General features: G+C 72.7%; 48 protein-coding genes and 2 pseudogenes (2 of these 50 only partly in view). 32 read left to right on the top strand and 18 right to left on the bottom strand.

All coding sequences use genetic code 11. The annotated features are described in order from the left end of the window. The 4 genes in view from ACFZDL_RS02680 to ACFZDL_RS02665 are tightly spaced (at most 43 nt apart) and all read left to right on the top strand, a layout consistent with a single transcriptional unit that may run on beyond the window. Positions 1-13, top strand: partial view of a sensor histidine kinase KdpD gene (locus ACFZDL_RS02680; protein ID WP_353590911.1) — the final stretch only. 2561 nt of this gene lie to the left of the window's left edge; 13 of the gene's 2574 nt are visible here — the last part of the coding sequence; its start codon lies off the left edge, out of view; its stop codon occupies positions 11-13. Between the two features lie 43 nt (positions 14-56). Further along, the gene (locus ACFZDL_RS02675) at positions 57-740 is read left to right on the top strand and encodes a response regulator (protein ID WP_353590912.1); all 684 of its coding nucleotides are present in this window, start codon (positions 57-59) and stop codon (positions 738-740) included. Positions 741-775: 35 nt separating this feature from the next. Beyond that, positions 776-1186 carry an OB-fold nucleic acid binding domain-containing protein gene (locus ACFZDL_RS02670; protein ID WP_353590913.1) on the top strand — a complete coding sequence of 137 codons (411 nt, stop codon included), beginning with the start codon at positions 776-778 and terminating at the stop codon, positions 1184-1186. Between the two features lie 3 nt (positions 1187-1189). Further along, a complete protein-coding gene (locus tag ACFZDL_RS02665) occupies positions 1190-2029 on the top strand; it encodes a DUF3159 domain-containing protein (protein ID WP_353590914.1) in 840 nt (279 codons plus the stop codon). Between the two features lie 66 nt (positions 2030-2095). Here ACFZDL_RS02665 and ACFZDL_RS02660 read toward each other — a convergent pair whose 3' ends face one another. After that, positions 2096-2770, bottom strand: coding sequence for a TrkA family potassium uptake protein (locus ACFZDL_RS02660; protein ID WP_311723742.1), 675 nt, complete (start codon positions 2768-2770; stop codon positions 2096-2098). After that, a complete protein-coding gene (locus ACFZDL_RS02655) occupies positions 2767-3435 on the bottom strand; it encodes a TrkA family potassium uptake protein (protein ID WP_353590915.1) in 669 nt (222 codons plus the stop codon). The genes ACFZDL_RS02660 and ACFZDL_RS02655 overlap by 4 nt, the downstream gene beginning before the upstream one ends. Before the next feature lie 623 nt (positions 3436-4058). On the opposite strand from ACFZDL_RS02655, the gene ACFZDL_RS02650 reads away from it, so the two are divergent. The 9 genes from ACFZDL_RS02650 (at position 4059) to ACFZDL_RS02610 (ending at position 18152) form a co-directional block, all read left to right on the top strand. Next, on the top strand, positions 4059-5609 hold the full coding sequence (locus tag ACFZDL_RS02650) for an ATP-binding protein (RefSeq protein ID WP_353590916.1): 1551 nt from the start codon (positions 4059-4061) through the stop codon (positions 5607-5609). After that, positions 5606-6037: a roadblock/LC7 domain-containing protein gene (locus tag ACFZDL_RS02645; protein WP_353590917.1), complete on the top strand. Its 432-nt coding sequence runs from the start codon at positions 5606-5608 to the stop codon at positions 6035-6037. Before ACFZDL_RS02650 ends, ACFZDL_RS02645 begins: the two co-directional genes overlap by 4 nt. Continuing rightward, positions 6034-6390 carry a DUF742 domain-containing protein gene (locus ACFZDL_RS02640; RefSeq protein ID WP_353590918.1) on the top strand — a complete coding sequence of 119 codons (357 nt, stop codon included), beginning with the start codon at positions 6034-6036 and terminating at the stop codon, positions 6388-6390. The genes ACFZDL_RS02645 and ACFZDL_RS02640 overlap by 4 nt, the downstream gene beginning before the upstream one ends. Continuing rightward, on the top strand, positions 6368-6979 hold the full coding sequence (locus tag ACFZDL_RS02635) for an ATP/GTP-binding protein (protein ID WP_353590919.1): 612 nt from the start codon (positions 6368-6370) through the stop codon (positions 6977-6979). The genes ACFZDL_RS02640 and ACFZDL_RS02635 overlap by 23 nt, the downstream gene beginning before the upstream one ends. Beyond that, positions 6976-8439: a cytochrome P450 gene (locus ACFZDL_RS02630; RefSeq protein WP_353590920.1), complete on the top strand. Its 1464-nt coding sequence runs from the start codon at positions 6976-6978 to the stop codon at positions 8437-8439. Before ACFZDL_RS02635 ends, ACFZDL_RS02630 begins: the two co-directional genes overlap by 4 nt. Before the next feature lie 76 nt (positions 8440-8515). Then, the gene (locus ACFZDL_RS02625; RefSeq protein WP_353590921.1) at positions 8516-10642 is read left to right on the top strand and encodes an APC family permease; all 2127 of its coding nucleotides are present in this window, start codon (positions 8516-8518) and stop codon (positions 10640-10642) included. Between the two features lie 108 nt (positions 10643-10750). Further along, entirely contained in the window at positions 10751-12094 is a 1344-nt protein-coding gene (locus ACFZDL_RS02620) for a class I SAM-dependent RNA methyltransferase (protein WP_353590922.1), read from the top strand. 108 nt (positions 12095-12202) lie between these two features. Then, positions 12203-13693: an ATP-binding protein gene (locus ACFZDL_RS02615; protein ID WP_391190205.1), complete on the top strand. Its 1491-nt coding sequence runs from the start codon at positions 12203-12205 to the stop codon at positions 13691-13693. Positions 13694-14063: 370 nt separating this feature from the next. Continuing rightward, the gene (locus ACFZDL_RS02610; RefSeq protein ID WP_391190202.1) at positions 14064-18152 is read left to right on the top strand and encodes a molybdopterin-dependent oxidoreductase; all 4089 of its coding nucleotides are present in this window, start codon (positions 14064-14066) and stop codon (positions 18150-18152) included. A gap of 53 nt (positions 18153-18205) precedes the next feature. On the opposite strand, the gene ACFZDL_RS02605 is transcribed toward ACFZDL_RS02610, so the two are convergent. From ACFZDL_RS02605 to modA, 4 genes are all read right to left on the bottom strand, one after another. Next, positions 18206-18625, bottom strand: a complete 420-nt coding sequence (locus ACFZDL_RS02605; protein ID WP_353590925.1) for a TOBE domain-containing protein — start codon at positions 18623-18625, stop codon at positions 18206-18208. 168 nt (positions 18626-18793) lie between these two features. After that, positions 18794-19879, bottom strand: a complete 1086-nt coding sequence (locus tag ACFZDL_RS02600) for an ABC transporter ATP-binding protein (protein ID WP_353590926.1) — start codon at positions 19877-19879, stop codon at positions 18794-18796. Beyond that, positions 19876-20721, bottom strand: a complete 846-nt coding sequence (gene modB / locus ACFZDL_RS02595) for a molybdate ABC transporter permease subunit (RefSeq protein WP_353590927.1) — start codon at positions 20719-20721, stop codon at positions 19876-19878. Before modB ends, ACFZDL_RS02600 begins: the two co-directional genes overlap by 4 nt. Continuing rightward, entirely contained in the window at positions 20718-21536 is an 819-nt protein-coding gene (gene modA / locus ACFZDL_RS02590) for a molybdate ABC transporter substrate-binding protein (RefSeq protein ID WP_353590928.1), read from the bottom strand. The genes modB and modA overlap by 4 nt, the downstream gene beginning before the upstream one ends. Positions 21537-21713: 177 nt before the next feature. On the opposite strand from modA, the pseudogene ACFZDL_RS02585 reads away from it, so the two are divergent. Continuing rightward, positions 21714-22051: pseudogene (locus tag ACFZDL_RS02585) on the top strand (hypothetical protein). Between the two features lie 22 nt (positions 22052-22073). On the opposite strand, the gene ACFZDL_RS02580 reads toward ACFZDL_RS02585, so the two are convergent. The 6 genes from ACFZDL_RS02580 to ACFZDL_RS02555 form a co-directional block, all read right to left on the bottom strand. Next, positions 22074-22469 (bottom strand): helix-turn-helix transcriptional regulator, encoded by a 396-nt coding sequence (locus tag ACFZDL_RS02580; RefSeq protein WP_353590929.1) that lies wholly within the window; start codon positions 22467-22469, stop codon positions 22074-22076. A gap of 43 nt (positions 22470-22512) precedes the next feature. Next, positions 22513-22686 (bottom strand): hypothetical protein, encoded by a 174-nt coding sequence (locus tag ACFZDL_RS02575; protein ID WP_353590930.1) that lies wholly within the window; start codon positions 22684-22686, stop codon positions 22513-22515. Then, on the bottom strand, positions 22671-24665 hold the full coding sequence (locus tag ACFZDL_RS02570) for an acetoacetate--CoA ligase (RefSeq protein ID WP_353590931.1): 1995 nt from the start codon (positions 24663-24665) through the stop codon (positions 22671-22673). The genes ACFZDL_RS02575 and ACFZDL_RS02570 overlap by 16 nt, the downstream gene beginning before the upstream one ends. Next, positions 24662-26248 (bottom strand): bifunctional 3-(3-hydroxy-phenyl)propionate/3-hydroxycinnamic acid hydroxylase, encoded by a 1587-nt coding sequence (locus tag ACFZDL_RS02565; RefSeq protein ID WP_353590932.1) that lies wholly within the window; start codon positions 26246-26248, stop codon positions 24662-24664. The genes ACFZDL_RS02570 and ACFZDL_RS02565 overlap by 4 nt, the downstream gene beginning before the upstream one ends. Continuing rightward, positions 26245-27183, bottom strand: coding sequence for a fumarylacetoacetate hydrolase family protein (locus ACFZDL_RS02560; protein WP_353590933.1), 939 nt, complete (start codon positions 27181-27183; stop codon positions 26245-26247). The genes ACFZDL_RS02565 and ACFZDL_RS02560 overlap by 4 nt, the downstream gene beginning before the upstream one ends. A 70-nt stretch (positions 27184-27253) precedes the next feature. Beyond that, a complete protein-coding gene (locus tag ACFZDL_RS02555) occupies positions 27254-28408 on the bottom strand; it encodes a VOC family protein (protein WP_353590934.1) in 1155 nt (384 codons plus the stop codon). A 133-nt stretch (positions 28409-28541) separates the two neighbouring features. Here ACFZDL_RS02555 and ACFZDL_RS02550 point away from each other — a divergent pair, with 133 nt between their 5' ends. Then, positions 28542-29177 (top strand): TetR family transcriptional regulator, encoded by a 636-nt coding sequence (locus ACFZDL_RS02550; protein WP_353590935.1) that lies wholly within the window; start codon positions 28542-28544, stop codon positions 29175-29177. Positions 29178-29192: 15 nt separating this feature from the next. Continuing rightward, positions 29193-29837 carry a TetR/AcrR family transcriptional regulator gene (locus ACFZDL_RS02545; RefSeq protein ID WP_353590936.1) on the top strand — a complete coding sequence of 215 codons (645 nt, stop codon included), beginning with the start codon at positions 29193-29195 and terminating at the stop codon, positions 29835-29837. A 22-nt stretch (positions 29838-29859) separates the two neighbouring features. Here ACFZDL_RS02545 and ACFZDL_RS02540 read toward each other — a convergent pair whose 3' ends face one another. Continuing rightward, on the bottom strand, positions 29860-30495 hold the full coding sequence (locus ACFZDL_RS02540; protein ID WP_353590937.1) for a TetR/AcrR family transcriptional regulator: 636 nt from the start codon (positions 30493-30495) through the stop codon (positions 29860-29862). Between the two features lie 178 nt (positions 30496-30673). Between ACFZDL_RS02540 and ACFZDL_RS02535 the strand changes: the two genes are divergently transcribed. Continuing rightward, on the top strand, positions 30674-32299 hold the full coding sequence (locus ACFZDL_RS02535) for an MFS transporter (protein WP_353590938.1): 1626 nt from the start codon (positions 30674-30676) through the stop codon (positions 32297-32299). Between the two features lie 85 nt (positions 32300-32384). On the opposite strand, the gene ACFZDL_RS02530 is transcribed toward ACFZDL_RS02535, so the two are convergent. Further along, positions 32385-34103: a PucR family transcriptional regulator ligand-binding domain-containing protein gene (locus ACFZDL_RS02530; protein ID WP_353590939.1), complete on the bottom strand. Its 1719-nt coding sequence runs from the start codon at positions 34101-34103 to the stop codon at positions 32385-32387. 415 nt (positions 34104-34518) lie between these two features. On the opposite strand from ACFZDL_RS02530, the gene ACFZDL_RS02525 reads away from it, so the two are divergent. The 4 genes and pseudogenes from ACFZDL_RS02525 to ACFZDL_RS02510 all read left to right on the top strand — a co-directional run. Beyond that, on the top strand, positions 34519-35784 hold the full coding sequence (locus ACFZDL_RS02525; RefSeq protein ID WP_353590940.1) for an aminotransferase class III-fold pyridoxal phosphate-dependent enzyme: 1266 nt from the start codon (positions 34519-34521) through the stop codon (positions 35782-35784). Further along, complete coding sequence (locus ACFZDL_RS02520; protein WP_353590941.1) at positions 35781-38684, top strand: FAD-binding and (Fe-S)-binding domain-containing protein; 2904 nt, start codon at positions 35781-35783, stop codon at positions 38682-38684. Before ACFZDL_RS02525 ends, ACFZDL_RS02520 begins: the two co-directional genes overlap by 4 nt. Continuing rightward, positions 38681-40120, top strand: coding sequence for an NAD-dependent succinate-semialdehyde dehydrogenase (locus ACFZDL_RS02515; RefSeq protein ID WP_353590942.1), 1440 nt, complete (start codon positions 38681-38683; stop codon positions 40118-40120). Before ACFZDL_RS02520 ends, ACFZDL_RS02515 begins: the two co-directional genes overlap by 4 nt. Before the next feature lie 521 nt (positions 40121-40641). Continuing rightward, a pseudogene (locus ACFZDL_RS02510) lies at positions 40642-40854 on the top strand (ATP-binding cassette domain-containing protein); the annotation flags it as partial. A gap of 26 nt (positions 40855-40880) precedes the next feature. On the opposite strand, the gene ACFZDL_RS02505 reads toward ACFZDL_RS02510, so the two are convergent. Then, entirely contained in the window at positions 40881-41066 is a 186-nt protein-coding gene (locus ACFZDL_RS02505) for a DUF397 domain-containing protein (RefSeq protein ID WP_353590943.1), read from the bottom strand. Next, positions 41063-41938: a helix-turn-helix transcriptional regulator gene (locus tag ACFZDL_RS02500; RefSeq protein ID WP_353590944.1), complete on the bottom strand. Its 876-nt coding sequence runs from the start codon at positions 41936-41938 to the stop codon at positions 41063-41065. Before ACFZDL_RS02500 ends, ACFZDL_RS02505 begins: the two co-directional genes overlap by 4 nt. A 401-nt stretch (positions 41939-42339) precedes the next feature. Here ACFZDL_RS02500 and ACFZDL_RS02495 point away from each other — a divergent pair, with 401 nt between their 5' ends. Both ACFZDL_RS02495 and ACFZDL_RS02490 read left to right on the top strand, forming a co-directional pair. After that, complete coding sequence (locus tag ACFZDL_RS02495; protein ID WP_353590945.1) at positions 42340-42903, top strand: helix-turn-helix domain-containing protein; 564 nt, start codon at positions 42340-42342, stop codon at positions 42901-42903. 38 nt (positions 42904-42941) lie between these two features. Then, positions 42942-44363, top strand: coding sequence for a prolyl oligopeptidase family serine peptidase (locus ACFZDL_RS02490; RefSeq protein WP_353590946.1), 1422 nt, complete (start codon positions 42942-42944; stop codon positions 44361-44363). Positions 44364-44411: 48 nt separating this feature from the next. Here ACFZDL_RS02490 and ACFZDL_RS02485 read toward each other — a convergent pair whose 3' ends face one another. After that, positions 44412-44948, bottom strand: a complete 537-nt coding sequence (locus tag ACFZDL_RS02485) for a hypothetical protein (RefSeq protein ID WP_353590947.1) — start codon at positions 44946-44948, stop codon at positions 44412-44414. Positions 44949-45084: 136 nt separating this feature from the next. Between ACFZDL_RS02485 and ACFZDL_RS02480 the strand changes: the two genes are divergently transcribed. The 7 genes from ACFZDL_RS02480 to ACFZDL_RS02450 all read left to right on the top strand — a co-directional run bounded on the left by ACFZDL_RS02480 (position 45085) and on the right by ACFZDL_RS02450 (position 53513). After that, positions 45085-46254: an ATP-binding protein gene (locus tag ACFZDL_RS02480; RefSeq protein ID WP_353590948.1), complete on the top strand. Its 1170-nt coding sequence runs from the start codon at positions 45085-45087 to the stop codon at positions 46252-46254. Continuing rightward, entirely contained in the window at positions 46220-46591 is a 372-nt protein-coding gene (locus tag ACFZDL_RS02475; protein WP_391190048.1) for a MazG-like family protein, read from the top strand. The genes ACFZDL_RS02480 and ACFZDL_RS02475 overlap by 35 nt, the downstream gene beginning before the upstream one ends. Before the next feature lie 159 nt (positions 46592-46750). Further along, a complete protein-coding gene (locus tag ACFZDL_RS02470; RefSeq protein ID WP_353590950.1) occupies positions 46751-47224 on the top strand; it encodes a DUF6099 family protein in 474 nt (157 codons plus the stop codon). An 18-nt stretch (positions 47225-47242) separates the two neighbouring features. Continuing rightward, entirely contained in the window at positions 47243-48166 is a 924-nt protein-coding gene (locus tag ACFZDL_RS02465) for an LLM class F420-dependent oxidoreductase (protein ID WP_353590951.1), read from the top strand. A gap of 59 nt (positions 48167-48225) precedes the next feature. Next, a complete protein-coding gene (mmuM, locus tag ACFZDL_RS02460; RefSeq protein WP_353590952.1) occupies positions 48226-49161 on the top strand; it encodes a homocysteine S-methyltransferase in 936 nt (311 codons plus the stop codon). A gap of 105 nt (positions 49162-49266) precedes the next feature. Further along, positions 49267-50814 carry a 3' terminal RNA ribose 2'-O-methyltransferase Hen1 gene (locus tag ACFZDL_RS02455; RefSeq protein WP_353590953.1) on the top strand — a complete coding sequence of 516 codons (1548 nt, stop codon included), beginning with the start codon at positions 49267-49269 and terminating at the stop codon, positions 50812-50814. Next, positions 50811-53513: a polynucleotide kinase-phosphatase gene (locus tag ACFZDL_RS02450; protein ID WP_353590954.1), complete on the top strand. Its 2703-nt coding sequence runs from the start codon at positions 50811-50813 to the stop codon at positions 53511-53513. The genes ACFZDL_RS02455 and ACFZDL_RS02450 overlap by 4 nt, the downstream gene beginning before the upstream one ends. A gap of 32 nt (positions 53514-53545) precedes the next feature. On the opposite strand, the gene ACFZDL_RS02445 is transcribed toward ACFZDL_RS02450, so the two are convergent. Next, positions 53546-54523, bottom strand: a complete 978-nt coding sequence (locus ACFZDL_RS02445) for a helix-turn-helix domain-containing protein (protein ID WP_353590955.1) — start codon at positions 54521-54523, stop codon at positions 53546-53548. A gap of 72 nt (positions 54524-54595) precedes the next feature. On the opposite strand from ACFZDL_RS02445, the gene ACFZDL_RS02440 reads away from it, so the two are divergent. After that, on the top strand, positions 54596-56128 hold the full coding sequence (locus ACFZDL_RS02440) for an MFS transporter (protein ID WP_353590956.1): 1533 nt from the start codon (positions 54596-54598) through the stop codon (positions 56126-56128). A gap of 221 nt (positions 56129-56349) precedes the next feature. Next, positions 56350-57000 carry the 5' portion of a Crp/Fnr family transcriptional regulator gene (locus ACFZDL_RS02435; protein ID WP_353590957.1) on the top strand. It continues 42 nt past the right edge of the window, so the window shows 651 of its 693 coding nt (coding positions 1-651); the start codon lies at positions 56350-56352; its stop codon lies beyond the right edge, outside the window.

The following is a 57000-nucleotide window of genomic DNA, read 5'->3' as shown; positions in this document are numbered from 1 at the left end:
GGTCACTTCGTGATCAGCTACTTCGACCGGAACCGAGCGAGAAGGCAGGCCGCCAGATGAACCGGGTGCTCGTGGTGGACGACGAGCCGCAGATCGTACGCGCGCTCGTGATCAACCTGAAGGCGCGCAAATACGAGGTCGACGCCGCCTCCGACGGCGCCACCGCCCTCCGGCTCGCCGCCACCCGCCACCCGGATGTGATCGTGCTCGACCTGGGCCTGCCCGATATGGACGGGGTCGAGGTGATCAAGGGGCTGCGCGGCTGGACCCGGGTCCCGATCCTCGTCCTCTCGGCCCGCCAGACCTCGGACGAGAAGGTCGAGGCCCTTGACGCCGGGGCCGACGACTACGTCACCAAGCCCTTCGGCATGGACGAGCTGCTGGCCCGGCTGCGCGCCGCCGTCCGCCGCGCCGAGCCCGTCGGGGTGGCCGACGGCGGCGCGGTCGTGGAGACCGAGGGGTTCACGGTCGACCTGGCCGCCAAGAAGGTCAACCGCGGCGGCAAGGACGTCCGGCTGACGCCCACCGAATGGCACCTGCTGGAGGTCCTGGTCCGCAACACGGGCCGGCTGGTCAGCCAGAAGCAGCTGCTCCAGGAGGTCTGGGGGCCCTCCTACGGCACCGAGACCAACTACCTGCGGGTCTACATGGCCCAGCTGCGCCGCAAGCTGGAGGCCGACCCCTCGCATCCGCGCCACTTCGTCACCGAACCGGGCATGGGCTACCGCTTCGAGCGCTGAACGACCCCGTGAGGGCTCCCCGGTACGCTGGCCGTATGAGTGCCGTAGACGAGCCCCCTGGCAAATCCGACAAGCCGGCCGGCCGCTTCCGGAGGATGCTGGACCGGCTGTCGAGTTCTCCGGAGGAGCTTCACTCCGCGGAGCTGCAGCAGGACGCCGAGGCCGCCGGCTGTACCAAGATCGGCGAGTGCGGCGACCGGCAGATAGTCAAGGTGACCGGTACACTGCGCACCGTCACGCTGCGGCCCCGGGCCGGGGTGCCGGCCCTGGAGGCGGAGCTCTTCGACGGCACCGCCGCCCTGGACGTCGTGTGGCTGGGCCGCCGCTCCATCCTCGGGATCGAGCCCGGCCGCAAGCTGATCGCCACCGGCCGGATCTCCATGAGCCACGGCCGCCGGGTGCTGTTCAACCCCAAGTACGAACTCCGACCGCTCGGACAGGAGTAGCCGGTGACGAGAGACGACGAGCCGACGGCGACCGAAGAGGACCCCGCGGCCGCCGCGCGGAGCAGAGCTGCGGCGGACACCGCGCTCCTGGAGGCGTTCGGCGGGGTACGGGGCATGGTCGACACGACCGTTCCCGGCCTGGTCTTCGTCCTGCTCTACACGATCAAGCGCGACATCCACCTCGCGGCCCTGGCGTCGCTGGGGCTCACGGTGCTCCTCGCGCTGGCCCGGCTGCTCCGCAAGGAGACCCTCAAGCACGCCTTCAGCGGGGTCTTCGGGGTCGCCTTCGGCGCGATCTTCGCGATGATGTCCGGCGACGCGAAGAACTTCTATCTGCCGGGCATGCTCTACACGCTGGGCCTGGCCGTCGCCTATGTGCTCTCGGCGATCTTCCGCTACCCGCTGATCGGCGTACTGCTCGGGCCGATGCTCAAGGAGAACCTCTCCTGGCGCACCCGCAACCCCGGCCGGTTCCGCGCGTACACCAAGTCCACCTGGGCCTGGGGCCTGATCCTGCTCGCCAAGTCGGCGATCCTCTTCCCGCTGTACTGGTGGGGCGACGCCACCCAGCTCGGCTGGGTCAAGGTCGCGCTCGGCATTCCGCCGTTCCTGCTGGCCGTCTATCTGACGTGGATATTCCTGGCCAAGGCGCCGCCGCCGATCGATGTCATCGCGGAGATGGAGGCGGAGGAGCAGGCGGAGCGCGAGCGGGAGCGGGCGAAGACCGAGACCCAGGCGCAGGCCGAGAAGATCGCCGATCCGCTGCTCGCGGAGTGGGCCGACCAGATCGTCACCGAGGCCCACCAGGAGTCCTCGGACCGGCGCTATCCGCCGCGCCCCTGACAGACCACGGCAGAGCGCCGGGCGGGCCACCTCGGCCCGCCCGGCGCTCTGTGTCGCGCAGGGGCGCTACGAGGCGTCCGCGCGCTGCACGGACAGCAGTTCCTCCAGCTGCTCCTCGCGGGCCTGGGCCGCGACGAACAGCAGCTCGTCGCCCGCCTCCAGGACGTCGTCCTTGCTCGGGGTCAGCACGCGCGTGCCCCGGATGATGGTGACCAGCGAGGTGTCCTCCGGCCACTCCACGTCCCCGACCCGGGTGCCGGCCAGCGCCGCCTCCGGCGGCAGCGTGAGCTCCACCAGGTTGGCGTCGCCGTGGCTGAAGCGCAGCAGCCGCACCAGGTCGCCGACGCTCACCGCCTCCTCGACCAGCGCCGACATCAGCCGTGGCGTGGAGACCGCGACATCGACGCCCCAGGCCTCGTTGAACAGCCACTCGTTCTTGGGGTTGTTGACCCGGGCGACCACCCGCGGCACCCCGTACTCGGTCTTCGCGAGCAGCGAGACGACCAGGTTGACCTTGTCGTCACCGGTCGCCGCGATCACCACGTTGCAGCGCTGCAGCGCGGCCTCGTCCAGCGAGGTGATCTCGCAGGCGTCGGCGAGCAGCCACTCGGCCTGCGGCACGCGCTCCACGGAGATGGCCGTCGGCGCCTTGTCGATGAGCAGCACCTCGTGCCCGTTCTCCAGCAGCTCGCCCGCGATGGAACGCCCCACGGCGCCCGCTCCAGCGATGGCAACTCTCATCGGCCACTCTCCTCAGGCCCCTCGTCGAAGGACGCCTCGACCTTCTCCACCTCGTCGGTGCGCATCATCACGTGCACCAGGTCGCCCTCCTGCAGCACCGTCTCCGAGGTCGGCAGCATCGCCTCGCCGAGCCGGGTGAGGAACGCGACGCGCACGCCGGTCTCCTCCTGCAGCTTGCTGACCTTGTGGCCCACCCAGGCGGGGGAGGTGTGCACCTCGGCGAGCTGCACCCCGCCGCTCGGGTCCCGCCACAGCGGCTCCGCGCCGGACGGCAGCAGCCGCCGCAGCATCTGGTCCGCGGTCCAGCGCACGGTGGCCACGGTGGGGATGCCGAGCCGCTGGTAGACCTCGGCGCGGCGGGGGTCGTAGATGCGGGCCGCCACGTTCTCGATACCGAACATCTCGCGCGCCACCCGGGCCGCGATGATGTTGGAGTTGTCGCCGCTGCTGACCGCCGCGAAGGCACCGGCCTCCTCGATACCCGCCTCGCGCAGGGTGTCCTGGTCGAAGCCGACGCCGGTCACCCGGCGTCCGCCGAAGCCGGCGCCGAGCCGGCGGAAGGCGGTCGGGTCCTGGTCGACGACGGCGACGGTGTGTCCCTGTCGCTCCAGGGTCTGGGCGAGTGCCGCACCCACCCGGCCGCAGCCCATGATCACGATATGCATGCGACTACCCCGCACTCCTCATAACCGTGCTGAACCGCACAAACACCCTGCTCACATCTTCCTTCCAGGCCTACGGGGCGACATGCGGGGAAAGGGCCCCGATGCCGAGGCCGCGGGGCAGCGGAAGGCTGTCCGCCACGGCGTCTGTCACCACCGTATCCGCACTTGTGTGACTGGCCCGAGTCCCCTGCTCAGGTCCGGGGGCGGGGCGCGCGCTGTACGGCGTACAAGCGGGCGGCGGCGCTCCGGAGCCGCCCCGGAACGGCGACCGCCGCTTGCGAACGTTCCGGTGGTGCGCAAGCGGTCCCGCCGCGCCCCAGCCGCTCTCCCCGTCGGCGTGTCGCCGGGCGCCGGAACGCGCGGTCCGGCGGTATCGCGCCAAGATGGCGGCGTGGTGGTATTTGTCCCGGCTGAGGGGTGGCCATCTTCCGGCGGACTTACCGATCTTCATGGGATCTTCACTGGAATTGGCAAGCGGGCCATGATACTTCGAATGTTGTTACGGGCATCGGGCGCCAGGTCACGGCCGTGGCTAAGATGATCGCCGTATTCCGTTTCCGGACGGGACATCAGGGCACTGAATCGTTCCTTCCGCGCCCGCGTTCTCCTGCACGAGGTTTCTGATGACAGATCACATATGGGAGGCGGTGAGCTGGTGCCTGGGCGTTGTCGTACTCGTCGTCTTCGTCCTGCTGATGCGCCAGCGAACGATCACCGCCGGCGTGCGCAGGCGTAACGCCACGCTCGAGGAAAGCGTCACATCACGCGACGAAGAGCTGCGGCACCTCGTCGAGGTCCGCCTGCCGGTCATCGCGGACGCGCTCAGTCAGCCCTCCCAGCTGCCCGGACTGAGGGACGAAAGGCTGGCCGGTACGGCCTTCGCGCAGAGTCTCCACGGAGTGGTGGAACTGTTCACCCGCGCGGTGGACAAGGCGCAGGCGAGGGCCGACGCCTCGGCGAAGTCGGCGCTCAAGGCGTCGATGCGCGCCCTTCAGGGGCTGGCCAACGAACAGCAGCTGTCGATCTCGCAGATGCAGGACCGGCACGACAACCCCGACGTCCTCCGTGACCTCCTGGAGATCGACCACGCCAACTCCCAGTTCGGCCGCCGCGCCCAGGCCATCGCCGTGCTCTGCGGGTCCTGGCCCGGCCGCCAGCGGGTCTCCTCCCCGCTGACCGATGTGGTGCGCGGTGCCAAGTCCCGGATCCGTGACTACCGCCGGGTCCAGGTGCACGCCCTGGTCGAGGTCGCCGTGGTGAGCCGGGCGGTGGAGCCGGTGGTGCTCGCCGTCGCGGAGCTGCTGGACAACGCCGCCCGCCACTCGCAGCCCAACACCAATGTCGAGGTCAGCCTGCAGCCGGTGCACAACGGCGCGGTCATCGTGATCGACGACGCCGGCGTCGGCATGGACGGCCTCGAGGTGCAGCGCGCCGCCGCGCTGCTGTCCGGGGAGCGCGCCGTGGACGTCTCCCGGCTCGGCGACCCGCCGCAGTTCGGCTTCGCCGTCATCGGCCTGCTCGCCGCGCGGTACGGCTTCAGCGTCTCCGTGGACACCAGGTCCCCGTACGGCGGTGTGCGCGCCGTGCTCTTCCTGCCCACCGCGCTGCTCACGCACGTCGATGCCGAGGAGCCGGGCCGGGCGGCCGTACCCGAGGAGCCCCAGCAGTCGGGCCTGCACACCCTCCCCTCCCTTCCGACCCGCAAGACCCGCGCCGCCCGCCGGGCCGAGCCCGCCGCGGGGCAGATGCCCTATCAGCAGCCCGTGGCCCAGCAGCCGGTGGTCCAGCAGCCGGTGGCCCGTCAGGCCGTGCCCCAGCAGGCCATGGCCCAGCAGGGCGTGCCCCAGCAGCCCGCTCCCCAGCAGGCCGCACCCGCCCCGGTGGACCAGGCGCCCTCCGCGCCGACCCACTCGTCGGCGTTCGACGAAGCGTCACGTACGTACGGCTCGACGGCCGGCGGACTGCCCAAGCGCAGGCGGCGGCAGCCCTCCGTGCCGCAGTCGGCGGACGACTGGCCCACAGCCGCCCCGGAGCCCGACACCGGCTCGCACCGCGTCCGCTCGGCTGAGGAGACGGCCCAGCGCATGGGTGCCTTCGCACGCGGCACCCGCTCGGGCCGTGCCGGTCACCAGGACGCCGCCCCCCAAACCGAAGAAGGGAATCGCCAGGCATGAACGACCACATAAACAACGAGCTGGGCTGGATGCTCGACGAGGTCGTGAAGATGCCGGAGGCGCGCCACGCGATCCTGCTCTCGGCCGACGGGATGCTGCGGGCGCACTCCGAGGGCATCGCGCGGGACGAGGCGGAGCGCCAGGCCGCGGCGCTCTCCGGGCTTCAGTCGATCAGCCGCTCCACCGCCGAGTTCTGCGACCCGGAGGACGAGACTCCCTGGCAGCAGACGCTCATCGAGTTCGTCGGCGGCTATGTCTTCCTGATCGCGGCCGGCCCCGGCGCCTACCTCGCGGTCTCCGCCACCGAGAACGTGGACATGGAGGCGGTCAGCTACCGGATGCAGAAGCTGGTCGACCGGCTCGGCAAGGAGCTGACCAGCCCGCCCCGCCAGGGCACCACCCGACAGGGCATCGGCAGCCCGGCATGAGCCCGGCCAGGCGCGAACGAGGACTGGTGCGGCCGTATGTCGTGACCGACGGCCGTGCCTATCCGACCCGCAACACCTTCGACCTGGTGACGCTGGTCATGGCGCACACGGACCGGCCGCTCACCGGTCTCAGCCCCGAGAAGCGCCGGGTGATGGAGCTGTGCCTCGGCGGCGCCCTGTCGGTCGCCGAGGTCGCCGGGTATCTCGAGCTGCCGGTCAGCGTCACCAAGGTCCTCCTCGGCGACCTCGTGGACAGCGGCCACATCACCACGCGGTCGCCCATCCCCACGGCCGAACTGCCCGACATCCAGCTTCTGCAGGAGGTGCTCGATGGACTCCGCGCTCGCCTCTGAGAAGGCGGTCTATCTGCCGCAGACCGTGCGAACGGCAGTGAAGCTCCTGGTCGTCGGGCACTTCGCGGTCGGCAAAACCACCTACGTCGGCTCGCTGTCGGAGATCAAGCCGCTGCGCACCGAGGAGACGATGACCCAGGCCGGTGCGCTCGTCGACGACCTCGCCGGGATCGAGGACAAGACGACCACCACCGTGGCCATGGACTTCGGCCGGCTCACCCTGAGCGACACGCTGGTCCTGTATCTGTTCGGCGCCCCCGGGCAGCAGCGCTTCACCCGGCTGTGGCAGGACATGACGCGCGGGGCCCTGGGCGCCCTGGTCCTCGCCGACACCCGGCGGCTCGACCAGTCCTTCCCGGTGATGGCCATCCTGGAGGAGCACGGCCTGCCGTACGCGGTCGCCGTCAACCACTTCGAGGGAGCGCCGCGCTTCGCCGAGTCGGAGGTCCGGGAAGCGCTCGACCTGCTGCCGGAGACCCCGCTCGTCACCTGCGACGCCCGCGACCGGATCTCCTCGACCCACGCCCTGATCGCCCTCGTGCAGTACCTGCAGAACCGCCAGGCCCGACCCTCCCAGGAGCATGTGTGACCTACCGCCCCGACGTCGAGGCCGGAGTCGGAGTCGTACCGCCGCCGGGCTGCCCCGCGCACGCGGGGCGCACCGGCCCCGGTGGACCCGCCCGCCCCGTCGCCCAGGGCCTGCCCCTGTACGGTCCCGACTTCGCCGCCGATCCGCACTCGTTCTATAAGCGGCTGCGGCAGTACGGGCCCATCGCGCCGGTCGAGCTGTCCCCCGGCGTCGAGGCATACCTGGTCACCGGCTACTCCCTCGCGCTCGAGGTGCTGCGCGACACCGAGCGGTTCGCCAAGGACCCCCGCGGCTGGCGCGCGCTGAACGAGGGACGGATCCCGCCGGACAGCCCGGTGGGCCCGATGATGATGTACCGGCCCAACGCCCTGTTCAACGACGGCGAGGCCCATGCCCGGCTGCGCGGCGCCATCACGGACAGCCTCACCCGGCTGGACCCGTACGCGCTGAGCGAGTACGTCGAGCGCAGCGCCGACACGCTGATCAACGCGTTCGCCGACAGGGGCGAGGCGGATCTCCTCGGCGACTACGCGGCGGCCATCCCGCTGCTCGTGTTCAACGAGCTCTTCGGCTACCCCGCCGAACACGGGCTGCGCCTCGTCGGCACCATGGCGAAGCTCTTCGACAGCGGCGAGGACGCGGCGGAGGCCAACCAGGAGCTGCTGGACTACATGGCGGGCCTGATCGCCGCCAAGCGCGAGCGGCCCGCGGCCGACATCACCTCCTGGATGCTGGCCCACCCCTCCCGGCTGGCGGACGACGAGCTGCTGCAGCAGCTCATGCTGATCCTGGCGGCCGGAACCGAGCCCCAGCTGAACCTGATCGCCAACGCGCTGCGTCTGCTGCTGTCCGACGACCGGTTCGCCGGTGAGCTCTCCGGGGGCAGCCTGCCCGTCCAGGACGCCATCGACGAGGTCCTGTGGGCCGATCCGCCGCTGGCCAACTTCGGGACCCGGTTCGCCCGCCGCGACCTGGAGCTCGCGGGCGTGCGGATCCGCCGGGGCGAGCCGGTCCTCACCAGCTACGCCGCCGCCAACACCGACCCCCAGCTGACCTCCGAGGGCCGGCTCGGCAACCGCGCCCACCTCGCCTGGAGCATCGGCGCCCACCGCTGCCCGGCCGAGAGCCCGGCCCGGGTGATCGCCTCGGTGGCCATCGAAAAGCTCCTCGACCGGCTCCCGGACGTGGAACTGGCCGTACCCGTCGACCAGTTGTCCTGGCGCCCCGGCCCCTTCCACCGGGCGCTCGCGGCGCTGCCCGTCCGCTTCCCCGTCACGGACCGGCCCACGGCCCGACGTGCCCCCGCGGCGGTCTCCGCACCCGCCCCGGCGGCGGTCCCGGCGCAGCCCCACGGGGCCCCGCGGACCGCACCGGCCGCGTCCGACACGCCCGACCGGCTCGGGCCGGCGGCCCAGCGACGCCGGTGGGGCTCCTTCGCGGCATGGTGGCGCGGGCAGTGAACTGGTTGACCGGGTCCGGCCGCCCTCCTTCAGGCGGGGTGGGCGGCGGGACGGGCGACCGCTTACGATCCTCTCCGTGTCCAAACTGACCGACGTTCCCAAACGGATCCTCATCGGGCGGGCGCTGCGCAGCGACAAGCTGGGAGAAACGCTCCTCCCCAAGCGCATCGCGCTCCCCGTCTTCGCCTCCGACCCGCTGTCCTCCGTCGCGTACGCGCCAGGGCAGGTGATGATCGTTCTCTCGGTGGCGGGTGCGTCGGGCTATCACTACAGCCCCTGGATCACTGTCGCGATCATCGTGCTGATGTTCACGGTGGTCGCCTCGTACCGCCAGAACGTCCACGCCTATCCCAGCGGCGGCGGGGACTACGAGGTCGCCACCACCAACCTCGGCCCCCGGGCCGGGCTGACCGTCGCCAGCGCCCTGCTCGTCGACTACGTCCTGACCGTGGCGGTCTCGATCTCCTCGGGCGTGGAGAACCTGGGATCCGCGGTCCCCTTCTTCGTCGAGCACAAGACGATGTGCGCGATCGGCATCATTCTGCTGCTGACGCTGATGAACCTGCGCGGCGTGCGCGAGTCCGGCAAGCTGTTCGCGATCCCCACCTATGTGTTCGTCGCCGGCGTCTTCATCATGATCGCCTGGGGCGCCTACCGCGGGCTGGTCCTCGGCGACGCCATGAAGGCGCCCACCGCCGGCTACGAGATCAAGGCCGAGCACACCGGGCTCGCCGGATTCGCGCTGGTCTTCCTGCTGCTGCGGGCCTTCTCCGACGGCTGCGCCGCGCTCACCGGCGTCGAGGCGATCAGCAACGGCGTGCCCGCCTTCCGCAAGCCCAAGAGCCGCAACGCCGCCACCACGCTGGCGCTGATGGGCGGTCTGGCCGTCACCATGTTCTGCGGGATCATCGCCCTGGCGATGACCACCGATGTGAAGATGGCCGAGGACCCGGCCAGGGACCTGCTGGACAAGGGCGTGGCGCTCGGTGAGCACTACACCCAGGACCCGGTGATCACCCAGGTCGCGGCGGCCGTCTTCGGTGACGGCTCGCTGCTGTTCGTGGTGCTGGCCGCGGCCACCGCGCTGGTCCTGTTCCTGGCCGCCAACACCGCGTACAACGGCTTCCCGCTGCTCGGCGCGATCCTCGCCCAGGACCGGTACCTCCCGCGCCAGCTGCACACCCGCGGCGACCGGCTCGCCTTCTCCAACGGCATCGTGCTGCTCGCCGGGACCGCCGCCGTCCTGGTCTACATCTACGGCGCGGACTCGACCCGGCTGATCCAGCTCTACATCGTCGGCGTCTTCGTCTCCTTCACGCTCAGCCAGACCGGCATGGTGCGGCACTGGAACCGCCATCTGCGGACCGAGCAGGACCCGGCGGTGCGCCGCCGGATGCTCCGCTCGCGCGCGATCAACACCTTCGGCGCCTTCTTCACCGGCCTGGTGCTGGCCGTGGTGCTGCTGACCAAGTTCACCCACGGCGCCTGGGTCGCCCTGCTCGGCATGGTCCTCTTCTACGGCCTGATGACCGCGATCCGCCGCCACTACGACAGCGTCTCCGGCGAGCTGTCGGCCTACGAGGACGACGAGTCCGAGACCGTACGCCCCTCCCGGGTGCATTCCATCGTCCTCGTATCCAAGATCCACAAGCCGACGCTGCGCGCCCTCGCCTACGCCAAGCTGATGCGCTCCCACAAGCTGGAGGCGCTGAGCATCAGCGTGGACCCGGCCGAGACCAAGGCGCTGCAGGAGGAGTGGACCGAGCGCGGCATAGACGTCCCCCTCAAGATCCTCGACTCGCCCTACCGCGAGATCACCCGGCCGGCCATCGACTACGTCAAGAGCCTGCGCCTGGAGAGCCCCCGCGACGTGATCTCCATCTACATCCCGGAGTACGTGGTGGGCCGCTGGTACGAGCACCTGCTGCACAACCAGAGCGCGCTGCGGCTCAAGGGCCGGCTGCTGTTCACCCCGGGCGTCATGGTGACCTCGGTGCCCTGGCAGCTGGACTCCTCGGAGCTGGCCCGCAAGCGCGCCCGCAAGCGGGCCGAGTGGCATGCGCCGGGCGCGGTGCGGCGCGGCCCGGTGGGGCCGCCGAAGGGCGACAAGGCAAAGGCCGACAAGGCAGCCGGGGACAAGGCGGCGGGCGGCCAGGCGGCGGGCGGCGAGGCTGCGGCACGGCAGCCGGTCGGGGACAAGTAGCCGAGGGCCTAGACTGGTGGGCTGGCCGGTGGACCGTCGTCCACCGCCGTCCCCCTGTCCCCGGCTGTCCCCAGCCGCAACAGCCACAACCTCTGGAGCCGAGCCGCCATGCACCGTGAACCCAAGGCATCGCTGGTCGGCGAGGAGTACGAGGTCGAGGTCGGGCCGGTCGCGCACGGCGGCCACTGCGTCGCCCGGACCTCCGAGGGCCGCGTGCTGTTCGTCCGGCACGCCCTCCCCGGCGAGCGCGTCGTGGCCCGGGTGACCGAGGGCGAGACGGACTCGCGCTTCCTGCGCGCCGACGCGGTGCGGGTGCTGGAGGCGTCCAAGGACCGGGTCGAGGCCCCCTGCCCGTTCTCCGGCCCCGGCCGCTGCGGCGGCTGCGACTGGCAGCACGCGGCCCCGGGCGCCCAGCGCCGGCTGAAGGCGGACGTCATCACCGAGCAGCTGAGCCGGCTCGCCGGGCTGACCCCCGAGGAGGCCCGCTGGGACGGCACCGTCGAACCCGCCCCCGGCGACAAGGTCGCCCGGGGCGAGGTCCCGGCCTGGCGCACCCGCGTGCAGTACGCGGTGGACGAGCAGGGGCGGCCGGGGCTGCGCCGCCACCGCTCACACGAGGTCGAGCCCGTCGACCACTGCCTGATCGCCGCCCCCGAGGTCACCGAGCTCGGCGTCGAGAAGCGCGAGTGGCCGCAGATCGCCACCGTCGAGGCGATCGCCGCCACGGGCTCCTCCGACCGCCAGGTCGTCCTCACCCCGCGCCCCGGCGGCCGGCTCCCGCTGGTGGAGCTGGACCGGCCGGTCTCGGTGCTGCGGCTGGGCGAGCCCCAGGGGCGTGAGGGCACCCGAGCGGTGCACCGGGTGCACGGCCGCCCCTTCGTCCGCGAGCGCGCCGCCGGCCGCACCTGGCGGGTCGGCGAGGGCGGCTTCTGGCAGGTCCACCCCAAGGCCGCGGATCTGCTCGTCGAGGCCGTCATGCAGGGCCTGATGCCCCGCAAGGGCGAGATGGCCCTCGACCTGTACTGCGGCGTCGGCCTCTTCGCGGGCGCCCTCGCCGAACGGGTGGGGGAGCGTGGCGCGGTGCTGGGCATCGAGTCCGGCAAGCGCGCGGTCGAGGACGCCCGCCACAACCTCGCCGACCTGGACCGGGTGCGGATCGAGCACGGCAAGGTCGAGCAGGTCCTGCCCCGCACCGGCATCACCGAGGCCGACCTGATCGTCCTGGACCCGCCCCGGGCCGGCGCCGGCAAGGAGACCGTCACCCGCCTGGCCTCCCTCGGCCCGCGCCGCATCGCCTACGTGGCCTGCGACCCGGCGGCCCTGGCCCGCGACCTCACCTACTTCCGCGAGGCGGGCTATGTGCCCCGGCGGCTGCGCGCGTTCGACCTGTTCCCGGTGACGCACCACGTCGAGTGCGTGGCGATCCTGGAGCCTGCGGGGAAGAGCCGCTGATGCGGCTCCGCAGCCATCAGGAAAGTCGAGCTGGACGGATTCCGTCTAAGTAGACTTAGACACGTCATGGTGGATCCAGGCTGGCGGGGAGTTCCGGTGGACGAGAGCATGCTTGCCAAGCCCGAGGACGTGGTCGACCGTGATCGTGAGTGGGGTCTGCTCACCGAGTTCGTCACGGACCCGGATCCAGCGATGCGTCTGGGGATCGTGTCGGGGCGCAGGCGGCACGGGAAGTCGTATCTCCTGCAGGCGCTGTCGGAGCGCGCCGGGGGTCTGTACGTCACCGCGGTGCGGGAGGAAGGGCGGCTGCCGGCGATCCGGCGGTTCAGCGACGCCATCGCGGCGCACGCGGGTCTGAGGCCCGGCACGCTGCGGTTGACCGACTGGCGTGAGGTCCTGTCCAACGCCGTTGACGTCACCGCGCGTTCACGGACTCCGCTGCTGGTGATCGACGAGTTGCCGTATCTCCTCCAGCACTCTCCCGAGATCCCTGGCCTGCTCCAGCAACTCTATGACGAGCGCCAGCGGGGCACTGGGCCCGGACCTGGAGCGCGGGTGATCCTGTGCGGGTCCGCGATGAGCGTCATGCACGAACTGCTCTCGGGGACGAAGCCGTTGCGCGGCCGTGCGGTGATCGATCTGAGGCTGGGGGCCTTCGACTACCGGGCCAGCCGTGCGTTCTGGCAGATCGACGACCCGCTGACGGCCCTGCAGGTGCACGCCGTCCTCGGTGGCGCTCCCGGTTACCGGCCGGTGGCGGCCCGCCCGCATCCGAACGACGGCTTCGTCTCCTGGCTTACGCGGACGCTCCTGGACCCGGGGCGGGCGGTGTACTCGCGCACGGAGACGGAGTATTTGCTGCGCGAGGATCCGCGGATCACCCATCACACCCTCTACTACGACATCCTTACCGCGATCGCCCAGGGCGCCACCACCCCCACCAAGATTGGCGCGGCCCTGGAACGACAGCGCAACGCGGTCACCCACCCGCTCGACGTCCTGGAGTCCACCAGCTACATCCAGCGCGAGCAGGACATTCTGCGTCCCCGCCACCCTGTCATCACCCTGGCCGACCCCATCATCCGCTTCAATCAGCTGGTCACCCTGCCGCAGGCGGCCACCGTCGAACAGGGTTTCGCCGAAGAGGCGTGGCAGGCCGCCGCGCCGACCTTCAACTCCAAGATCCTCGGCCCCCACTTCGAGGACCTCGCTCGCACCTTCACCCGCCGATACGCCCACACCCTGCTTCCCGGCGGCCTGCCCGGTCCGGTCGGTACCACCGAAGTAGCGGACCCCGCGGCCCGCACCAAGCATGAGGTCGACGTCATCGCCCTGGCCCTGGGCGAGCGCCCGCAGGCCCCCCGCGCCCGGATCGCCCTCATCGGCGAGGCCAAGGCCACCGCCGCCCGCCGCGGTACCGGTGACCTGCAGCGCCTGGAACGCATCCGAGGCTTGCTCACCGATCAGGGCTACGACACCACGGGCACCGCGCTGGCTCTGTTCTCCCTGTACGGGTTCCACCCAGACCTGATCGAGTCTGCGGCCAGCCGCGAAGATCTGCTCCTGGTCGATCTGCCGAGCCTCTATGGGATCAGTTGACCCAGACTTCCATACGAGGAAGGGGCGGTGGCACTTCGAGGGACTCTGTTGCTCCGTCAGCCCGAAGTCGAGCTGCGGGGGCCCTGGCGAGCGGCGCCGACCCGGTCCCTGAGGGCCGACAGCTTGGAGACGTCAGCAGGGGCGCTCACATCGGCTCAGCGGTATCTGTGCGGCGGGTGTTACCCCCGACGATCGGCCGCGGAGACGCTCGTGTAATGAGTCGTTCGTACCGTCACGAACGTAGTGCGGTCACAAAGGGCCGAACCAGGTCGATCAAGAGAGAGGGGCGCCCGTGGCCGTGCCGGGCTCGCGGAGTGAGGGCACGACGAAGGTGCGGACGGTCTGCTCGTACTGCGGGGTGGGCTGCGGCATGGTCCTCGACGTCGGCAGGGGACCGGACGGCCGGCGTACGGTGCTGAAGGCGGCCGGGGACAAGGAGCACCCGGCGAACTTCGGGCGGCTGTGCACCAAGGGCGCGACCACCGCGGACATGCTCGCCGCCCCGGGCCGGCTGGCCGGCGCCCTCGTCCGGCCGGACCGCGGCGAGGAGCCGCGGCCCGCGCCCGTGGCGGACGCCGTCGCCGAGACCGGCCGCCGCCTGCGCGCGATCATCGACGAGCACGGCCCCGACGCGGTCGCCCTCTACGTCTCCGGGCAGATGAGCCTGGAGGCGCAGTACCTGGCGAACAAGCTGGCCAAGGGGTTCATCCGGACCAACCGGATCGAGTCGAACTCCCGGCTGTGCATGGCGAGCGCCGGCACCGGCTACAAGCTGTCGCTGGGCGCGGACGGGCCGCCCGGCTCGTACCAGGACTTCGACGCGGCGGACGTCTTCCTCGTCATCGGCTCCAACATGGCCGACTGCCACCCGATCCTCTTCCTGCGGATGATGGACCGGGTGAAGTCGGCGGGCGCCAAGCTGATCGTCGTCGACCCGCGGCGCACCGCCACCGCGGCCAAGGCCGATCTGTTCCTGCAGATCAAGCCGGGTACGGACCTGGCGCTGCTCAATGGGCTGCTGCATCTGCTGCATGCGAACGGCCACACCGACCCCGGGTTCATCGCCGCGCACACCGAGGGCTGGGAGGCGATGCCCGCCTTCCTCGCCGACTACCCGCCCGCCACCGTCGCGCAGATCACCGGCCTCCCGGAGGACGGCATCCGCGAGGCCGCCCGGCTGATCGGCGAGGCGGGGGAGTGGATGAGCTGCTGGACGATGGGGCTGAACCAGTCCACGCACGGCACCTGGAACACCAACGCGCTGGTCAATCTGCATCTCGCCACCGGCGCGATCTGCCGCCCCGGCAGCGGGCCCTTCTCCCTGACCGGGCAGCCCAACGCCATGGGCGGCCGGGAGATGGGCTACATGGGGCCGGGGCTGCCCGGGCAGCGGTCCGTGCTCGTGGACGCCGACCGGGCCTTCGTCGAGGAGCTGTGGGAGCTGCCTGCGGGCACGATCAGGGCGGACGGCGTCGGCAAGGGCACGGTCGAGATGTTCCGGAAGATGGCCGAGGGGGACATCAAGGCGTGCTGGATCATCTGCACCAACCCGGTCGCCTCCGTCGCCAACCGCAGGACGGTCATCGAGGGCCTGGAGGCCGCCGAGTTCGTCGTCACGCAGGACGTGTTCGCCGAGACGGAGACGAACGCGTACGCCGATGTCGTCCTGCCCGGCGCGCTGTGGACCGAGACCGAGGGCGTCCTGATCAACAGCGAGCGCAACCTCACCCTCGCCCGGCCGGCCGCCGATCCGCCCGGCGAGGCGATGGCGGACTGGCGGATCATCGCCGCGGTGGCCCGTGCGATGGGCTACGAGAAGGGCTTCGCGTACGACAGCGCCGAGGAGGTCTTCGAGGAGATCAAGCGCGCCTGGAACCCGGTGACCGGCTGGGACCTGCGCGGGGTGAGCTACGAGCGGCTGCGTACCACCGCGGTGCAGTGGCCCGCGGCGAGTCCGGACGGGCCCGACCGCAACCCGATCCGGTACGTCGGCGAGGACGGTTCGCCGGCCTTCCCGACCGCGAGCGGGCGAGCGGCCTTCTACGCCCGCCCGCACATACCGGCGGCGGAGATGCCCGACGACGACTACCCGTACGTGCTCAACACCGGCCGCCTGCAGCACCAGTGGCACACCCTCACCAAGACCGCCAGGGTGCCCCGACTGAACAAGCTCAACCCCGGCCCCTTCGTCGAGGTGCACCCGCGGGACGCGGCCGGGCTCGGCATTGCCGAGGGGGATTCGGTGGAGGTCGCCTCGCGGCGCGGGCGGGCCGTGCTGCCCGCGGTGGTCACCGACCGGGTGCGGCCGGGCTGCGCTTTCGCGCCGTTCCACTGGAACGACCTGTTCGGGGAGTATCTGAGCGTCAACGCGGTGACCAGCGACGCCGTCGATCCGCTGTCGTTCCAGCCCGAGCTCAAGGTGTGCGCGGTGTCGCTGGCCAAGGTGGCCACCCCGGTGACGGTGCGGACCCTGGCCCCGGCGGTCGCACGGGCCCCGGCGGGCGCAAGGGCCACGGTTTTGGCCCCCGCCGCGCTTCCCCCGGCGTCCGTGCCCGACCCGTTCGGTCTCGAACCCGGGCCGCCGCCGGTCCTGGCCGAACACGAACGCCGGTATCTGACCGGCTTCCTGGCCGGTATCCCGTCCGGCGCCCCGGGCGTGCCGGTGCTGCCGCCGGACGCCCCGTTCAGCCCGGAGCACGCCCTGTGGGTCAACGGGGTGCTGGCCGGGATGTACTCCAGGGCCGAGACGACGCCTTTGCCCGCGCACGGCCCCGGCGGCTCCGCGCAGCTCTCTCACCGCGAGGTCGTGATCCTCTGGGCGTCGCAGACCGGGAACGCCGAGGAGTTCGCGAACGCCGCGGCGGAGCGGCTGACCGCGGACGGCCACCCCGCCTCCCTCCTGCCCATGGAGCAGGCGGACCCGGCCGTGCTGCCGTCCGACGCCGACCTGCTGCTGATCACGAGCACCTTCGGCGACGGCGACGCCCCGGACAACGGCGCCGGGTTCTGGAACGCCCTCGCCTCGCCCGACGCCCCGCGCCTGAAGGGCCGGCGCTACGCCGTCCTGGCTTTCGGTGACTCCTCCTACGACGACTTCTGCGGCCACGGCCGCCGCCTCGACCGGCGCCTGGAGGAGCTGGACGCGGTACGGCTGGCCCCGCGCGGCGACTGCGAACCGGACTACGAGACCGAGGCCAAGGCCTGGCTCGACCAGGTACTCACCGCGTTGCGGAGCACCGAGCGGCCGGCCCCCGACCCGACCCCCGACGCTGCCCCCGCCCCGGCCCCCGGCCCCGCCCCGGCGGCTGGCCCCACCCCGGCGGCTCCCCGGCCGGGCCGCCCCGCCCCCGTCACCGCACGCCTCACCGGCAACCGCCTGCTGAGCCTGCCCGGCGCGGCCAAGGAGGTCCGGCGCTTCACCTTCGACACCCGCGACAGCCACACCCCGCTGCGCTACGAGGCCGGGGACGCCCTCGCGGTGCACCCGGTCAACCGGCCCGAGCTGGTGACCGAGTGGCTGGCCGTCACCGGCCTGGACGCCGACGCGGCCGTCGCGGTCAGGAGCGTCGGAGAGGCGCCCTTCGCCGAGGCCCTGCTGCGCCACCTGGACATCACCCGTATCACCCCCGGTCTGCTGCGCTTCGCCGCCGACCGCGCCCGCGACCCGCGCGAGCTGCGGAAGCTGCTGCGCCCGGACAACAAGGGCGAACTGGCGCGGTGGTCCTGGGGGCGCCAGGCCGTCGACGTGGTCGCCGAATGCGGCATCCGGGCCGGGGCGCAGGAGTGGGCCGACGTGCTGGGGCGGCTGCGACCCCGCCTGTACTCCATATCCTCCAGCCCGCTGACCGACCCCCACCTGGTGTCGCTGACGGTGTCCGTCGTCCGCTACGAGAACCTGCGCGGCCGCCCCCGCCAGGGTGTGTGCTCCCCCTTCCTCGCCGACGCCGAGCCCGGCGCCCCGGTGCCGGTCCGCGTCCAGCGGGCGCCGCACTTCCGGCCGCCCGCCGACCCCGCCACGCCGGCGGTGATGGTGGGCCCCGGCACCGGTATCGCGCCCTTCATCGGCTTCCTGGAGGAACGCCGGGCCCGCGGCCACCGCGCCCCGAACTGGCTGTTCTTCGGGGAACAGCACCGCGCGACCGACTTCTACTACGAGGAGGAGCTGGCCGCGTTCCTCGCCGATTCCACCCTCACCCGCCTGGACACCGCGTTCTCCCGCGATCAGCGCGCCAAGGTCTACGTCCAGGACCGGATGCGCGAACACGGTCCGCAGCTGTGGTCCTGGCTCCGGGACGGCGCCCGGCTCTACGTCTGCGGTGACGCCTCCCGCATGGCCAAGGACGTCGACCGGGCCCTGCGGGAGATCGCCGCCGTCCACGGTGGCCTGGACGAGGCAGAGGCGGCGGCCTACGTCGAACAGCTCGCCGCCGACAAGCGCTATGTGCGTGACGTGTACTGACTCAAGACGTGTACTGACTCATGACGTGTACTGGCTCATGACGTTGTACTGACTCATCGGGCCGCGAGCGAGACCTCGGTCGACTTGAACAGAGCGGTGACGGCCGAGCCCTCCGCCAGGCCGAGGTCGGCGACCGCGTCCTTGGTGATCGCGGCGGTCAGTTCGGCGCCCTCGACCGAGACCCTGACCGTGGCCATGGCGGCGCCCGTCGCGACCTCGCGCACCGTGCCGGGCAGCCGGTTGCGGATGGACAGGCCCTCCACCGGGCCGGTGGCGAGCGCGACCTCCGTGGCCTTGATCAGGGTGTGTACGACGGCGCCCTCGGCGAGGCCGAGGTCCTTGACGGCGTCCAGGGTGATGGCGGCGGTGACGTCCTGGCCGCCGTCGAGGCGGACCTTGACCGTGGCCATGGCCTCCCCGGGGGTGACGGAGGTGACGGTGCCGGGGATCTGGTTGCGGATGCTCAGGCTCATGGGGGACGCCTCGCGGAGGGTGGGGGGATTGTCTGGCTTTGGGGGTTGCTGTGTGGCCCACCGTAGTCCGGCAGGGGCGCTCCCGCCGCCGGCACCGTCGCAGCCGCGGGGCGAACTCGGCGCCGTGCCTGGCAGATCCGGGCCCGTGCCTCCCGGCCGTGCGTTCCCTCAGGCGGGGTACGCGTGTGTCCGGTCCGCCGTGACCGTGGCCCACACCGTGGCTCCGGGGCGCAGGTCGAGTTCCGCGGCGGCGATGGTGGTCAGGTCGGCGGTCAGGGGCAGCTCGCCGGTGAGGGCGGCGCGGATCCGGTCGCCGTGGGTCTCGAGGCCGGTGACCTCGCAGCGCCACAGGTTGCGGGCGCCGGCGCCGGTGGGGCGGTGGTGGTGCAGGGTCACCGCGCCCGGCGGGAAGGCGACGAAGGCCGGGCCCGTCAGGTCCTCCGTGGTCGCGACCTCGGGTCCGCCGTGGACGCGGACCGTGTGTCCCGCGGCCTCGCCCCGGTAGAGGTTGAGGCCGACCAGGTGGGCGATGTAGTCCGTGCGGGGGCGGCGGGCGATGTCGGACGGCGGACCCTCCTGGACGACGTGGCCGTCCTCGATGACGACGAGGTGGTCGGCCAGCACCATGGCGTCCAGCGGGTCGTGCGTGACGAGCACGGCGACCGCCTCGAAGTCGGCCAGGTGTCGGCGGAGCTGGGCCCGGACGTCGAGCCGGGTGCGGGCGTCGAGGGCGGCCAGCGGCTCGTCGAGCAGCAGCAGGCGCGGGTTGGTGGCCAGGGCGCGGGCGAGGGCGACGCGCTGCGCCTGGCCGCCGGAGAGTCGGCGGGGCTTGGCCCCGGCGTGGGCGGCCAGGCCCATGCGGTCCAGCCACTCGGCGGCCCGCTCGCGGGCCTGCGCCTTGCTCGCGCCGCGGCAGCGGGGGCCGAAGGCCACGTTGTCGAGCGCCGAGAGATGCGGGAAGAGCAGGTAGTCCTGGAAGACCACGCCGACCGGGCGGGTCTCCGGCGGCGTACGGTCCAGCAGGGCGCCGTCCAGCCGCAGATGGCCCCCGGTGAGCGGTACGAGGCCGGCCAGTGCGCGCAGGGCGGTGGTCTTGCCGGCGCCGTTGGGCCCCAGCAGCGCCACCACGTCACCGGGCGCGGCCGTCAGCGCCACATCGAGCCGGAAAGAGCCGCGCTCGACCACGAGGTGGGCGTTGAGCCCTTCAGCGGTGAGGGTGATCGCCTGGTGCACCGTCTGCTCGGCATTGGTCATGAGGGGGCCATCCAGCGGTCGCGCAGCCCCGCCAGCACCGCGATCGACACGGCCAGCAGCACCAGGCTCAGGGCGATGGCGGCCTCCGGGTCGTTCTGCAGCGCCAGGTAGACCGCGAGCGGCATCGTCTGCGTACGGCCGGGGAAGTTGCCCGCGAAGGTGATCGTCGCGCCGAACTCGCCCAGCGCCCGCGCCCAGGCGAGCACGGCGCCCGCCGCGACGCCCGGGGCGATCAGCGGCAGGGTGACCCGGCGGAAGGCGGTGAAGCGGGAGGCGCCGAGGGTGGTGGCGGCCTCCTCGTAGCGCGGGTCGGCGGCGCGCAGCGTGCCCTCGACGCTGATCACCAGGAACGGCATCGCGACGAACGCCTCGGCCACGACGACGCCCGTGGTGGTGAACGGCAGCGTGACCCCGAACCAGGCATCCAGCCAGCGCCCGACGACGCCGTTGCGGCCGAGCGCCATCAGCAGGGCCACACCGCCCACCACCGGGGGCAGGACGAGCGGCAGGGTCACCAGGGCGCGCACCAGACCGCGCCCGGGGAACTCGACCCGCGCGAGCAGCCAGGCCAGCGGGACCCCGAGGGCCAGGCTCACCGCGGTCGCGGCGGTGGCGCACACCAGGGAGAGCCGGAGGGCCTGCCACACCTCGGCACTGGTCAGCAGGTCGGGCAGGCTGCTCCAGGGAGCCCGTATGAGCAGGGCGACGAGGGGGACCAGCAGGAAGGCCAGGCCGATCAGCGAGGGCAGCAGGAGGGGCAGCGGCACGCCACCGCGGACGCGGCGGCGCCGCGGACCCCTGGTCGGGGTGTCCGCGGCGCCGGCCTTGTCCAGCGGGGTCACGGCTTGAGGAACCCGGCCTCGGTGAGGACCTTCTGGCCCTCGGCGGACCGCACCAGCGCGATGAACGCCTTGGCCGTCTTGGCGTTCGAGGCGTTCTTCAGCAGGGCGATCGGGTAGTCGTTGACGGCCTTGGCCGACTCGGGGAACTCCACGCCCTCCACCTTGTCACCCGCCGCCTTCACATCGGTCTTGTAGACGACCGCGGCGTCGGCCTCCTTGAGCACGACCTTGTTCAGGGCGGACTTGACGTCCTGTTCGTAGGAGACCGGGGTGAGCTTCAGCTTGCTCTCGTCCAGGGCTTTTTGCGCGGCGGAGCCGCACGGCACCGTCTTGTCGCACAGCACGACCTTCAGGCCCGACTTGGTCAGGTCCTTCAGGGAGGCGACCTTGTCGGGGTTGCCCGGCAGGGTGGCGATCTCCAGCTGGTTGCGCACGAAGGTGGCCGGGGTGCCGGCCGCGTCGCCCTTGTCCGTCACGATCTTCATCGTCTTCGGGCTGGCGGCGGCGAACACATCGGCCGGGGCGCCGCCGGTGATGCTCGCCGCGAGGCTGTCGCTGCCGCCGAAGCTGAAGGTGACCTTCGTCCCCGGGTGCTCCTTCTCGAACGTGTCGCCGAGCGTGCTGAAGCTCTCCTTCAGCGAGGCCGCGGCGAAGACCGTCACCTCGCCGGACAGCTTGTCCGACGCGGAGGAGTCCGACTTCTTCCCGGAGGAGTCCGAGCCGGACGACGAGCAGGCGCTCAGGGCCAGCAGGGCAGCGGCACCTGCGCCGGCCACCTGGATCATCCGGCGGGTCCGGCGCGCGGAACGGGTCATCACGGGGCCACTCCCTTGAGGTCCTGCACTCTGGTCCGGCGTCGATGATACTTCCGCATGTGCGAGGGGAAATACCCTTCTCGCATCGCATGAGCCGGATCTTCCGGCTGCTGGCATGGCATGTGCGTTTGTGCGGGATGGCTGTTCGGGTACGGGTCATCCCGGAGGTGGTACCTCGTGAGTCAGTCCCTCGCAGCCACAGGTACGGCCGCCGGGCCGGTGGCGGAGCTCGTCCTCGCCGGTGATCTGGCCCGTCCGGCCCGTCTGACGGTGCCCGACCTTCTCGGCTGGCCCCAGCACGGGGCCGACGTCGCCTTCGAGTGCGCCACCAGCGGCGTGCAGCCATCGACCCGGACTTCGGCCGCGCCCCCGTCCTGCTCGCCGTCACCCTCGACGCCACCCCGCTCGACCGCGCCGGCCCCCAGCTCGTGCTGCCCCAGGACCGCTGCGGCGCCCGGTACATCAGCGGTATCGACGCGATTCACGTGGACGGCGGATACACCGCGTGGACCTGACGGCGGCGGGCGCGGCCGGGTCTCAGACGCGGTCGATGTGCACGTTCGTCGACTTCACCCGGGCGGTGGCCTCCATGCCGACCTCCAGCCCCAGTTCCTCCACGGCCTCCCGGGTGAGCAGCGACACCAGCCGGTGCGGACCGGCCTGGATCTCCACCTGTGCCGCCACATCACCGAGCTTGATCGCGGTGACGATGCCGGGGAAGGCGTTGCGGACCGAGGTGTAGGAGGCGTCCTCCTCCGGGCTCCCGCCCTTGGCGAGCTCCACGGAGAAGGCGGCCAGGTCCTTCCCGTCGATGAGCCGTCTGCCGCTCTCGTCGCGGTGGGTCGCCACCCGGCCCGCGTCCGCCCACCGCCGTGCGGTGTCGGGACTCACGCCGAGGAGCCGTGCCGCCTGGCCGATCGTGTATGACTGCATGAGCGCCAAGATAGGCCCCACAGGGCTCTTCCGACCTGCGGGATCAGGGCGTGGCCGGTGCCTGGGCGACCAGGTCCGGCGCGATGTCGATGATCATGTCCTTCTGGCCGCCGGCAGCCCCGCAGCCACCGCCGGCTGTCTGCGGCTGCCGCCGTTCGGCGCGGCCGTCCTGTCCGACGACAGCGGCTGCCGCCCCGGACTTCAGCCGTCGGAGCACACCTCCCGCCCGCGGCGGTCGGCTCCCAGGCGGGCGAAGAAGCCGAGGAGTTCGGGGGCGTCCACCGCGGCCGGATTGACGACCTGCTCGGTGGGCGCGCCCTGGAGGAGGCGCTTCACCGGGACTTCCAGCTTCTTGCCGGTACGGGTGTGGGGGATGGCCGGGACATCGATGATCTCGTCGGGGACATGGCGCGGTGAGGCGCCGGTGCGGATCGCCTCCTTGATCCTCTCGCGCAGGGCGTCGTCCAGCGTCACCCCGGCCGCCGGGACCACGAACAGCGGCATCCAGTAGCCGCCGTCCGGTTCCTCCGCGCCGATGACGAGCGCTTCGGCGATCTCCGGGAGGCGTTCGACGACGTCATGGATGTCGGCGCTGCCCAGGCGCACGCCGTTGCGGTTGAGGGTGGAGTCGGAGCGGCCGTGGACGATGACCGAGCCGTGCCCGGTGACCGTGATCCAGTCGCCGTGCCGCCAGACGCCCGGCCAGGCGGAGAAGTAGGCGTCGCGGTAGCGGGTGCCGTCGGGGTCGTTCCAGAAGGACAGCGGCATGGAGGGCATGGGGCGGGTGACGACGAGCTCGCCGACCTGGTCCGTGACCGGGCGGCCCTCGGTGTCGTACGCGGCCAGGGCCACGCCGAGGTGTGGGGCCGACAGTTCGCCCGCCCAGACGGGGGTCGTGGGCGCGCTGCCGGCGAAGCCGGAGACGATGTCCGTGCCGCCGCTGGTGGACGCGAGCAGGACGCGCTCGCCGACGTGGTCGCGGACCCACGGATAGGCGGAGGCCGGCAGGGCGGAGCCGGTGCAGCCGACGACCCGGACGGACGACAGGTCGTGCACGGACGGGTCGATGCCGAACTTGGCCATGCCCAGCAGGTACTGGGGGCTGGTGCCGAAGACCGTGACCCGGTGCCGGGCAGCCAGCTCCCACAGGACGTCCGGGCGGGCGAAGGGCGCCGGGCTGCCGTCGTAGGTGCAGGTGGTCGCGCCGGTCAGCAGCGTGGAGACGACGAGGTTCCACATCATCCAGTGGGTCGTGGTGTACCACAGGAGGCGGTCGCCGGGGCCGAGGTCGGAGTGCAGGCCGAGGGTCTTCAGATGCTCGAGCAGCACGCCGCCGTGGCCGTGGACGATGCCCTTGGGCAGGCCGGTGGTGCCGGAGGAGAACACGACCCACAGAGGGTGGTCGAACGGCACCGGCGCGCAGGTGAGCTCCTCGGAGCGGGCGGTCGCGTCCTCCCACGGGACCGCCGGGGACGGGTGGGCGGCGTCGGGCCACGGCAGGCCCACGTGGCCCACCAGCAGCGTGGCCTTCAGCGTCGGCAGCGCGCGGACCAGTTCGAGGGCTGCCTCGCGGCGGTCGTGGGTGGTGCCGTTGAAGAGATAGCCGTCGGCAGTGATCAGTACGGTCGGCTCCAACTGGCCGAACCGGTCGGCGGCGGCCTTGGGCGCGTAGTCCTGTCCGCACACCGACCACACCGCGCCCAGGCTCGCGGCGGCCAGGAACGCGACGACGGCGTGCGGGGTATTGGGCAGATAGCCCACGACCCGGTCGCCCCGTTCCACCCCCAGGTCGCGCAGGGTCGCGGCCACCGAGGCGACCTGCGAGCGCAGCCGCTCCCCGGTCACCTCGTACCCGGCGCCGGTCTCGTCCAGGGCGACGATCGCCACGTCGTCGTCGCCGAGGTTGCGCAGGGCATGGTGGGTGTAGTTGAGGGTGGCGCCGGGGAACCAGCGGGCACCGGGCATGGTCTCCTCGGCCAGGACCCGCTCGTACGGGGTGTCCGCGGCTCCGTCGGCGATGTTGAAGTACTCCCACACCGCGCCCCAGAAGCCCTCCAGGTCGGTGACCGACCAGCAGTGCAGGGCGGCGTAGTCCAAGCCGGCTGCCCCGACGTGGCGGGCGAAGTCCACGATGCGGCTGGCGGCCGCGGCCTTCGGATCGGGCGTGAAGAACGGTTCCGGGTACGGCGTGCTCATCGCGTCGCGCTCCTCGACGGGTCTTTCCCCACGGCGTGTGGGGAAGGAAAGGGGCTTCGGGTGGTGTGCAGCAGGGACGCCCAGCCGGCCGCGGCCGTGAAGTCGCGGCCGCCGGAGGGGACGACGTCCATCACGACGCGGTCCGGCCGCAGCAGCACGGCGTCCGCCCGCCCCTGGCGCAGCCAGTCCGCGAGGCGGCCGTCGTCGCCGAGGCCGGCCACGGGGACGGTCCGGGCGCCGAGGCCGTCGACGACCGCCTTCAGCGAGGGGGACAGCGGTACGGCGGTCAGCACGGCGAAGGAGTCGCCGAGCAGTTCGTCGAGGCGGACGCGTCGCCCGCCGGCGGTCACCCACGGCTGCGGGCAGAAGCGGCCCACGAGACCGCGACCGCCCAGGGGACAGGTACGACGGTGGACGAGCGGCCCGGCGGTCAGGGCCGGGCTGAGGTCGCGGGCGGCCGCAGCGCTCAGGCCGGGGAGGCGGACGGCCGCGCCCAGGGCGCCCCGGCGCACGGCGGCGGCACCGTCCTGGCCGCCGGTCATGGCCCAGCCCATGGCGACCGCGAGCCGGATCATATGGCGGGCATGGGGCTTGCGTTCGCTCTCGTATGTGTCCAGCAGCCGCTCGTCGCCGCCCTGCTGGAGGACGCGGGCGAGCTTCCAGGCCAGGTTGTGGGCGTCGCGCAGGCCCGCGCACAGCCCCTGACCGATGAACGGCGGGGTGAGGTGGGCCGCGTCGCCGAGGAGGAAGACACGGCCGCGGCGCCAGCGGTCGGCGATCCGCGCCCGGAAGGTGTACCGCGCCTGGCGCACCACCTCGAAGTCGGCGGGGTGCTCGAGGTCCACCCATGGGGCGATCAGCTCCCGCAGCCGCTGGTGATCCGGTTCCGTGTCGTCCCGCAGCCGGAACTCCCAGCGGTAGCGGTCCTCACCGATGCGCATGAACGTCGCCGGCCGCCGCGGATCACAGATCTGCTCGACGCCCTCCCAGCAGCGGACCGGGAGGTCGGTGCGCATGTCGACGACCGTCCAGCGCTCCTCGAACCGCAGATCCTCCCACCCGGCGCCGATGGCGTCACGGGTGCGGCTGTTCGCGCCGTCGCAGCCGAGGACGGCGTCGGCCCGCAGCAGGTGTTCCCCCTCGTCGTCGCGGTAGGTCACACGGACCGGACCACCTGCGTCCTGTTCGACGCCGACGACCTCCACCCCGCCGCGCAGTTCGCACTCCGGGGCGCGGGCCAGGGCGCCGCGCAGCACCCGCTCCAGTTCGGGCTGGTCGAACATGCTGGTCTGCGGGAAGCCGTGGGCACCCAGCGCGGCGCGCGGGAACTCGGCCATCACCCGGTGCCGGGCGTCCAGCAGCCGCAGCCCCCGCGCTGGGCGGGCGATCGCGGCGAACTCCTCCTGGACCCCCGCGGCCTGGAGGATGCGGCGCACCTCGTCGTCGGTGGCGACGGCGCGCGGCAACGGGTAGACGTCCCGGTGGCGTTCGAGGACGACGGTCCTCACACCCCGCCGGGCCAGCAGGAGGGCGGCGGTCACGCCCACCGGCCCGGCTCCGACGATCACCACGGGCGTGCTCATGGCGCGTCCGTCACGGGGGTGCGCTGCTCGCCGAGGTCGATGCGCCCGTCCGGGGTGGCGATGGCCGCGGTCACCACATCGCCCTGCCGCAGATAGCGCGGGTTCTTCGCCTGGCTCTTGAAGAACGCCTTCCACTTCACCGCGGGCGGCAGCAGCGCGCCGATCTTCTCGACCGGCTTGGGCGGGGCCTTCAGGGCGGTGCCGCCGGGGGTGCCGGTCAGCAGCAGATCGCCGGGGTCGAGGGCCTGGAAGCGGGCCAGCAGGGTCAGGGCCCGCGCCGGGCGGACGATCATGTCGGCGAGGGTGCGGTCCTGGCGCAGCTCTCCGTTGACGGACAACCGCAGCCGCAGGTTTAGGAGGCGGGTGAACTCGTCCGGCTCCAGCAGGGTGAGGTGGGGCCCGGTCGGGGTGAAGGTGGGGTACGACTTGCTCTCGTAGAACTGCGTCCTGGTCAGCTGTATGTCACGGGCGCTGACATCGTTGGTGATCACGAGCCCGGCGACATAGGCGGGAAGGTCGCGCTCCTCGACGACCGCGCCGACCGGGAGGGGCGCGCCCATGACCAGGCCGAGCTCGATCTCGTAGTCCAGGAACTCCACATGCGGCGGGCGGATGACGCTCTCGTACGGGCCGCTGACCGAGCCGGACGCCTTGCGGAAGAAGGCGGGCGGGATGTCACCGGTGAAGCCCGAATCCCGGGCGTGGCTACGGTAGTTGACCATCTGGGCGACCACCCGGCAGGGGGCGGTGACCGGGGAGAGCGCGACCAGATCGGCGACCGGCGTCCCCGGAGCGCCCGAGGCGGCGGCCTCTTTCACGGCGGCCCGGTCGGACAGCAGCTCGGCGGTGGTGACGGCCTTGGTGCCGACGGGGACGGCGCGGTCGCCGAGGACGGCCCACCAGCCGTCGGCGGTGCGCAGGACGTTGGTGCTCATGTCATTGCCTCTGTGAAGGGGAATCGGTGAAAGGGGAACTGTGAAGGGGTTCTGCGAGGAGGGGAGGGGGTCAGGAGTTCGCGGCCTTCAGCAGGCCCAGCAGACGCGCCGGGTCCATCTCGTTGTCGCCCCGCAGGGCCTGGACGACCTCGCGGATCCGTCGCGGGGAGGGACTGGCGCCCAGGAAGTCGCGGGTGGCCGGCGGCCCCCACTGGGCCAGTCCGCTCGTCGACATGGGAGCCCAGCCGGGTTCGAGATCGCAGGAGAAGAGATCGCCGTCGGCGAAGTGCTCGAGCATGAAGCGGTCGGGGTCGCGCCAGTAGTCGAAGAGCTGGCTGCCCTGGATGTGCCGGCCGATGCCCCAGCTGCGCCGGTAGCCGCGCTCGGCCAGGTACTCCCCGCCGGCGGCGATCGAGTCCAGGTCGGTCACCTGGTAGGCGGAGTGGACATAGCCGCTGCCCGGCCCCAGGTGGATGGCCAGGGTGTGATGGTCGACCGCCACACTGCCCCGGTCGCAGCGGATGAACGCCATCGTCGGGCCCCGTCCGCGCTGCCCGTCCAGGAACAGGAAGTCCGACACGATCATGCCGAGCGTGTCCAGGTACCAGTCCAGGGCCCGGGCGAACACGCGGGTCTCCAGCACCACATGGCCCAGCCGCTGGATACGGGACGGTTCGCGCGGAGGCCGCTGTGTGGCGTTCGTACGACGCTGCCCGGTGCCGCAGTTGAGCAGCAGCGGCTGCTGCTCGGGCAGCGCCGGCAGCTCCTCGCCGCAGTGCACCACACGCACGGGCAGGCCGGACGGGTCGAGCAGGTCGACCGCCCTCCCACCGCCCGGCACGTCCGCGTCCCGGACGGCGGTGCCCGTCGCGCGGGCGAGCCGGTCCAGGTCGGCCCGCTCGGCCGCGCGGAACGCCGGGCCGATGAAACGGGACGCACGCCCCTCGCGGATCACCATGCAGGGCGGGCCCGCGAAGGTGCCCCGCAGCCACAGCTCCCGCTCGGTGCGGGCGGCGACGGCGAAGCCGAAGTCGCGGGCGAAGACCTCGGCCCGGTCCAGGCCGGGCTTCTCGAACTCCAGCCAGGCGAGATCGGCGACCTTGATCACGGGGTTCCGGGACCGCCCGGGGTGTTCGCCGCGCAGGGCGCCCCGCTCGCTGTGGAGGTCCTGGTGGGCCGTTCCGACGTCCGTGACGCCGACCGCGGTGACGTGGGTTTGGGACATGGTGTCCTCCAAGACATGGCCAAGATGATGAAATCATCAGCATTGACTCTTCAATCGTCAATGGCGGAGTCGGGTGACGTGATGAATTCATCAGAACTGTGGTGGTGCGGGTCTCCTTGCTAGACTCGCGCGTATGCCGACGTCAGCCCCGCCCCGCAACCGATTCGAACGGCGTCGCGCCGAGACGCGTCAGGCGCTCGTCCGGGCGGCTCGGCAGGTTCTCGCCGAGACCGGGGACACCAGCGCGAGCATCCAGGCGATCGCGGAGCGCGCGGACGTCGGCTTCGGCTCGTTCTACAACCACTTCGAGTCGAAGGCGGAGCTGTTCGACGCGGCCGTGAGGGACGCCCTCGAAGAGCTCGGCCAGACCTTCGACGAGCGCCTGGAGGGCATCGACGACCCGGCGGAACTCGTCGCGGCGGGCTTCCGCCTCAGCGCGCGCATGGCCGACTCCCGGCCCGAGCTGATGCAGGTCCTGCGCCACCGCGGCCTCGGCCACATCTACTCCGGCTCGGGCCTCGCCCCGCGCGCCGTGCGTGACCTGGAGGCCGGCGTCGCCTCCGGCCGGTTCACCATCACCGACGCGACCGTCGCGGTGACCGCCCTGGGCGGCTCGCTGCTGGCGCTCGTGGAGCTGCGGTTCGGCCGCCCGGAACTCGACGGCGACGAGGCCGCGTCGAACCTGGCCGAGATGCTGCTGCGCATGCTGGGCGTCCCACCGGACGACGCCCGCGACGTCGCCCGGCGCCCCCTGCCCGAACTCGACTGACAAGGGACGAGCGCCGTGACCAAGCCCGTCATCCGCGAACCGATGCGCCGCAACTCGCGCTCCAACCGGGCCCGCATTCTGACCGCCGCCCGGCAGGAGCTCGGCCGCAACCCCGATGTGACCCTGGAGGAGATCGCGCGGGCCGCCGGCGTGGTCCGCCGTACGCTCTTCGGGCACTTCCCGGGCCGCGCGGCCCTGTTGGACGCGCTCGCCGAGGAGGCGTCCGAGGCGCTGCGCGGCGCCGTGGCCCGGGAGCCCGACGCCGAGGAGGCGCCCGAGCGCGCCCTGGCCCGGTTCGTCCTGTCGATCTGGCCCGTCGGCGACCGCTACCGGCTGCTCCTCGCGCTCGCCCGCCGGGACCTGGGCACACAACGGGTGTCCGAGATCCTGGCCCCGGCCCGCGACGAGGCCACCGCCATCCTCGAACGGGGCCAGCGTGCCGGGGTGTTCCATGACCACCTGCCCGCGGCGGTGCTGAGCGCCGCCCTGGAAGCCCTGACCCTCTCGCTGCTGGAGAGCGTCAACACGGGGGCATGGGAGGACGACGGGACGCGCACCGCGGTGGCCACGTTGCTCGCGGCCGGTGTGTCGGAGCAGTCGGCGACCGCGACCGTCGAGGGCGTGGCGCCGAAGGCGCGGGCCGAGGCCTCCGCCGGCTGAGCGCACAGCACCCCCTGAGGGATCACACGGCCGTCGGACCGGGGCGGCTGAGCCCGCGGACCTGCGCGACGGCGAGGGCGCTGTCCGTCCCCACCGCGATCAGGGCGGCCGTCGCGCTGCGCGTGCCGTCGTCGCTCCAGGTCCCGGCGTTCACGCACTCCAGCAGCGCCAGCAGCAGCCCTTCGAGGGCTCTGCTGAGCGGTGCGGGCGGGACGGCGGTCCGGAAGGCGCCCTGCCGCTGCCCGCGTTCGATGATCGCCATCGCCATGTCGCGGGCGGGGGCGAGGATTTCGTCCACGCGCTCGGCCCCCAGGTCCTGGGGTGCCAGTCTCAGCAGCGTGCGATAGCGGTCGCCGACGGGCCACAGGGCCAGGACGAACCGCGCCATCGCGGTGACGGGGTCCGCATCGGGGGCCGCCACGGTCGCCAGGGCGCGCCGCAGCGCTTCCGCGGCCTCCGCGGCGAGCCCGTCGATCAGCGCGGACCGGCCGGCGAAGTGGGCGTAGACGGTACGGCGCACCACACCCGCGGCCTCGGCGATATCGCCGAGACCGCTGTCGGGATCGCGGCCGAGCTCCTGCCTCGCCGCTTCGAGGATGCGGGCCCGGGTGGGCCGCGTCCGGCGGCGACCGCCGCCCGGGACGCCTGGGCTGGTCATATCGGACCTCCGGTCGACGAGGGCACGTCGATATTTGCACATCGATGGGCAACAAACTAGTCTGCACATCGTTGGGCAAATAACTGCCCGCAGTGCCGCCCGCAGCGTCGCGGCCGTACCGCACTGCCCTGCCGATCCGCGCATCCCCCATCTGCCGCTTCGCCCCGAGGAGCTTTTGATGCCGCTCTTTGCCAACACGCCCGCCGAGAAGATGACGGCGCCCTATCCACGGCGCTGGTGGGCCCTGCTGGTGCTGTGCCTGAGCCTGCTGATCGTCGTCATGGCGAACACATCGCTGATCGTGGCGGCGCCCGACATGACCTGGGACCTGGGCCTGTCCAGCAGCGACCTGCAGTGGGTCATCGACGGCTACACGGTCCCCTACGCCGCGCTGATGCTCGTGCTCGGCTCGATCGGCGACAAGTACAGCCGCCGCGGCGCACTGATCCTGGGCCTGCTGATCTTCGCGGGCGGCTCGGTGATGGGCGGCCTGGTCGACCGGACCGACCTGGTCATCACAGCCCGCGCGACCATGGGCGTCGGCGCCGCCGTCGTGATGCCGGCCACCCTGTCCCTGCTGGTCGCGATCTTCCCGAGGGCGGAGCGCGCCAAGGCCATCACGGCCTGGAGCGCCACCTCCGGCCTCGCCATCGCCGCCGGTCCGCTGGCCGCCGGATGGCTGCTGAAGGACCACGCATGGGGCTCCACCTTCCTGATGAACGTCCCCGTCGCGGTCCTCGGCGTCGTCGGCGCACTGCTCCTGGTGCCGCCGTCGAGGGCGGAGAAGGCGGGCCGGATCGACCTCGTCGGCGGTCTGCTCTCGATCGTCTCCGTCGGCAGCCTGGTCTACGCGACCATCGAGGGCCCGCACTTCGGCTGGGGCACCGGCCCCATCGCCGCGGCCGTGGTCGCCGGCGTCGGCCTCCTGGCCTTCGTCGCCTGGGAGCTGCGCCACCCGCACCCCATGCTGAACGTGCGCAAGTTCAAGGAGCGCCCCTTCAGCGGCTCGATGCTCGCGGTGCTGTTCTTCTTCTTCGGCACCTTCGGCTCGATCTACTACGCCACCCAGTTCCTGCAGTTCATCCTCGGCTACAACGCGCTGGACACCGGCATACGGCTGCTGCCGCTGGCCGGAGCCGTCTTCGCCGGCGCCGCGGTGACCGGCCGGCTGGCCCCGAAGCTGGGCGTGAAGCCGGTCGTGGGGACCGGCATGGCGATCGGCACGGTGGGCGTCCTGCTGCTCACGCGGATCGGGTCGGGCTCGACGTACACCGACTTCCTGGCGCCCCTGCTGCTGCTCGGCTTCGCGATCGGCCTGAGCCTGTCCCCGGCCACCGACACCATCATGGGCTCCTTCCCCGAGTCGGAGCTGGGCGTCGGCGGCGGCGCCAACGACACCGCGCTGGAGCTCGGCGGCTCCCTGGGCATCGCGATCCTCGGCTCACTGCTGGGCACCGCCTACCGCGACAAGCTGACCGACCTGGTCGGCGGCCACCTCCCGGCCGCCGCGCTGGACACCGCCAAGGACTCGGCGGGCGGCGGCCTCGCCGTCGCCGAGCAGGTCGCGAAGGCCCCGGGCGGCGGACCCCAGCAGGCCCAGGCCCTGGTCGACGCGGTGCACGAGTCCTTCGCCCACGCCGTCGCCCACACCAGCCTCATCGGCGCCGTCATCATGGCCGCCGGCACCCTGATCGTCGTCGCGGTCCTCCCCGGCCGCAAGGCCGCGGCCGGGCACCGCCAGGAGGGGCCGGTGGCGGCCGAAGCCGACCGGGAGGAGGCGGAGCTTTCCGACTCCGTCCGATGATCCGTCCCGCCCGGGCTCCCGCCCGGCCTCGTCCCGGCGAGGCCGGGCGTTCGGGCGTCGGGCGGTCGATCGCGCCTTCGTGTCCTCAGTGGGCCCGCAGGACGTCGAACGCCGCGAGCGCCACCTGCAGTTCGGTGCGCTGTTCCGCGGATTCGAGATCGCAGTCGAGCAGCCGCTCGACGGCGCGGAGCCGTTGGTAGACGGTCTCCCGGGACAGCCCGCCGCGGCGGGCGGCGGTGGTCTTGTTCCCGGCCGCGTCCAGGTAGTGGCGCAGGGTCGTCAAGAGGTCGGTCTGGTGCCGGGTGTCGTGGTCGATGAGCCGGCCGAGTCGGCGTTCGGCGAAGCTCTGGATCCGGGTGTCCTCGCGGAGCGCGTACAGCAGTTGGCGCAGGCCGATGTCGGAGAGCTCGTGGAAGGACCGTTCCGCGGGGAGCGGCCGGCCGGGCAGGGTCGCCTCGGCCACGCGGGCCGCCTCGCGGAAGGAGCGGGCGGCGTCGGAGAGGTCGGTGACCTCGGAGCCGACGCTCACCACCGCCTCCGGGTCCAGGTCGAGCGCGAGGCGGCTCAGCCGTTCGACCGCGGGCCGCCACGGCTGGGAGGGGCGCAGGGCCAGCAGGAGGCCGAGCCGGCCGGGGGCCAGGACGCCGACGAGCGCCGGGATGCCGGCCGTTCGGAGCTCCTGGGACACGCGGGTCTCCGGCACGGTGCCGCCGTCGTCCGGGCCGCCGTCCGCGTCCGGGGCAAGGTCCATCAGGACGGCGAGGAAGCGGCCGGGGTCGGTGGGCAGGCCGAGGGCGGCGAAGCGGGCGCGGGCGTCCTCGGGGGAGCGGTGGCGCTGCTCGGCGAGGTGGCGCAGCACGCCGCGGTGCGCTGTGCGCTCCCAGGGCAGGGGGTGGATGAGGCGGGCGATGGTGAGCGCCATCGCCGTTCGCTCCAGCACGGTGACGTCCTCGGGCCCGAACGCCCCCGACTTCCCCGACGCCCCGGCCGCCCCGGCCGCCGGGTCGCCGGGTGGGGCGGGCGGGGCGGGCAGCATGGCCACCCGGCCCCAGCGCTCCCCCTGGTACGCCACGGGGGCCACGAGCCAGCCCTCGGGGCCGCGCACCTCGGGGTGGTCGCCGGTCGGGGTCGCGCGGGAGCGCTGTTCCCAGCCGGTGAGCGCCTCTTCCACCGTGGAGCCGGAGGGCTCGCAGATCAGCGCCTGGTGCACCAGGTTCTCCAGGACCACCGTATGGCCGCTCATCTCCGCCGCGGCACGCACCACGTCCTCCGGGCCCGCCCCGCGCAGTGTCAGGGCGGTGAACGCCTCGTGGATCCGCTGGGTCCGGCGCATCGCGTCCGCCTGGTTGCCGAGGATGCGCGCGTGGACGACCTGGGTGACCTCCAGGAAGTTGACGTCCTTGGCCAGGGTGACCAGGGGCAGGCCGCGGGTACCGCAGGCGTGGACGAGCGCGTCGGGCGGACGGTGGTAGCGCCGGACGAGCTCGATGACCAGCGCGGCGGCGCCGATGTCGGCGAGTTCGTCCACGTACCGGCGCACGCTCGCCGCGTCCTCGGGCAGGGGCATACCGGTGGTCAGGACGAGTTCGCCGCCCTTGAGGAAGGAGGCGGGGTCCGTCAGCTCGGTGATGTGGACCCAGCGGACCGGCCGGTCGAGGTGGTCCCCGCCGGTGACGACCCGCGGCCGCCCGGCCGCCAGGACGGGGAGGGCCAGGATGTCGGCCACGGTGAGCGGGCGGCCGGCCAAGGCGGCGTCCCGGCCGTCCGGGGCCCATGGCCGAGCCGGGCGGTGGTTCTCGCTCACGGTGCCTCCTTGTTCGCTTCTCCGCCCACGCGGCGCGGGTGCGGGTAGCGTCGCCGTCTGCGGGCCGGCGGCCGCGCGTGCGGCGCTCACGGTGCCTCGTTGTTCGCTTCTCCGCCCACGCGGCGCGGGTGCGGGTAGCGTCGCCGTCTGCGGGCCGGCGGCCGCGCGTGCGGCGCTCACGGTGCCTCCCTGAGTGTCAGGTCACTGTGGCAAGCCGCGCTGACCTGCGCAAGGGCGGTCGGAGCCGGAAGCGGACCCGGGGCGCGGGGGCGCCGGGCGGCCGATCGGCGCCCGGGCGGTTGACACATTGTCCGAACGACGCGTCCGAGCTGGACAGATCACGCGTTGTCGGCGACCGGGCCGGTGGGGATGCTCGTGATGCCGAATCTGACCACGACCCAGGCCGGAGACGAACATGACCGCACTGTCGCCGCACCTTCGCCAGGCCACGCCCGTGGTGGCGGTCCGGGGCGAGGGCGTCCACATCCACGGTGAGGACGGCCGCCGCTATCTGGACTTCACCGCCGGGATCGGGGTCACCAGCACCGGCCACTGCCATCCCAGCGTGGTGGCGGCCGCCCAGGAGCAGGTGGGCACGCTCATCCACGGCCAGTACACGACGGTCATGCACCCCCCGCTGCGGCGGCTGGTCGACAAGCTGGGCGAGGTGCTGCCGGCGGGCCTGGACAGCCTGTTCTTCACCAACTCCGGCAGCGAGGCCGTGGAGGCCGCGCTGCGGCTGGCCCGGCAGGCCACCGGCCGGCCGAACGTCCTGGTCTGCCACGGCGGCTTCCACGGCCGGACCGTGGCCGCCGCCTCCATGACCACCTCCGGCACCCGCTTCCGGTCCGGCTTCTCGCCGCTGATGAGCGGGGTGGTCGTCACCCCCTTCCCGACCGCCTACCGGTACGGCTGGGACGAGGAGACCGCCACCCGCTTCGCGCTCCGGGAGCTCGACTACACGCTCCAGACGATCTCCTCGCCCGCCGACACGGCCGCGGTCATCGTCGAGCCGGTGCTCGGCGAGGGCGGGTACGTGCCCGCGACCCGAGCCTTCCTGGAGGGGCTGCGGGAGCGGGCGGACCGCCACGGCTTCCTGCTGATCCTCGACGAGGTGCAGACCGGCGTGGGCCGCACCGGCCGGTTCTGGGGCCATGAGCACTTCGGCGTCGTACCGGACATCCTGGTCACCGCCAAGGGGCTGGCCAGTGGTTTCCCGCTGTCCGCCATCGCCGCCTCCGAGGAGCTGATGCACAAGGCGTGGGCGGGCTCGCAGGGCGGTACGTACGGCGCCAACGCGGTGGCGTGCGCCGCGGCCTGCGCCACGCTCGACGTCGTACGCGACGAGAAGCTGGTGGAGAACGCCGAGGCGATGGGCGCGCGGCTGCGCCTGGGCCTTGAGGCGGTGGCCGAGCGGACCCCGGCCATCGGGGACGTACGGGGCCTCGGGCTGATGCTGGCCAGCGAGTTCGTCACCGCGGACGGCGAGCCCGACCCCGAGACCGCGGCCCGGGTGCAGCGGGCCGCCGTGGACGAGGGGCTGCTCCTGCTGCTGTGCGGGGCCTGGAACCAGGTGGTGCGGATGATTCCGGCCCTGGTCATCGACGAGGCGGGGGTGGACGAGGGCCTGCGGGCGTGGCAGCGCGCCGTCGAAGTCGGCACATCAGGAGCCGCACGGTGACGACGGACGCCACCGCGGCACTGGAGCCGCTGGTCGCGCGGTTCGCCGAGACCGCTCCAGGACTGCGGGTGGAGACCGGCCCGGGCGCCACCGGCCTCTATGCCTACGACGCCTCCAACTACCGTGTGCCGCCGCTCGCCGTGGTCTTCCCACGCACCGCCGACGATGTGGTCGCGGTGGTACGGGCCTGCCGGGAGGCGGGCGTTCCGATCGTCGCGCGCGGCGGCGGCACCAGCATGGCGGGCAATGCGATCGGGCCGGGTGTCGTCCTGGACTTCTCCCGGTACATGAACCGGATCCTGGACATCGACACGCGGGCGGGACGCGCCCGCGTCGAGGCCGGAGTGGTCCTCGACGCGCTGCGGACCGCGACCGCCCCGCACGGGCTGACCTTCGGCCCCGACCCGTCCTCGCACAGCCGCTGCACCCTCGGCGGGATGATCGGCAACGACGCGTGCGGCAACCGGTCGGTGCGGCACGGTCGCACCAGTGGTCACGTCGAGGCACTGGAGATCGTGACGGCCGACGGTGTGCGGGCCGTCGCCGACCGCACCGGACTGCGCGCCGCCGACCCGGGCGACGCGGACGCCGTGCGGCGCGTCGCCCGGCTCGAAGCCGGCGTACGACGCCTGATCGACGCCAACCTGGCCCCGATCCGCACCGAACTCGGCCGCATCCCCCGCCAGGTCTCCGGCTACCAGCTGCACCGCCTGCTGCCCGAGCACGGCTTCGACATGGCCCGCGCCCTGGTCGGCACCGAGGGCAGCTGCGCGGTGGTCACCGGGGCGACGGTCCGCCTGGTGGCCACCGCGCCGGCCACGGCGCTGCTGACCCTCGGCTACGACGACGTCGTCGACGCCGCCGAGGACGTGCCGGAGATCCTGCGCTGGAATCCGACCGCCGTGGAGGGCATGGACGAGGCGATCGTCGCCACCATGCGCGCCCGCCGTGGCCCGGACTCCGTCACCGGGCTGCCCGAGGGCCGCGCCTGGCTCTACGTCGAGCTCGACGGCGACGAAGAGGCCGTGGTGAACGGTCGCGCGGCGGAACTGCTCGACGTGCTCAGGGCCCGGGGGAGGATGACCGGCGGGCGGGTTGTGGAGGACGCGGCCGAGCGCCGCTCGCTGTGGCGCGTCCGCGAGGACGGCGCCGGCCTCGCCGCCCGTCTCGTCGACGGCGGGGAGTCCTGGCCCGGCTGGGAGGACGCCGCGGTGGCGCCCGAGAACCTGGCCGCCTACCTGGGAGACTTCCGCAAGCTGCTGGCCGGCCACGGCCTCACCGGCGTGCTCTACGGGCACTTCGGCGCGGGCTGCGTCCATGTGCGCATCGACTTCGACCTCGCCACGGACGCCGGGCGGGCCGCCGCCCGCCGGTTCCTCGCGGAGGCGGCCGCCCTGGTCGTCGGGCACGGCGGAACCCTGTCGGGTGAGCACGGTGACGGGCGGGCGCGCGGCGAACTGCTGGAGGTCATGTACAGCCACGGGATGATCCGGGCGTTCGCCGGCTTCAAGGAGGTCTTCGACCCCGACGGGCTGCTGAACCCGGGCGTCATCGTGGCCCCGGCCCGGCTCGACGCCGATCTCGCGCTGCACACGCCCGACGTGCTGCCCGTCGACACCCTCTTCTCCTTCCCGCACGACGACGACGGCTTCGCGGGTGCCGTGCGCCGCTGCGTCGGCGTCGGCCGATGCCGCGGCGAGGCGGGCGGCGTGATGTGTCCCAGCTACCGGGCCACCGGGGAGGAGAGTGACTCCACGCGGGGCCGGGCCCGGCTGCTCCAGGAGATGGTGCGGGGCGGGACCGTCCGCGACGGATGGCGCTCGGCCGAGGTCAAGGACGCCCTCGATCTGTGCCTGTCCTGCAAGGCGTGTTCCAGCGACTGCCCGGTCGGCGTCGACATGGCCACCTACAAGGCGGAGTTCCTGCACCAGCACTACAAAGGCAGGTTCAGGCCCCGCTCCCACTACTCGCTGGGCTGGCTGCCCCTGACCTCCGCCCTGGCCGGATACGCGGCCCGCCCCCTCAACGCGCTGCTGCGCGGACCGGTGGGCACGCTGCTCGCCCGCCTCGGAGGCGTGACCACCAAGCGCAGGATCCCGGCCTTCGCCTCCCGGCGCGCCCGGCGCGCGGTCCTGCGGCGCATGACGAAGACGGGCGAACCGTCGAAGGTGAAGGCCCTGCTCTTCGTCGACAGCTTCACCCGCGCCTTCCGCCCCGAGGTGGCCGGAGCCGCGAGCCGTGTGCTCGCCGACGCCGGAATCCCCTGCGGCGCGGAGGCCGGCCTGTGCTGCGGACTGACCTGGGTCAGTACCGGCCAGCTGTCCGTCGCGCGCCGCGTGATGGCCCGTACGGTCGCCCGCCTGGACGGCGGCGGCGACCTGCCGATCGTCGTGGCCGAGCCCAGCTGCGCCGCCGCCCTCAAACGGGACGTGCCCGAACTCCTCGACACCCCCGCGGCCCGCCGCGTCGCGGCCCGTGTCCACACCCTCACCGGCGCCCTGACCGACCTCGCCGCGCCGGGCTGGACGCCGCGGGAACTGCCCGCCGGCGTCGTCCTGCAGACCCACTGCCACGAGTACGCCACCTTCGCCGGCCGCCGCCCGCGCGACCTGCTGAGCAGACTCGGCGTGCGCGAGGTCGACGAGGCCGAGGGCTGCTGCGGGCTCGCCGGGAACTTCGGCTTCGAGGAGCAGCACTACGACACCTCGATGGCCGTCGCCGACCTGGCGCTGAAACCCCGTCTCGACGGTATCGGCGAGGACACCCCGACTATCGTCGTGGCCGACGGTTTCAGCTGCGCCACCCAGATCGACCACCTCGCCGGTGACCGGGGCATCCGCGCCGTGCACCTCGCGGAACTGCTCGACCCCGCCGCCGATCAACCAGGAGAGACCTCATGACCGACACCCCCACGCAGTTGTTCATCGGCGGGGCCTGGGTGGATGCCGCGGACGGCGCCACCATGCCCGTGGACGACCCGGCGACCGGCGAGATCCTCTGTCATGTCGCCGACGCGGGCCCCAAGGACGCCCGGCTCGCGGAGGACGCGGCCGTGCAGGCGCAGGAGAAGTGGGCCCGTACGGCGCCGCGGGTGCGCAGCGAGATCCTGCGCCGCGCGTACGAGATCATCCTTGAGCGCACCGACGAGCTGGCCCGCCTGATGACGTCCGAGATGGGCAAGCCGCTGGCCGAGGCCAGGGGAGAGGTCGCCTACGCGGCCGAGTTCTTCCGCTGGTTCTCCGAGGAGGCCGTACGCATCGACGGCGGCGGCGGAATCCTGCCCGACGGCCGCAACCGCATGCTGCTCTCCCGCCGCCCGGTCGGCCCCTGCCTGCTGATCACCCCGTGGAACTTCCCGCTGGCCATGGGCACCCGCAAGATCGGCCCGGCGGTGGCCGCGGGCTGCACGATGGTGCTCAAGCCCGCCCCCCAGACCCCGCTGTCCAGCCTGGCGCTGGCCGCGATCCTCAAGGAGGCCGGTCTGCCGGACGGGGTGCTGAACGTCGTCACCACCTCCCGCGCGGGGGAGGTGTGCGAACCGCTCCTGCGCGGCGGGCAGATCCGCAAGCTCTCCTTCACCGGGTCCACGCAGGTCGGGCGGCTGCTGCTGGCCCAGTGCGCGGACATGGTCGTCCGGACCTCGATGGAGCTGGGCGGCAACGCCCCGTTCATCGTCTTCGAGGACGCCGACCTGGACGTGGCCGTGGACGGCGCGATGCTCGCCAAGATGCGCAACATGGGGGAGGCGTGCACCGCCGCGAACCGCTTCTTCGTCCACCGGTCGGTGGCGGAGCAGTTCGGGCAGCGGCTGGCCGAGCGCATGGGCGCGCTCGTCGTGGGCCCCGGCACCCGGGACGGGGTCGACGTCGGTCCGCTGATCGACGCCGGCGGACGGGCCAAGGTCGAGGAACTGGTCGCCGACGCGGTGGAGCGCGGCGCCCGGGTGCTCGTCGGCGGCCGCACGCCCGAGGGGCCGGGCTGCTTCTACCCGCCGACCGTGCTCACCGACGTCGACCCCGGCAGCCGCCTGATGGGGACGGAGATCTTCGGCCCGGTGGCGGCGATCCTCACCTTCGACGACGAGGACGAGGTGGTGCGCCGGGCCAATGACACGCCCTGGGGCCTGGTGGGCTATGTCTTCACCGAGGGCCTCGACCGCGCGCTGCGCGTCAGCGAGCGACTGGAAGTGGGCATGGTCGGCCTCAACACCGGACTCGTGTCCAACCCGGCCGCGCCGTTCGGCGGCGTCAAGCAGTCCGGGCTCGGCCGCGAGGGCGGCCGGGTGGGGATCGACGAGTTCCTGGAGTACCAGTACCTCGCGGTGCCCGTGCGATGAGGGCGGCGGCCCTGCCCTGACATACGCCGTGGCCTGACATACGCCGAGGATCGGCCCTCACGCTGATGCGTGGGGGCCGACGCCTTGACGCGGGCTCGGCGACGCTTTTCGGACGCGGGCCCGGCCCCCCCGCCTCCCGCTCAGGCGCCCAGGCGGCGCCCCGCGATCTCCGCGGCCGTGTCGGTGATGAGGCGGCCCCACGGAGACCGGCCGTGAGCTGCGCCGTCTGACCGGATGTCTGCTGATGGGGCCCACCGAGCACCACCAGATGGCCACCGTCCTCCAGTCCATCGCGGGCGTGAGCTGAGCAGGTGGGCGAGCGCGTCCTGGAGGATGCGGCTGGTCCAGCCGGAGCCGAAGGTCCGCAGGGCGCGGGCGCGTTCGACCAGTTCCCCTGGGCCGCCGACCACGGCCAGGCGCAGATCGGGCCCGTACGCCTTGGAGTAGGAGCGGACCAGGGCGGTGCGCTGCGGGAGGTGCGTTCCGATGCTGGCGCCCGGGAGTGTGGCGAGCGGGCCGATGCCCCCGGCGGCCAGCAGCAGCGGGTGGCCATCGCCCGCGCCCTGGCCATGCGGCCGAAGCTGATGCTCTTCGACGAGCCGACCAGCGCCCTCGCCCCCGAACTGATCGGCGAAGTCCTCGCCACCATGCGGGACCTGGCGCGCGGCGGCCTCACGATGCTGGTGGTCGCCCACGAGATCGGCTTCGCCCGGGAGGTCGCCGACCGGGTGATTGCCGGCACGGGGCGGGGCGTGAACGGTCAGGGCTTGGTGGCGTACGCGACGAAGTTGGTCCACACGCTGGGGGAGAAGGCGAGCTGCGGGCCCTCCTTGTCCTTGGAGTCGCGCACGTGGACGGCGTCGGGGCAACTGGCCACCTCGACGCAGTCGTTCGAGGCGCTACTGCTGTAGCTGCTCTTGAACCAGGCCAGTTCGGACGTGTTCATAGCTCCCCTCGCATCCGCTGCAACAGGCTCAGCGATTCTTCGAGAGACAGAGCCTGTGAGCGCATCCTGGCATACCGCATCTGGAGCACGCTGACCACTTTCGAAGCCGTGATGAACTGGCCGCTCTCCTGCCCTTCACAGTATGCGAGCCAGCGGTTCTCGGGCGTCTCCAGGAGCTGCACGGGCCCAGCCATGCCCGCGTGTTCTCTTGCCAACGGCATGATCTGGATCTCGACGTTCCGCAGCTCTGCGACTGCCAGAAGACGGTCGATGAGTTCCCGTGTGACCTCCGTTCCGCCCAGACGCTTCAGGAGCAGATGCTCGTCGACGATGAAGCTGAACGCCGTGTTGGGCCGCTCGGACAACAGCCGTTGGCGCTCTGCGCGTACTGCCCACTGGGCCTCGATCTGGGCGTTACTCATGGGCGGCAGTTGGTGTTCGCACAAGGTCCGCGCATACGCCTCCGTCTGCAACAGCCCCGGAATCAACCGGCACTCGTACGTGTACAGCGCGATCGCCACCCTCTCCAGCCGCGCCCACTGCCGAAACCACGCCGCCAGCCCCGGCTGCCGGGACAGGTGCCGGGCCGCCCTCCGCAGCGCCCCCGTGTTGCCAGTCGCCTCCTCCGCCCGTTCCACGAAAGACGCGTCCGGCATGCGCCGACCCTGCTCGATCGACGCGACCGTATGCTTCGAGAACTGGACCAGCTCGGCGAACTGCTCTCTGCTCAGCTCCGCGTGTTCCCGCAGGGCCTGGACCACGGCCCCGAACGTCCGCAGACTGTCCGAAGGCTCCGGTTCCCCGCCGCACGGCGGTGTCTGTGCTTCGCTCGCGTCCGTCTCACCATCCGTACTGACACTGTGCTCGGCCATCTCTGGCCCCCTCCTGTCGCACCCCGCCCCATGTGACGCTCTTCGCCGCTCACATACTCACGGCCAGTCACGAGTACCGTCCACGATTCGTGTGCGTACGCTGACTCAGCGTACGCAGCGTCATCCTGGTGCGCAGGCGAATCCGCAGGTCACCGTGGGCGCATGACGCCAGCCCCCACTCGCCAAGGGTCCATCACCGTACGTGTGTTCACCCAGCTCTTCAGCTCCACCCCCCTCGGCGCGCGCCTCGCCCGGCGGCTCACGCTCCATCAGCTCGACGGCTGGAACATCCCGCACGGCACGCGGCTGTCGGACGCGGCCGCTCTCATCGTGGGAAAGGTCTCGTCCGAGAGTTGCAAGGGGTCCTTGCAAATGCTCTTTGCAACTCGTAGCCTTCTGGCGTGGCCGAACAACCGCCTGCTCAAGAGATCACCGATGTCGAGGCGCTGCGCGCCTTCGCGCACCCGATGCGGCAGAAGATCGAGCGATGCCTGCGCCGGGGGCCGGCCAACTCCGCCGCGCTGGCACGCGAGTTGGGTGAGAGTACGGGGCTGGTCAGCTACCACCTGCGGCAGCTGGCCAAGCACGGCTTCGTCGAGGAGGTCCCGGAGCTGGCGAAGGGGCGGGAGCGGTGGTGGCGGGCGGTGCCGGGGGACCGGCGGTACCCGCCGTACAGCCGACAGACGCCGGAGATGCGTGAGGCGCTGACCGAGATGCATCGGCTCAACCTCGCCGAACTGATCGACTCCGCCCGGCGGTTCGAGGAGGCGCGCGACACGCTGGGGCCCTGGGCCGACGCGGCGCTCTTCTCCCGCGCCACGCTCCGGGTCGACCCTGCCCAGCTCCGCGCGTTCTTCGAGGAGTACATCGCGCTCCTCTACCGGTACTCGACCTCGGAACCAGGGAACGCGGCCGAGGCGCGGACCGTGCTCGTCCGGCTGCTCGGAATTCCCGAGACCGACTGACCGCGCGGCCCCACCGACAACGAAAGGGGACGCACGCCGTGCTGCTCCCGGCTGCATCCGCATCACTGATACGCGCCGTACTGGCCGTCCTGTCCGGGGTGTTGGCCAGCGCCCTCCTGCTGGCCGCGCCAGTGGCGTACGCCGACGGGGACGGGCTGGTCCGTCAGGAGGTCACCTTCCGGGGCGGCGGTGGGCTCGTCCTGCACGGCACCGTGCTCAGCAAGGACGGAGTACCCGGCCGGAGACCTGGCATCGTGCTTGTCGGCGGCTCGGGTGCCGGGCCCCGGGAGGAGTACCGGCAGGAGGCCGAGGCGTTCGCCCGGGCCGGGATCACCACGCTCGTCTACGACAAACGGACCGTCGGCTACTCCCGGCTCCACCGGGACTTCGGCCTGCTGGCCGACGACGCGCTCGCCGGAGTGCGGTTGTTGCGGTCCAGGAGCGGGGTGAACCCACGCCAGGTCGGGCTGTGGGGGTTCAGCGAGGGGGGCTGGGTGGCGCCGCTGGCCGCCTCGCGCTCGGCCGACGTCGCGTTCGTCGTCACCATCGGCGGGCCCGGCTACGACCCGCTGCGCACCGAGACCTGGAACCTCGCAACGCATCTGCGCCACCAGGGGGTGGGCGGATCGTTCCGTCACACCGTGGCCGGTCCCGCCGCCCAATTCCTGGGCTCGACCGGTCTGTTCCCCGCGGCCGGCTACGACCCCTTGCCGGTGCTGGAGCAGCTCCACCGAACGCCGGTACTGGCGCTGTGGGGCGATCACGACACGCAGGTGCCGCCCCGGGAAAGCGCACGGATCTTCCGCGAGGCCCTGGCCCGTGCGGGCAACCGGCACGCCGTCATCGGCTTCGTCGCCGGTGGTGCGCACAACGGGCACCGCACGTCGGACGGGTTCGACCGGATCGGCGGCCCCCTCTTCCATGGCAAGAAGCTGGGGGAGCTGACCCCGAGCTATGCGCAGACCATGACCTCATGGGTGCGGGCCGTCGCCGCCGGCCACCCACCGGCGTCGAGCGCCGCCCCCGCACCCGAGCAGGCACTCGCCACCACCCCTGTACCTGGCCACGCCTGGTATGTCTGGCTCGCCCCGGCGCTGCTCCTCCTCGGCTTCGCCGCCTATCCGGTGAGCGCCCTCCTGCGCCGGGGCCCGGTCCTGCGTCCGGTGCGGTGGTTGGCCGGGCTCGGCCTGCTCGCGGTCGTGGCGGCGGTGGCCTGCCCGCTCGCCGTCTTCGTGGTCAGGGATGGCGCGGCGGCACCCGTGGTCTGGGGTCGTCCGGCGGTGTGGCTGGTGGTGCAGGGCCTCGCGGCCGCCGTGGTGGTGTCCGCCTGTGTCTCGGCAGCCGCGCTCTGGCGCCGCCGGCCGGCGCCGAGCTGGGCGGCCTGGCTGCGCCTGGCTCCGGTCGGGCTGGCCGCGGTCGGGTTCGTGCCATGGGCGGTGTGGTGGGGTGTTGCTGCGTGACGGCCATGGACTCCGTCTCCGCGCAGCGTCTGTCGCTGTCGTCGCGGGTCATCCCTCGTGCAGGGCGTCCCGCGCCGCGTCCACGAAGTCCGTGAGGGCGCTCCAGAACGGGCGGTAGGCGGCCTCGAAGCGGCGTACGGCCTCGGGGTGGTCGGGGTGGTCGTCGGAGCGCATGTCCCGCAGGGCCCGGTGGAACGGGCCGGTCGCCTTCTGCAGGGCGTTTGCCGCCCTGGCCGCGGCGGGGGGCCCTTCCAACTCGACCACGCGCACGCGCCGGCGCAGCTTCCCGTACGCGTCGAGCTCCCGCTCGGCCATCTCCTCAAGGGCGGCGGGCCGGTGCTCGGCGTCGGCGGTCCGCTGGGCGGCCGATATCTCCCAGTACACCTCGACCGTCTGGTGGGCGTGTTCGATCAGGTCGAGGTACGCCGTGCGCCTGCTCTCGCGCCGCCGCTCCGAGTGCTGGGCCCGTGCCGCGGTGTCCGCCTGTATCCGGGCGGCCCGGGTGTTGCCGCGGCTGGTGACCCAGCTGGCCAGGACGGCGGTGCCCCCGGTGAGGGCGGCGATCCAGAATGTGCTGTCGGCCACGATTCGTTGCTCCCCGGTTCGTCATGTCATTCGTCATCTCAGGCGGGCGGTCGCCATCGCCCGATCGTAGGAAGATGTGGAAGATACGTAAGACGGAACGGTTCGGCGGTGTGGCGCGGGAGATACGTTCCGGGGCATGAGCGCATCCGGACTGCGGCCTGTCGTCACGGAGTTGAGGCTGTCGGCCTTCAAGACGCACCGCCGCGCGGCCTTTCCCCTGGGGCCGCTGACCTTGATCGCAGGGCCCAGCGGAAGCGGTAAGTCCGGTGTGCTGGAGGCGTACGCGGCGCTCGCGCGCCTGGCGGGTGGGCAGCGGCTGGAGGAGGTCTTCCACGACCCCGCCGGATACATCCCGCGGCGCGCCCGGCCGGACGGGCAGGGGAGGCGCGGCTTCCGGATCGGCTGCACGGTGGACGGCCCGGTCGGGCCGGTGCGGCTGGACGTGGCCGTGCAGGCGGAGCCCGAGCTGCGGATCGTGGGCGAGCGGATGACGGGCGCGGGGGAGACCCTGCTGGAGACGGCGCTGCGCGACCCGGGGCGGCGCCGGGTGCAGGCGGCCTGGCACACGGCGGGGGCGGTCGCGGTCACCCGGGCCCCGCTGCCCGACGACCGGCTGGCGACCTCGCTGCTGCCGCTGCGGGTGGCGGGCAAGACCGAGGGGCAGCGGCTCGCGCTGGCCGCCGCCGAGCAGGTCGTCGTCGCGCTGCGGTCCGTCTTCGTGTGCGACCCGCGGCCGGAGCGGATGCGGGCGCCGGCGCCGCAGCGGGACGGGCGGCTGCGCGGCGGCTGCGACAACCTGGCGGCGGTGCTGCGGCGCACCAGCCGGGAGTGCGGCACCCGGCACGCGGCGCTGGTCGCGGCGGTGCGGGCGGGGTGCGCCGGGCCGGTGGAGGACCTGGTCACGGAGGGGCCGGCGGGCGGGGCGGTACGGGCCCTGCTGGCGCAGGGGGAGCTGGGGGCGATGCCCGTCGAGCGGCTGGGGGACGGGGAGCTGCGCTATATCGCGCTCGCGCTGGTGCTGCTGACCGGGCCGGGGGTGCTGGAGATGGACCCGGCGGTGGATGTGCTCTCGGCGCGGCAGGCGCTGACCGTGCTGGCCGACGGGTTCGACCGGTGCCTGGACCGGCGGCAGGCGCGGGCGCTGCTGAGAGTCGCGGCGCGGATGTGCGCACGGGGGCACATCCGGCTGGTGGGGACGGTGGCGGAGCCGCCGGTGGCGGATCTGCCGGGCGCGGAGGAGGCCGCTGGGGCGACAGTGGTACACCTGGGGTGTGAGCGAGGCACGAGAGAATCGACAGCCCGATGAGCCGCGAGGCCAGGACCGAGACGTGCGGGCGCTTCAGCGTCGTCTGGCCGCGTTCGCCGCGGCGCGCGACTGGCAGCCGTACCACACGCCCAAGAACCTGGCCACGGCGCTGAGCGTCGAGGCGTCGGAGCTGGTGGAGATCTTCCAGTGGCTGACGCCCGAGGAGTCGGCGCGGGTGATGGAGGAGGCGGGGAGCGCGGCCCGGGTCGAGGACGAGGTCGCCGATGTGCTGGCGTATCTGCTCCAGTTCTGTGAGGTGTTGGGGATCGACGCGCTGGCGGCTCTCGCGGCCAAGATCGAGCGCAATGAGGTCCGTTTTCCGGCCACCAGGCGTTAGGGATCTTCGTTTCGTCACTCTCTGTAGTGAAGAAGTTATCCACAACGCAACTGTTGTCAACAGATTCCTGAATTCCCCTAGCTTTTCTGCCTGTTAGTCATCACTCTGGGTAGTGGAGGAGTAGCGGGCGTGGGAAGCCCGTTGAGAGGGGAGCGGGGCATGGAAGCGATGCGGCTGATCGGTGTCACGCGGCACGCCCTGGCGCAGGCCGGGACCGTGCATGACATCGTGGCCGAGGCCTGGCAGATACAGGCGCTCGCGGAGGCGATCGGTGGCCATTTCGTGGTGAGTGGCCCGGCGGCCGCGCGTGCGGAGGCGCGCGGCCTGTGCGAGGCGGGAAGCAGGTCGCGCGGCGTCCTGTTCCACCCCGCGCTGCACCACCCGGCCTTGCACAGCGGGGGCTTACGGGCCGCCCAGCTGTCCGAGGTGCGGGATCCGAGGGAGGTGCTGCTGGCGCTCGGCGATCTGCTCGCGGAGGCGGGTTTCGCGCTGGTCGGCGTCGCCTCCAACACGGACGAGGAGGCGCTGTACTGGCAGTGCGTCGAGGCGATCGACGCGGCGGACGAGGCGAGGGACCGGGTGCACGGGATGCTCAGGCACATGACGGTGCTGGAGTGGGGTGGCGCGGCATGACAGTGCAGGATGGGATCCATGGATCTGCGAATCTTCACCGAGCCCCAGCAGGGGGCGAGCTACGACACCCTGCTCTCCGTCGCCAAGGCCACCGAGGATCTGGGCTTCGACGCGTTCTTCCGCTCCGATCATTACCTGAAGATGGGAGATGTCGACGGGCTGCCCGGCCCCACCGACGCGTGGATCACCCTGGCCGGGATCGCCCGCGAGACCCGGCGGATCCGGCTCGGCACCCTGATGACGGCCGCGACCTTCCGGCTGCCGGGCGTGCTCGCGATCCAGGTCGCGCAGGTCGACCAGATGTCCGGTGGCCGTGTGGAGCTGGGCCTGGGCGCGGGCTGGTACGAGGAGGAGCACCGGGCGTACGGCATCCCCTTCCCGGCGGAGAAGTTCGCCAGGCTGGAGGAGCAGCTGGCCATCATCACCGGTCTGTGGCGCACGCCCGTCGGCGAGACCTTCGGATACGAGGGGACGCACTACCAGCTCGCCGACTCGCCCGCGCTGCCCAAGCCCGCGCAGGACCGGGTGCCCGTGCTGATCGGCGGCCACGGCAAGGCCCGCACCCCGCGCCTCGCCGCGCGATACGCGGACGAGTTCAACATGCCGTTCGCCTCGGCGGAGGACAGTGAGCGGCAGTTCGAGCGGGTGCGGGCGGCGGCCGAGGCCGCGGGCCGCAAGGGCGACGACCTGGTGTACTCCAACGCGCTGGTGGTCTGCGTGGGCAAGGACGATGCCGAGGTCGCCCGCCGGGCCGACACCATCGGACGCAAGGTGGACGAGCTGAAGGAGAACGGTCTGGCGGGCTCGCCGGCCGAGGTCGTCGACAAGATCGGCCGGTATGCCCAGGCCGGCTCGTCCCGGATCTATCTCCAGATCCTGGACCTCGACGACCTCGACCACCTGGAGCTGATCTCCTCCCAGGTCCAGACCCAGCTGGGCTGAACCCCACGCACCACCGCAACACCGCACCACCGCACCACCCTGAGCAAGGAGCACCTGTGATGTCTGCCCGCCGTACGCCCCTGGCCGCCGCCCTGGAGCGCGGGCCGCTCGTCCTCGACGGCGGGCTGTCCAATCAGCTGGAGGCGCAGGGCTGCGATCTCTCCGACGAGCTGTGGTCGGCCCGGCTGCTGGCCGATGACCCCCAGCAGATCGAGGAGGCCCACGCGGCGTATGCGCGGGCGGGCGCACGGGTGCTGATCACCAGCAGCTATCAGGCGACATACGAGGGCTTCGCCCGCCGGGGCGTGAGGGAGGAGGAGGCCACGGCGCTGCTGGAGCGCAGCGTGGAGCTGGCGCGCCGGGCGGCCGAGGGCGCGGGCGGCACCGCCGAGCGGCCGGTGTGGGTGGCCGCCTCCGTCGGTCCGTACGGGGCGATGCTGGCGGACGGCAGCGAGTACCGCGGGCGCTATGGGCTGAGCACGGGCGAGCTGGAGTGGTTCCACCGGCCGCGGATCGAGGCGCTGGCCGCGGCCGGGCCCGATGTACTCGCGCTGGAGACGGTGCCGGACACCGACGAGGCCGAGGCGCTGCTGCGGGCGGTCGAGGGCTGTGGGGTTCCGGTGTGGCTGTCGTACAGCATCGCGGGAGAGCACACCCGGGCCGGGCAGCCGCTGCGCGAGGCGTTCGCCCTGGCCGCGGGGAACGACCAGGTGCTGGCCGTGGGGGTCAACTGCTGTGAGCCGGGCGACGCCGACCGGGCGGTGGAGATCGCCGCCGGGACCACGGGCAAGCCGGTGGTCGTCTATCCGAACAGCGGCGAGGAGTGGGACGCCAAGGCCCGCGGCTGGCGCGGCCGGGCGACGTTCGACCCGGCGCGGGTGAAGGCGTGGCGGGAGGCGGGCGCCCGGCTCATCGGCGGCTGCTGCCGGGTGGGGCCGGACCGGATCGCGGAGCTGGTGGCCGTGATGGGCGGCGAAAGCAGCGAGCAGAAGTGACGTACGGGCAGCGAGCGGAAGGAGCCGGCTGAGGTAGCCGGCGGAAGGGGGAGAGCAGGCCTAAACGATTAGAAACGCGGCGGTGGTCCGGCGATACTCGGACGGGTGTTCTTGACGATAACCACCACCGGCACCGCCGAGCGCCCCGCGACCGACCTCGGGTTCCTGCTGCACAAGCACCCCGACAAGGCGCAGCGGTTCTCGACCTCCCACGGCACGGCGCACGTCTTCTACCCCGAGGCGGACGTCGAGCGCTGCACGGCAGCGCTGCTGCTGGAGGTGGACCCGGTGGCGCTGGTGCGCCGGGGCCGGGGCAAGGGCCGGGGCGGCGCCCCGGACGCTGCCCTCGGGAACTACGTCAACGACCGCCCCTACGCCGCCTCCTCGCTGCTCTCCGTCGCCCTCAGCAGCGTCTTCTCCAGCGCGCTCAAGGGCCGCTGCAAGGCACGGCCCGAGCTGCCCGAGCGGGCGATGCCGCTGCGGATCGAGGTGCCCGCCCTCCCCGCGCGCGGCGGCGCCGAGCTGGTGGTGCGGCTCTTCACGCCGCTGGGCTGGGCGGTGACCGCCGAGCCGGTCCCGCTGGACGAGCGGTTCCCGCAGTGGGGCGACTCGCGGTACGTACGGCTGGTGCTGGAGGGCGAGCTGCGGCTGGCCGACGCGCTGCGCCATCTGTATGTGCTGCTGCCGGTGCTCGACGACGCCAAGCACTACTGGGTGGCTCCGGACGAGGTGGACAAGCTGATCGACTCCGGCGAGGGCTGGCTCGAGCACCACCCCGAGCAGCGGCTCATCACCAGCCGCTATCTGGCCCGCCGTTGGTCGCTCACGCGCAGCGCCCTGGAGCGGCTGGAGCTGGTGCGGCTCGCGGAGGCGGACGACAGGGAGGTGGAGGAGATCGACAACGCGGTCGACGAGCGGTCCGACACCGAGGACACGCCGGTGCCGCTGGCCGTGCGGCGGCGCGAGGCGATCCTCGACGCCCTGCGCTCGGCCGGCGCCGCCCGGGTGCTCGACCTGGGCTGCGGTCAGGGGCAGTTGGTGGGCGCCCTGCTCAAGGACGCGCGGTTCACCGAGATCGTCGGTGTCGATGTGTCGATGCGCGCGCTGAACGAGGCGGCCCGGAGGCTGCGGCTTGACCGGATGAGCGAGCGCCGCTCGGCGCGGGTGAAGCTGCTCCAGGGGTCCCTGGCGTACACCGACAGCCGGCTGCGCGGGTATGACGCCGCGGTGCTCAGCGAGGTGGTCGAGCATCTGGACCCGCCGCGGCTGCCCGCCCTGGAGTACGCGGTGTTCGGCGCCGCCCGGCCCCGTACGGTCGTGGTGACCACGCCGAACGTGGAGTACAACGTGCGCTGGGAGACCCTGCCCGCCGGGCGGGTGCGCCACCCCGACCACCGCTTCGAGTGGACGCGGGAGGAGTTCCAGGGCTGGGCGCGGACCGTGGCCGAACGCCATGGGTACGCGGTGGAGTTCCGGCCCGTCGGCCCCGACGACCCCGAGGTCGGCCCGCCGACCCAGCTCGCGCTGTTCCGCCTCGGCGCCGGAACCGGCACGGAAACCGGCGCCGGGACCGGTACGGAAACCGGCACGGAAACCGGCACGGAAACCACCCCTGAGACCGACACCACGACCGCGAAGGAGACGGCCGCATGACATCCGCCAGGCGCGACCTCGCCGTGCCCGACCTGTCCCTCGTGGTCCTCGTCGGTACCACCGGCTCCGGCAAGTCCACCTTCGCCCGCCGCCACTTCCTGCCCACCCAGATCGTCTCCTCCGACGTCTGCCGCGGGCTGGTCGCCGACGACGAGAACGACCAGAGCGCCACCCCCGACGCCTTCGACCTGCTCCACTACATCGCGGGCAAGCGGCTCGCCGCCGGGCGGCTGACCGTCGTCGACGCGACCAACGTCCAGCCCCAGGCCCGCCGCAGCCTGATCGAGCTGGCCCGCGAGCACGACGTGCTGCCCGTCGCCGTCGTCCTCGACGTGCCGGAGAGCGTCTGCGCGCGGCGCAACGCCGAGCGCCCCGACCGGATGGAGCTGCCCGCCCATGTCATCCCGCGCCAGCGCCGCGAGCTGCGCCGATCGCTGAAGTCCCTGGAGCGCGAGGGCTTCCGCAAGGTGCACATCCTGCGCGGTGAGGAGGAGATCGAGGCCGCCGCGGTCGTCACCGAGCGCCGCTACAACGATCTGCGCCATCTGACCGGCCCGTTCGACATCATCGGTGACATCCACGGCTGCCGCTCCGAGCTGGAGACCTTGCTCGGCGGGCTCGGCTACGTACTGGAGCGCGACCCCCTCGGCCGCCCCGTCGACGCCACTCACCCCGAGGGCCGCACGGCCGTGTTCGTCGGCGACCTCGTCGACCGCGGGCCCGACAGCCCGGGCGTGCTGCGCCTGGTGATGGGCATGGTCGCCTCGGGCGCGGCGCTGTGCGTGCCCGGCAACCACGAGAACAAGCTCGGCCGCTATCTGAAGGGCCGCGGTGTCCAGCACACCCACGGCCTGGCCGAGACCATCGAGCAGCTGGAGAAGGAGGACGCCACCGACCCGGCCTTCCGCGACCGGGTGCGTGACTTCATCAACTCGCTGGTCAGCCACTATGTGCTGGACGGCGGCGCCCTGGTGGTCTGCCACGCCGGGCTGCCCGAGAAGTACCACGGCCGCACCTCAGGCCGGGTCCGCTCGCATGCGCTGTACGGGGACACGACCGGCGAGACCGACGAGTTCGGGCTGCCCGTGCGCTACCCGTGGGCCGAGGACTACCGCGGCCGGGCCGCCGTGGTCTACGGCCACACCCCGACCCCTCGGGCGTCCTGGCTGAACAACACCATCTGCCTGGACACCGGCTGTGTCTTCGGCGGCCGGATGACCGCCCTGCGCTGGCCCGAGCGCGAGCTGGTGGACGTCCCCGCCGAGCGGGTCTGGTACGAGCCCGTCAAGCCCCTGAAGACCGAGGCCCCGGGCGGCGCCGACGGCCGCCCGCTCGACCTGACCGACGTGCACGGCCGCCGTGTCATCGAGACCCGGCACATGGGCCGCATCGCGGTGAAGGAGGAGAACGCGGCGGCGGCGCTTGAGGTCATGAGCCGCTTCGCCATCGACCCGAGGCTGCTCCCCTACCTTCCGCCCACCATGGCCCCCTGTGCGACGTCCAAAGAAGACGGCTTCCTTGAGCACCCGGCGGAGGCGTTCGCCGCCTACCGGGCGGACGGGGTGCGCCAGGTCGTGTGCGAGGAGAAGCACATGGGGTCGCGCGCGGTGGTGCTGGTCTGCCGCGACGAGGAGGCCGCGAGCGAGCGGTTCGGCGCGCCGGAAGGCGTGTCCGGAGCGCTCTGCACGCGCACGGGCCGGCCGTTCTTCGACGACCCGACGATGACCGAGCGCATCCTGCACCGGCTGCGCGGCACCATCGGCCGCGAGGGCCTGTGGGAGGAGCTGGACACCGACTGGCTGCTGCTCGACGCCGAGCTGATGCCCTGGTCGCTGAAGGCCGAGGGGCTGCTGCGCAACCAGTACGCGGCCGTGGGCGCGGCCTCGGGCGCCGCGTTCCCCGGGGCGCTCGCGGCCCTGGAGTCGGCCGCCGCGCGCGGCGTGGAGGTGACCGCCCTGCTCGGCAAGCAGCGCGAACGCGCGGCCGACGCGGCCGCGTTCACCGAGGCCTACCGCCGCTACTGCTGGCCGGTGGGGGACCCGACGCGCGGCTGGCCGGGGGAGCAGCAGGAGACCGGCGGGCGCCGCAGGGTGGGGCCGCACGGCACGGACGGCCTGGACGGCATCCGGCTGGCGCCGTTCCAGATCCTGGCGGTGCGCGGTCGCAGCCTCGCCGCGCTCCCGCACGACCAGCAGCTCGCGATGATCGACCGGCTGATCGAGCGGGAGGAGCTGGACGCCTATGCGAACAACTCCATCTGCGCCTTCACCCCGAAGCATGTGAACCGGCTGCTCGCCCCCACCCGCCGGCTGGTCGTGGACACCGAGGACGAGGCGTCGGTCGCCGAGGGCGTGCGGTGGTGGCTGGATCTGACGGAGGCCGGCGGCGAGGGCATGGTGGTCAAGCCGCTGCAGGGGCTGGTGCGCAAGGGGGACGGCCGTCTCGTCCAGCCGGGCGTCAAGTGCCGTGGCCGCGAGTACCTCCGGATCATCTACGGCCCGGAGTACACCCGCCCGGAGAACCTGGACCGGCTGCGGGAGCGGCACCTGGGCCACAAGCGCTCGCTCGCCCTGCGCGAGTACGCGCTCGGGCTTGAGGCGCTGGACCGGCTGGCGGACGGGGAGCCGCTGTGGCGCGTCCACGAGGCGGTGTTCGGCGTGCTGGCCCTGGAGTCGGAGCCGGTGGACCCCCGGCTCTAGTCGCACCGGCCGTCGGGATGTGGGGGGGCCGGTCAGGCCCGCGGGGCCGCGGCCGGGCGGCGGGCGCGGAAGGCGCGGCGGTAGTCGTGCGGCGGCACTCCCACCGCCCGGGTGAAGTGGCGCCGCAGATTCGCCGCCGTGCCGAGCCCGCACAGCTCCGCCACCCGGTCCACCGGCAGGTCCCCGCCCTCCAGCAGCTCGCGGGCGCGCGCGATCCGCTGGGCCTGCAGCCAGCGCAGCGGCGTCGTGCCGGTCGCGGCGTGGAAGCGGCGGGCCAGGGTGCGCGGGCTGGTGTGGGCGCGCCGGGCGAGGTCGGCGACGGTCAGCGGGGTGCTCAGGCGCTCGGCGGCCCAGTGCAGCAGCGGGGCGAGCGAGTCGTCGGTGCGCTCCGGCAGCGGCGCCTCGATGTACTGGGCCTGGCCGCCCGGCCGGTGGGCGGGTGCGACCAGCTGCCGGGCCAGGGTGTTGGCGGCCGCGCTGCCGAAGTCCTCGCGCACGATGTGCAGACACGCGTCGATGCACGCGGTCGAGCCGGCCCCGGTCAGGACATCGCCGTGGTCCACGTACAGCACGCTCGGGTCGAGCCGCACGGCCGGATAGCGCTCGGCGAACAGCGCCGCGTACATCCAGTGGGTGGCCGCCGTACGGCCGTCGAGCAGGCCGGTCGCGGCGAGCGTGAACGCGCCCGAGCACAGCGATACGACGCGGGCGCCGCGCCGGTGTGCCTCGCGCAGCGCGTCGATGAGTTCGCCGGGCGGGTCGCCGCGCACATCGGCGGAGGCCGGGACGATCACCGTGTCCGCGGCGATCAGCTCCTCGGTCCCGTACGGCGTGTGCGCCGCGAACCAGGAGCGGGTGGCGACCGGGCCGCTGTCCGGACCGATCGCGCAGACCCGCAGGTCGTACCAGCCGTCGGGGAGTTCGGGCCGGTCGGTGCCGAAGACATGGCAGGGCACGGCCAGATCGAAGATCGGCATCCCGGCGGTGACGGCGACGGCTATCGAAGGCATGGCAGAAATGTAGCGGGTGCTGTCACTCCTGCCACTCGTGAGTCCATGCCGCGCCGTCGATGCTGGATGGGCATGACGATCCCCTCCACAGAGGCCCAGGGGAGCGGTGTGCCCACGCACGCGACCTCCCCGGGCCCTGATCCCCGCCGCTGGCTGGTCCTCGCCGTGGCGTCCACGGCCCAGTTCCTGGCCGTACTCGACCTGATCGCGGTCAATATCGCCTTCCCCGCGATCGGCGCCGACTTCCGCTCGGCCTCCACCGCCGCGCTCTCCTGGGTCCTGAACGCCTACACCATCGTGCTCGCGGCGCTGCTGGTCCCGGCGGGCAGGCTCGCCGACGAGACGGGCAGGCGCCGCTCCTTCCTGCTGGGCATGGCGCTGTTCGGGGCGGCCTCGCTCGGCTGCGGGGCCGCGCCCGGCCTCGGCTGGCTCATCGCGGCACGGGTGGTGCAGGGCGTGGCGGCGGCGGTCGTGGTGCCCACCTCCCTCTCACTGGCCCTGCCCGCCTTCGCGCCGCGCGAGCGGGCCACGGCCGTGGGGGTGTGGACCGCGGTGAGCGCGGTGGCGGCGAGCTCGGGGCCGGTGGTGGGCGGACTGCTCGCGGCCTCCGACTGGCGGTGGATCTTCCTGATCAACGTCCCGGTGGTGCTGGCGGCGGTGGCGGCGGGCGTACGGGTCCTGCCCCGCACCGAGCCGGTACGCACCGGGCCGGTACGGACCGGGCAGGTCCGGAGCGAGGGCGGCCCCCGTGCGGAAGGCTCCCGTGCGGAAGGCTCCCGACCGGTCGGTTCCCGCGTCCGCCGGCTCGACCCGCTCGGCACCCTGCTGGTGCTCCTGGCCACCGGCTCCCTGACCACCGCCTGCGTCGAGGCGCCGGACTGGGGGTACGCCGCGCCCGCCACCCTCGCCTTCCTGGCCACGGGCATCGCGTGTGCCGCGCTGTGCGCGGCGCACATGCGGCGCCACCCGGACCCGGTGGTGGACCCGGGGCTGTTCCGTACGCGCGGGTTCACCACCGCCACTCTGGGACTGTTCAGCTACTTCCTCGCCTACTCGGCGATCCTGCTCGCCGCGACCTGGCTGTTCACCGGCGTCTGGGGCTACTCGACGCGCCGCGCGGGCCTGGCCGTCGCCGCGTGGCCGCTGACCGTGCTGGTCGTCTCGGTGCTGTCGGGGCGGATCGTCCGGGCGCTGGGGGAGCGGCGCGTTGCCGTACTGGGCGCCGCCGCCTTCACCACGGCGCCGGTGTGGTGGCTGGTGGCGGCGGGCCCTTCGGGGGACGCGGCACATTACGCGGCCGGCTTTCTGCCCGGCCTGGTGCTGGCGGGGATCGGCGCCGGGCTGTACCAGCCGGTGATGTTCGCGGCGGCCGGTCTGCTGCCCGCCCGCCGGCTCTCCCTGGGCTCGGGAGTGCTGATGATGTCGCGTCAGGGCGGCACCGCGCTGGGCGTCGCGGCCCTGGTGGTGGTCACCGGCGGCGCCCGGCAGCCGGACCTGGGGGCGCTGCGCGCGGGCTGGGTCTTCGCGGCGCTGACCGCCGCGGTGGCGGCGCTCGCGGGCGCGGTGTTCCGTACCGGGCAGGACCGGACGGCGAGGCGCCATTGACGTGCCTGTGACATGTGCCTAGCGTGCTGTCGCCCATGTCTCGGTCGCAGGGTTCTCGCCGAACTGTCTCAGGACTGTTCACGGGCTTCCGCAACACCCGCCCGCCACGCCTATAACTGAAACAGGCCCGATAACCGGAACAGCGAAGGTGTTCTCCGCGAGCCGGACGACGCACTTGTAGATATGCGGCTCCGCCGCGTGGCACCGAGCGGGGAGGGCGGATGAGTCTCTTCGAGGGCGGCAGGCCCTTCCTTGACGCACTCCCCGCACAGGACCGGCGCGCGCTGCTCGCGCTCGGCAGGCACCGGACGTACGAGCCCTCCCAGGTCGTGCTGCGCGAGCACGACCGCACGACCTTCGTCGTCGCCATCACCTCCGGCTGGGCCACCGTCTCGGTGGAGACCGAGCGCGGTGTCCGCCTGATACTGGCCCTGCGCGGCGCGGGCGAGGTGGTCGGCGACCAGGCCGCCGTCGACCACGGCTCGCGCAGCGCCACGGTCACCGCCCTCGGGCGGCTGGAAGCGGTCGTCGTCTCCGGCGACCGCTTCCGCGCGTATCTGGCCGCGCGCCCCGCCGCCACCGTTCTGATCATGCGTCAGCTCAGCTCGCGGCTGCGCAGCTCGGACGGCGAACGCCGCTCCCTGGCCTCCGAGAAGGTGTTGCAGCGCCTGGCCGCCCGCCTCGTCGAACTCGCCGAACGCACCGGGCGCCCGGAGGCCGACGGCGGCATCTCCGTGGATCTGCCGCTGCCCCAGCACGACATCGCCGCCGCCGTGGGATCGACCCGGGAGGCGGTCGCCAAGGCGCTGCGGCTGCTGCGCGACCAGGGCGTGGTACGGACCGCCTCGCGCCGCTTCGTCGTCGTGGACACC

The sequence above is a fragment of the Streptomyces sp. NPDC007917 genome, from assembly GCF_042959105.1.
Classification (GTDB): Bacteria; Actinomycetota; Actinomycetes; order Streptomycetales; family Streptomycetaceae; genus Streptomyces.
This window is presented reverse-complemented; position numbering and strand designations above follow the sequence as displayed.

Coding starts and splice junctions, on each gene's coding strand:
- ACFZDL_RS02675 (WP_353590912.1), top strand. CDS start 57: ATGAACCGGGTGCTCGTGGTGGACGACGAGCCGCAGATCGTACGCGCG.
- ACFZDL_RS02670 (WP_353590913.1), top strand. CDS start 776: ATGAGTGCCGTAGACGAGCCCCCTGGCAAATCCGACAAGCCGGCCGGC.
- ACFZDL_RS02660 (WP_311723742.1), bottom strand. CDS start 2,770: ATGAGAGTTGCCATCGCTGGAGCGGGCGCCGTGGGGCGTTCCATCGCG.
- ACFZDL_RS02655 (WP_353590915.1), bottom strand. CDS start 3,435: ATGCATATCGTGATCATGGGCTGCGGCCGGGTGGGTGCGGCACTCGCC.
- ACFZDL_RS02650 (WP_353590916.1), top strand. CDS start 4,059: ATGACAGATCACATATGGGAGGCGGTGAGCTGGTGCCTGGGCGTTGTC.
- ACFZDL_RS02645 (WP_353590917.1), top strand. CDS start 5,606: ATGAACGACCACATAAACAACGAGCTGGGCTGGATGCTCGACGAGGTC.
- ACFZDL_RS02640 (WP_353590918.1), top strand. CDS start 6,034: ATGAGCCCGGCCAGGCGCGAACGAGGACTGGTGCGGCCGTATGTCGTG.
- ACFZDL_RS02635 (WP_353590919.1), top strand. CDS start 6,368: ATGGACTCCGCGCTCGCCTCTGAGAAGGCGGTCTATCTGCCGCAGACC.
- ACFZDL_RS02620 (WP_353590922.1), top strand. CDS start 10,751: ATGCACCGTGAACCCAAGGCATCGCTGGTCGGCGAGGAGTACGAGGTC.
- ACFZDL_RS02615 (WP_391190205.1), top strand. CDS start 12,203: ATGCTTGCCAAGCCCGAGGACGTGGTCGACCGTGATCGTGAGTGGGGT.
- ACFZDL_RS02610 (WP_391190202.1), top strand. CDS start 14,064: ATGGTCCTCGACGTCGGCAGGGGACCGGACGGCCGGCGTACGGTGCTG.
- ACFZDL_RS02605 (WP_353590925.1), bottom strand. CDS start 18,625: ATGAGCCTGAGCATCCGCAACCAGATCCCCGGCACCGTCACCTCCGTC.
- ACFZDL_RS02600 (WP_353590926.1), bottom strand. CDS start 19,879: ATGACCAATGCCGAGCAGACGGTGCACCAGGCGATCACCCTCACCGCT.
- modA (WP_353590928.1), bottom strand. CDS start 21,536: ATGACCCGTTCCGCGCGCCGGACCCGCCGGATGATCCAGGTGGCCGGC.
- ACFZDL_RS02580 (WP_353590929.1), bottom strand. CDS start 22,469: ATGCAGTCATACACGATCGGCCAGGCGGCACGGCTCCTCGGCGTGAGT.
- ACFZDL_RS02570 (WP_353590931.1), bottom strand. CDS start 24,665: ATGAGCACGCCGTACCCGGAACCGTTCTTCACGCCCGATCCGAAGGCC.
- ACFZDL_RS02565 (WP_353590932.1), bottom strand. CDS start 26,248: ATGAGCACGCCCGTGGTGATCGTCGGAGCCGGGCCGGTGGGCGTGACC.
- ACFZDL_RS02560 (WP_353590933.1), bottom strand. CDS start 27,183: ATGAGCACCAACGTCCTGCGCACCGCCGACGGCTGGTGGGCCGTCCTC.
- ACFZDL_RS02555 (WP_353590934.1), bottom strand. CDS start 28,408: ATGTCCCAAACCCACGTCACCGCGGTCGGCGTCACGGACGTCGGAACG.
- ACFZDL_RS02550 (WP_353590935.1), top strand. CDS start 28,542: ATGCCGACGTCAGCCCCGCCCCGCAACCGATTCGAACGGCGTCGCGCC.
- ACFZDL_RS02540 (WP_353590937.1), bottom strand. CDS start 30,495: ATGACCAGCCCAGGCGTCCCGGGCGGCGGTCGCCGCCGGACGCGGCCC.
- ACFZDL_RS02535 (WP_353590938.1), top strand. CDS start 30,674: ATGCCGCTCTTTGCCAACACGCCCGCCGAGAAGATGACGGCGCCCTAT.
- ACFZDL_RS02525 (WP_353590940.1), top strand. CDS start 34,519: ATGACCGCACTGTCGCCGCACCTTCGCCAGGCCACGCCCGTGGTGGCG.
- ACFZDL_RS02515 (WP_353590942.1), top strand. CDS start 38,681: ATGACCGACACCCCCACGCAGTTGTTCATCGGCGGGGCCTGGGTGGAT.
- ACFZDL_RS02505 (WP_353590943.1), bottom strand. CDS start 41,066: ATGAACACGTCCGAACTGGCCTGGTTCAAGAGCAGCTACAGCAGTAGC.
- ACFZDL_RS02500 (WP_353590944.1), bottom strand. CDS start 41,938: ATGGCCGAGCACAGTGTCAGTACGGATGGTGAGACGGACGCGAGCGAA.
- ACFZDL_RS02480 (WP_353590948.1), top strand. CDS start 45,085: ATGAGCGCATCCGGACTGCGGCCTGTCGTCACGGAGTTGAGGCTGTCG.
- ACFZDL_RS02470 (WP_353590950.1), top strand. CDS start 46,751: ATGGAAGCGATGCGGCTGATCGGTGTCACGCGGCACGCCCTGGCGCAG.
- ACFZDL_RS02465 (WP_353590951.1), top strand. CDS start 47,243: ATGGATCTGCGAATCTTCACCGAGCCCCAGCAGGGGGCGAGCTACGAC.
- mmuM (WP_353590952.1), top strand. CDS start 48,226: ATGTCTGCCCGCCGTACGCCCCTGGCCGCCGCCCTGGAGCGCGGGCCG.
- ACFZDL_RS02450 (WP_353590954.1), top strand. CDS start 50,811: ATGACATCCGCCAGGCGCGACCTCGCCGTGCCCGACCTGTCCCTCGTG.
- ACFZDL_RS02445 (WP_353590955.1), bottom strand. CDS start 54,523: ATGCCTTCGATAGCCGTCGCCGTCACCGCCGGGATGCCGATCTTCGAT.
- ACFZDL_RS02440 (WP_353590956.1), top strand. CDS start 54,596: ATGACGATCCCCTCCACAGAGGCCCAGGGGAGCGGTGTGCCCACGCAC.